The 57,671-nt window shown below is 39.1% G+C and carries 47 protein-coding genes and 1 pseudogene (1 of these 48 running past the window's edge); 24 read left to right on the plus strand and 24 right to left on the minus strand.

Features of this window, described 5'->3' with window-relative positions; genetic code table 11:
- Together BP861_RS09675 and BP861_RS09680 are read left to right on the plus strand one after the other, a co-directional pair.
- A pseudogene (locus BP861_RS09675) lies at positions 1–387 on the plus strand (hypothetical protein); the annotation flags it as partial.
- Positions 388–907: 520 nt separating this feature from the next.
- Positions 908–1,579, plus strand: coding sequence for a YkgJ family cysteine cluster protein (locus BP861_RS09680; RefSeq protein WP_292374781.1), 672 nt, complete (start codon positions 908–910; stop codon positions 1,577–1,579).
- Between the two features lie 108 nt (positions 1,580–1,687).
- Here the strand turns inward: BP861_RS09680 and BP861_RS09685 are convergent, their stop codons facing one another.
- From BP861_RS09685 to BP861_RS09700, 4 genes are all read right to left on the minus strand, one after another.
- Complete coding sequence (locus BP861_RS09685; RefSeq protein ID WP_292374782.1) at positions 1,688–3,880, minus strand: CHASE4 domain-containing protein; 2,193 nt, start codon at positions 3,878–3,880, stop codon at positions 1,688–1,690.
- A gap of 222 nt (positions 3,881–4,102) precedes the next feature.
- On the minus strand, positions 4,103–4,957 hold the full coding sequence (locus BP861_RS09690) for a DUF1638 domain-containing protein (protein ID WP_292374784.1): 855 nt from the start codon (positions 4,955–4,957) through the stop codon (positions 4,103–4,105).
- A 422-nt stretch (positions 4,958–5,379) separates the two neighbouring features.
- On the minus strand, positions 5,380–5,619 hold the full coding sequence (locus tag BP861_RS09695) for a hypothetical protein (RefSeq protein WP_292374886.1): 240 nt from the start codon (positions 5,617–5,619) through the stop codon (positions 5,380–5,382).
- Between the two features lie 92 nt (positions 5,620–5,711).
- A complete protein-coding gene (locus BP861_RS09700; RefSeq protein WP_292374785.1) occupies positions 5,712–6,116 on the minus strand; it encodes a pyridoxamine 5'-phosphate oxidase family protein in 405 nt (134 codons plus the stop codon).
- 468 nt (positions 6,117–6,584) lie between these two features.
- On the opposite strand from BP861_RS09700, the gene BP861_RS09705 reads away from it, so the two are divergent.
- Positions 6,585–7,310: a fasciclin domain-containing protein gene (locus BP861_RS09705; RefSeq protein ID WP_292374787.1), complete on the plus strand. Its 726-nt coding sequence runs from the start codon at positions 6,585–6,587 to the stop codon at positions 7,308–7,310.
- A 259-nt stretch (positions 7,311–7,569) separates the two neighbouring features.
- Here BP861_RS09705 and BP861_RS09710 read toward each other — a convergent pair whose 3' ends face one another.
- Both BP861_RS09710 and BP861_RS09715 read right to left on the minus strand, forming a co-directional pair.
- Complete coding sequence (locus BP861_RS09710; RefSeq protein ID WP_292374789.1) at positions 7,570–8,010, minus strand: pyridoxamine 5'-phosphate oxidase family protein; 441 nt, start codon at positions 8,008–8,010, stop codon at positions 7,570–7,572.
- A gap of 515 nt (positions 8,011–8,525) precedes the next feature.
- Positions 8,526–9,515: a GAF domain-containing protein gene (locus tag BP861_RS09715; RefSeq protein WP_292374791.1), complete on the minus strand. Its 990-nt coding sequence runs from the start codon at positions 9,513–9,515 to the stop codon at positions 8,526–8,528.
- 439 nt (positions 9,516–9,954) lie between these two features.
- On the opposite strand from BP861_RS09715, the gene glgP reads away from it, so the two are divergent.
- A complete protein-coding gene (gene glgP / locus BP861_RS09720; protein ID WP_292374793.1) occupies positions 9,955–11,631 on the plus strand; it encodes an alpha-glucan family phosphorylase in 1,677 nt (558 codons plus the stop codon).
- 420 nt (positions 11,632–12,051) lie between these two features.
- A complete protein-coding gene (locus BP861_RS09725) occupies positions 12,052–12,492 on the plus strand; it encodes a hypothetical protein (RefSeq protein WP_292374795.1) in 441 nt (146 codons plus the stop codon).
- A 122-nt stretch (positions 12,493–12,614) separates the two neighbouring features.
- Here the strand turns inward: BP861_RS09725 and BP861_RS09730 are convergent, their stop codons facing one another.
- Positions 12,615–15,578 carry a PGF-pre-PGF domain-containing protein gene (locus BP861_RS09730; protein WP_292374797.1) on the minus strand — a complete coding sequence of 988 codons (2,964 nt, stop codon included), beginning with the start codon at positions 15,576–15,578 and terminating at the stop codon, positions 12,615–12,617.
- 736 nt (positions 15,579–16,314) lie between these two features.
- On the opposite strand from BP861_RS09730, the gene BP861_RS09735 reads away from it, so the two are divergent.
- On the plus strand, positions 16,315–17,154 hold the full coding sequence (locus tag BP861_RS09735; protein WP_292374799.1) for a type II CAAX prenyl endopeptidase Rce1 family protein: 840 nt from the start codon (positions 16,315–16,317) through the stop codon (positions 17,152–17,154).
- A 36-nt stretch (positions 17,155–17,190) separates the two neighbouring features.
- Here the strand turns inward: BP861_RS09735 and BP861_RS09740 are convergent, their stop codons facing one another.
- Together BP861_RS09740 and BP861_RS09745 are read right to left on the minus strand one after the other, a co-directional pair.
- Positions 17,191–18,375 carry a tetratricopeptide repeat protein gene (locus tag BP861_RS09740; RefSeq protein ID WP_292374801.1) on the minus strand — a complete coding sequence of 395 codons (1,185 nt, stop codon included), beginning with the start codon at positions 18,373–18,375 and terminating at the stop codon, positions 17,191–17,193.
- Positions 18,376–18,514: 139 nt separating this feature from the next.
- On the minus strand, positions 18,515–19,645 hold the full coding sequence (locus BP861_RS09745) for a hypothetical protein (RefSeq protein ID WP_292374803.1): 1,131 nt from the start codon (positions 19,643–19,645) through the stop codon (positions 18,515–18,517).
- 306 nt (positions 19,646–19,951) lie between these two features.
- Here BP861_RS09745 and BP861_RS16115 point away from each other — a divergent pair, with 306 nt between their 5' ends.
- Both BP861_RS16115 and BP861_RS09755 read left to right on the plus strand, forming a co-directional pair.
- A complete protein-coding gene (locus tag BP861_RS16115) occupies positions 19,952–20,074 on the plus strand; it encodes a hypothetical protein (protein ID WP_394339173.1) in 123 nt (40 codons plus the stop codon).
- Positions 20,075–20,290: 216 nt separating this feature from the next.
- Complete coding sequence (locus BP861_RS09755) at positions 20,291–20,497, plus strand: hypothetical protein (protein ID WP_292374805.1); 207 nt, start codon at positions 20,291–20,293, stop codon at positions 20,495–20,497.
- 299 nt (positions 20,498–20,796) lie between these two features.
- Here BP861_RS09755 and BP861_RS09760 read toward each other — a convergent pair whose 3' ends face one another.
- Entirely contained in the window at positions 20,797–20,994 is a 198-nt protein-coding gene (locus tag BP861_RS09760) for a protein-tyrosine phosphatase family protein (RefSeq protein ID WP_292374807.1), read from the minus strand.
- Positions 20,995–21,948: 954 nt separating this feature from the next.
- On the opposite strand from BP861_RS09760, the gene BP861_RS09765 reads away from it, so the two are divergent.
- From BP861_RS09765 to BP861_RS09775, 3 genes are all read left to right on the plus strand, one after another.
- Positions 21,949–22,449, plus strand: coding sequence for a hypothetical protein (locus BP861_RS09765; RefSeq protein ID WP_292374809.1), 501 nt, complete (start codon positions 21,949–21,951; stop codon positions 22,447–22,449).
- Between the two features lie 4 nt (positions 22,450–22,453).
- The gene (locus BP861_RS09770; protein WP_292374811.1) at positions 22,454–23,740 is read left to right on the plus strand and encodes a hypothetical protein; all 1,287 of its coding nucleotides are present in this window, start codon (positions 22,454–22,456) and stop codon (positions 23,738–23,740) included.
- 689 nt (positions 23,741–24,429) lie between these two features.
- The gene (locus BP861_RS09775) at positions 24,430–24,897 is read left to right on the plus strand and encodes a hypothetical protein (RefSeq protein ID WP_292374813.1); all 468 of its coding nucleotides are present in this window, start codon (positions 24,430–24,432) and stop codon (positions 24,895–24,897) included.
- Between the two features lie 189 nt (positions 24,898–25,086).
- Here BP861_RS09775 and BP861_RS09780 read toward each other — a convergent pair whose 3' ends face one another.
- Positions 25,087–27,963 (minus strand): tetratricopeptide repeat protein, encoded by a 2,877-nt coding sequence (locus BP861_RS09780; protein ID WP_292374887.1) that lies wholly within the window; start codon positions 27,961–27,963, stop codon positions 25,087–25,089.
- Positions 27,964–28,518: 555 nt separating this feature from the next.
- Between BP861_RS09780 and BP861_RS09785 the strand changes: the two genes are divergently transcribed.
- Positions 28,519–29,676, plus strand: coding sequence for an LL-diaminopimelate aminotransferase (locus BP861_RS09785; protein WP_292374814.1), 1,158 nt, complete (start codon positions 28,519–28,521; stop codon positions 29,674–29,676).
- A 233-nt stretch (positions 29,677–29,909) separates the two neighbouring features.
- Here BP861_RS09785 and BP861_RS09790 read toward each other — a convergent pair whose 3' ends face one another.
- Both BP861_RS09790 and BP861_RS09795 read right to left on the minus strand, forming a co-directional pair.
- Entirely contained in the window at positions 29,910–30,455 is a 546-nt protein-coding gene (locus BP861_RS09790) for a ferredoxin domain-containing protein (protein WP_292374888.1), read from the minus strand.
- A 74-nt stretch (positions 30,456–30,529) separates the two neighbouring features.
- Complete coding sequence (locus BP861_RS09795; protein ID WP_292374890.1) at positions 30,530–31,771, minus strand: MBL fold metallo-hydrolase; 1,242 nt, start codon at positions 31,769–31,771, stop codon at positions 30,530–30,532.
- Between the two features lie 457 nt (positions 31,772–32,228).
- Here BP861_RS09795 and BP861_RS09800 point away from each other — a divergent pair, with 457 nt between their 5' ends.
- The gene (locus BP861_RS09800; protein ID WP_292374816.1) at positions 32,229–32,615 is read left to right on the plus strand and encodes a hypothetical protein; all 387 of its coding nucleotides are present in this window, start codon (positions 32,229–32,231) and stop codon (positions 32,613–32,615) included.
- 451 nt (positions 32,616–33,066) lie between these two features.
- Here BP861_RS09800 and BP861_RS09805 read toward each other — a convergent pair whose 3' ends face one another.
- The 3 genes from BP861_RS09805 to BP861_RS09815 all read right to left on the minus strand — a co-directional run bounded on the left by BP861_RS09805 (position 33,067) and on the right by BP861_RS09815 (position 36,854).
- The gene (locus BP861_RS09805; RefSeq protein ID WP_292374818.1) at positions 33,067–35,358 is read right to left on the minus strand and encodes a DNA topoisomerase I; all 2,292 of its coding nucleotides are present in this window, start codon (positions 35,356–35,358) and stop codon (positions 33,067–33,069) included.
- A 328-nt stretch (positions 35,359–35,686) separates the two neighbouring features.
- A complete protein-coding gene (locus tag BP861_RS09810; RefSeq protein WP_292374820.1) occupies positions 35,687–36,178 on the minus strand; it encodes a TIGR00725 family protein in 492 nt (163 codons plus the stop codon).
- A 154-nt stretch (positions 36,179–36,332) separates the two neighbouring features.
- Complete coding sequence (locus tag BP861_RS09815) at positions 36,333–36,854, minus strand: DUF367 family protein (RefSeq protein ID WP_292374823.1); 522 nt, start codon at positions 36,852–36,854, stop codon at positions 36,333–36,335.
- 630 nt (positions 36,855–37,484) lie between these two features.
- Here BP861_RS09815 and BP861_RS09820 point away from each other — a divergent pair.
- The 4 genes from BP861_RS09820 to BP861_RS09835 all read left to right on the plus strand — a co-directional run bounded on the left by BP861_RS09820 (position 37,485) and on the right by BP861_RS09835 (position 40,839).
- On the plus strand, positions 37,485–38,054 hold the full coding sequence (locus BP861_RS09820; protein WP_292374825.1) for an HdeD family acid-resistance protein: 570 nt from the start codon (positions 37,485–37,487) through the stop codon (positions 38,052–38,054).
- Positions 38,055–38,090: 36 nt separating this feature from the next.
- On the plus strand, positions 38,091–38,471 hold the full coding sequence (locus BP861_RS09825) for a hypothetical protein (protein ID WP_292374827.1): 381 nt from the start codon (positions 38,091–38,093) through the stop codon (positions 38,469–38,471).
- A 230-nt stretch (positions 38,472–38,701) separates the two neighbouring features.
- Positions 38,702–40,201 (plus strand): MFS transporter, encoded by a 1,500-nt coding sequence (locus tag BP861_RS09830; RefSeq protein WP_292374829.1) that lies wholly within the window; start codon positions 38,702–38,704, stop codon positions 40,199–40,201.
- A gap of 323 nt (positions 40,202–40,524) precedes the next feature.
- The gene (locus BP861_RS09835) at positions 40,525–40,839 is read left to right on the plus strand and encodes an ArsR family transcriptional regulator (RefSeq protein ID WP_292374831.1); all 315 of its coding nucleotides are present in this window, start codon (positions 40,525–40,527) and stop codon (positions 40,837–40,839) included.
- 274 nt (positions 40,840–41,113) lie between these two features.
- On the opposite strand, the gene BP861_RS09840 is transcribed toward BP861_RS09835, so the two are convergent.
- From BP861_RS09840 to BP861_RS09855, 4 genes are all read right to left on the minus strand, one after another.
- Entirely contained in the window at positions 41,114–41,689 is a 576-nt protein-coding gene (locus BP861_RS09840; protein WP_292374834.1) for a FumA C-terminus/TtdB family hydratase beta subunit, read from the minus strand.
- Positions 41,689–42,531, minus strand: coding sequence for a fumarate hydratase (locus tag BP861_RS09845; protein WP_292374835.1), 843 nt, complete (start codon positions 42,529–42,531; stop codon positions 41,689–41,691). Before BP861_RS09845 ends, BP861_RS09840 begins: the two co-directional genes overlap by 1 nt.
- Before the next feature lie 272 nt (positions 42,532–42,803).
- Positions 42,804–44,531 (minus strand): HEAT repeat domain-containing protein, encoded by a 1,728-nt coding sequence (locus BP861_RS09850; RefSeq protein WP_292374837.1) that lies wholly within the window; start codon positions 44,529–44,531, stop codon positions 42,804–42,806.
- Positions 44,532–45,010: 479 nt separating this feature from the next.
- Positions 45,011–45,802, minus strand: a complete 792-nt coding sequence (locus BP861_RS09855) for a DUF169 domain-containing protein (RefSeq protein ID WP_292374838.1) — start codon at positions 45,800–45,802, stop codon at positions 45,011–45,013.
- Between the two features lie 1,041 nt (positions 45,803–46,843).
- Between BP861_RS09855 and BP861_RS09860 the strand changes: the two genes are divergently transcribed.
- Positions 46,844–48,298, plus strand: a complete 1,455-nt coding sequence (locus BP861_RS09860) for a phytoene desaturase family protein (protein ID WP_292374840.1) — start codon at positions 46,844–46,846, stop codon at positions 48,296–48,298.
- Positions 48,299–48,468: 170 nt separating this feature from the next.
- Here BP861_RS09860 and BP861_RS09865 read toward each other — a convergent pair whose 3' ends face one another.
- Positions 48,469–48,603, minus strand: a complete 135-nt coding sequence (locus BP861_RS09865; protein WP_292374841.1) for a hypothetical protein — start codon at positions 48,601–48,603, stop codon at positions 48,469–48,471.
- Between the two features lie 195 nt (positions 48,604–48,798).
- Here BP861_RS09865 and BP861_RS09870 point away from each other — a divergent pair, with 195 nt between their 5' ends.
- The 6 genes from BP861_RS09870 (at position 48,799) to BP861_RS09895 (ending at position 56,223) form a co-directional block, all read left to right on the plus strand.
- Complete coding sequence (locus BP861_RS09870) at positions 48,799–49,515, plus strand: hypothetical protein (protein WP_292374843.1); 717 nt, start codon at positions 48,799–48,801, stop codon at positions 49,513–49,515.
- A 213-nt stretch (positions 49,516–49,728) separates the two neighbouring features.
- Positions 49,729–50,490, plus strand: coding sequence for a hypothetical protein (locus BP861_RS09875; protein WP_292374844.1), 762 nt, complete (start codon positions 49,729–49,731; stop codon positions 50,488–50,490).
- A 784-nt stretch (positions 50,491–51,274) separates the two neighbouring features.
- Positions 51,275–52,777 carry a NosD domain-containing protein gene (locus BP861_RS09880; RefSeq protein ID WP_292374845.1) on the plus strand — a complete coding sequence of 501 codons (1,503 nt, stop codon included), beginning with the start codon at positions 51,275–51,277 and terminating at the stop codon, positions 52,775–52,777.
- A 311-nt stretch (positions 52,778–53,088) separates the two neighbouring features.
- On the plus strand, positions 53,089–53,973 hold the full coding sequence (locus BP861_RS09885; protein ID WP_292374846.1) for a hypothetical protein: 885 nt from the start codon (positions 53,089–53,091) through the stop codon (positions 53,971–53,973).
- Positions 53,974–54,267: 294 nt separating this feature from the next.
- The gene (locus tag BP861_RS09890; RefSeq protein ID WP_292374847.1) at positions 54,268–54,873 is read left to right on the plus strand and encodes a hypothetical protein; all 606 of its coding nucleotides are present in this window, start codon (positions 54,268–54,270) and stop codon (positions 54,871–54,873) included.
- A 597-nt stretch (positions 54,874–55,470) separates the two neighbouring features.
- Positions 55,471–56,223, plus strand: a complete 753-nt coding sequence (locus BP861_RS09895; protein ID WP_292374848.1) for a hypothetical protein — start codon at positions 55,471–55,473, stop codon at positions 56,221–56,223.
- A 44-nt stretch (positions 56,224–56,267) separates the two neighbouring features.
- Here the strand turns inward: BP861_RS09895 and BP861_RS09900 are convergent, their stop codons facing one another.
- The 3 genes in view from BP861_RS09900 to trpE are tightly spaced (at most 33 nt apart) and all read right to left on the minus strand, a layout consistent with a single transcriptional unit that may run on beyond the window.
- Positions 56,268–56,870, minus strand: a complete 603-nt coding sequence (locus tag BP861_RS09900; protein WP_292374849.1) for an aminodeoxychorismate/anthranilate synthase component II — start codon at positions 56,868–56,870, stop codon at positions 56,268–56,270.
- Entirely contained in the window at positions 56,867–57,019 is a 153-nt protein-coding gene (locus BP861_RS09905) for a hypothetical protein (RefSeq protein WP_292374850.1), read from the minus strand. Before BP861_RS09905 ends, BP861_RS09900 begins: the two co-directional genes overlap by 4 nt.
- Before the next feature lie 33 nt (positions 57,020–57,052).
- A protein-coding gene (gene trpE / locus BP861_RS09910) for an anthranilate synthase component I (protein WP_292374851.1) crosses the window boundary here: on the minus strand, positions 57,053–57,671 show its end. Its footprint extends 1,061 nt past the window's final position; 619 of the gene's 1,680 nt are visible here — the last part of the coding sequence; its start codon lies off the right edge, out of view; the stop codon is at positions 57,053–57,055.

A 57,671-nucleotide genomic window follows, 5' to 3' on the forward strand; every position in this document is an offset into this window, starting at 1 on the left:
GGGTACAGAGTATCAGGAAGTTCCTCAACTATTGTAGGAAACCTTGAGAAAGGGGACTACACAATTGCATCTTTCAATATTGTAAGCACACAGGAAGATGGCAAGAATACATATTCTTCATCCAATGTCAAACTCGATGATAACAATGTAACTTCCATGGATTCCGATCCTCTAAAAGTCCAGATTGAATATACGGATGCGAAAGGAGAAAGAATCACGGTTGATAAGGAAGTAAAACTCGAAATGACTGCAGGAAATATGACTGAACAGGGACGAGGAAGGCCAGGTAACAAGAGTAGTGGGTTTGGATCATATTTTGTCTATGTTGTTTTAATAGCACTTGCAGTAGCAGGGGTATTCATATATCGCCGAAAAAAACAGGCATAAAGCGAGAAACAATCTGGAATTTTTTTCAGGTTTTTTTGACATTTTTTCTTATTTTAAACTGATTGATCTATGTCCTAAATCTTGTTACTTGCATAAGAAGCGAATTACTTTTGCAACGGTTTCAATGGAAGGTAATGTGTTTTCTTATGAGATATGCTTATGTAAAAATACTTGAAAAAGCAGGTTGCCTATCGAAACCTCCCCGGATAACATCGTTCCAGTCTTATTTAAAACCAAACTCATAATATTTTTTATTGTGTAACTACTCAAAAATGAATCTATCTTATAGAATTTTTATACTATTTATTTTTTTTGGAAGATGAACAGTTCAGAATTGATTTTTTAAAATCTAACCTACTTTTTATTTTTTAGCATTAGAACAGGAAGTGCAACCAGGCATACATGTAAATATCACTTATAAAAAATATATGCAATGGAATTCCTTCGGTGAGGGGTTGTTCAGGTCGATTTGTAGGAAATATAATACAAATGTATAGAGGCATACAAAGGGGTTTTTGGGTTGTTATATAAGAAAATACCAGTACAAATGTATGAAAGCTTCCATAAGATATTCAGTGGTAGTAATCAAAATACTTTTAACATATGCAGTGAATGTGGGGGAGCTTGCGAGCATAATAAAATAGGAACGTTGTTACCCGGGGAAGAAGAATATATGGCAAAAAAAATGGGTATAAGTGTTTCGGATTTTAAAATTCGCTTCCTGGATGCTCTGAAAATGGATGATGAAACTTTAATACATGTATTAAAATTAGGAAAGTTGTGCCCATTTTTGAACGAAGAAAATGAGGAATGTGAGTGTCGGGATTTTAAGCCTATATTCTGTAAAATTTATCCTTTAGTTTTTACACTTGAAAATGAAAAAATAAACTTTATAATTGATAATTGGTGCAAATTATCACGAAAAAAAGCTTGCAGGCTTTATTTTGAAACCGCTATACCGTTATTATCAAGACTTGCGATTCCTATTGAATGGTTAAGGCATGTAACTAGCTATGATAATCTCTGCTTTGATTACGATAAACTGAATAAATACAGGCGTGGAAAAAGTAAATATGCGGTTTTTTCGCTGGAAGAATTGTTGAGTTTGCAGAAAGCCGAGACCGAAACTACCAGACTATGTGTTGATTTCGTTCAGGATTTCGTTCAGAAGGTTGAAGAACCTGTTTTTTAATTTTAAGCTGGAGTGATTGAATTCAAGCGCCTGCAGAGGCCTGAATTCACTCTCTAGTAAAATAAAATTTATTTTTTCAGCTTTCTTATATTTTCCACTGTCTATTTTTTAATCCTGTACTTTACTATCTGACTCGGTAGTTCCTTCTTTGCCTTTACCACCTTTTATAGGAATCGCAAAAGCAAAGGTACTTCCCTTTTCAGGCTCGCTCCTGAACCAGATATATCCGCCATGTAGCTGGACAATCTGCTTGACCAGCGAAAGACCAAGTCCGGTTCCCTGAAATTGTTTGGACAAAAAGGAATCAACCTGGCTGAAAGGCTTGAAAAGTTTACTCTGGTCTTCGGGCTTAATTCCAATTCCTGTATCCGTGACCGTTATTTCTACCATATCTCCTTTTTTTCTTGCCCCTATTTTTACAAGCCCATTATCATAGGAGAATTTTATAGCGTTATCAACAAGGTTGTACATTATCTGAACGAATCGGGCTTCGTCAGCATATATATTGGAAAGGCTGCTATCCATATCGATTTCAATTTGAATATTTTTCCGGTCGGCTATAGGTGACAGAAGATTTTTTATTGTGGTAAGCTTACTGGCAAGCTCAAACTGTTTATAACTTAGCTCCATTTTTCCGGCTTCTACTTTAGAGAGATCTAGGATGCCATTTATTAAATTCAGAAGGTGTTTTCCGCTCTTCGAAATGTTCCCAACGGATTTTAACTGTCTTTCATTCAATTCTCCGTACACCTGTTCATACAGAAGGTCCGAGAATCCTATTATGGAGTTAAGTGGTGTTCTCAGTTCGTGGCTTATATTTGCCAGAAATTCACTCTTAGTACGGTTTGCAGCTTCTGCAACTTGTTTTTCCTGAAGAAGGGTTTCTGCAGCTTTACTCTCCGTAATATCCCTGCACATTTTGAGGACCCCTATAATCTTTCCGTCCTCTTCTTCGGTAACAGGGATTGCCTGAACAAACCATACCTTGCCGTCTTTTGCAGTAAATTCTCCTGATTTTTTATTGCCTGTGACGAAAATCTGCTCAAGTCGCAAGTAATCGGATAGCGGGCTACTTATATCAGGAGCCTTCTTAAGGCATAGGCCAACTGCTTTTTGAAGGTCTATCTTCATAAATTCAAGAGCAGCTTTGTTAGCCCAGATTATTTTAAGTTCAGGGTCAACGAAAATAGCCAGCTCATTTAGAGAGTCAAGCAGGACCTTCTTTTCTCGTTCCTGCGCCTTTAATTCCTGTTCTGCAAGCTCGATTTCATTTAACATTCCGTTTATTTCCCTTGAGAGCCGGTAAAGTTCATCGTCATTTTTAAGAGATAGTCTTCTGGAAAGGTCCTTTTCCGACCTGACTTTGGTAACGAAATTATCAATCCCTATTAACCTTGAGATAAATAACCTATCAAACGCAAATTTAACCCCTACACCGGTCATGATAGCGGTTAGAAAAAGGAAGAAATACATATTATCCAGGGTTTTCTCGCCGTACATATAGAGTTCTCTTGGAAAATCCGCCCTCATAATAAGGGCAGGCTTGCCTGAAATATCCTGCAGCTCAAAATAGCCAGCTATTATATTGTCATTGAGGGGTTCGACAAAAATCTTGTCTGGATTATATGATAAGTTGTTAAGCTTAGCCTGAAAATCAGGAGGCAACTCTTCATCGACTGTGTACATTAAGAGAGAAGAACGGGTAGAATCTTTAAAATAATTAAATAAGTTATCGTCAAAGTATCTCCCAAATATCAAGGTGCCTTTCATAGGCCCAGTATATTTTGTCGTGAGAATCGGATGGCAAGCAACAAACATAGGATTTTCATCGAGCAAGACAAAACCACTCTTCGTGTCATTTTCGGATTTTGAAAGAAGGGTTCCGTCTTCAACCATCCTGAGAAGCTTTTCCGGAATTGGTTTTTCCTCTCCAGTGTAAAAATCTACTGATTTTGCGCAGACGACAGATCCGGATTTATTCACAAAAAGCATCACATTAACCTTGATTCCTGTAAGAGTTTGATTCTGAAGGTTTGTATCTGTATAATTCTGGTTCTTGTCTTCAACAAAACGGTAAGTGTCATTCCAGCAAGCCCAATCCTGTACTGTACGATCAAGATATCCCTGTTCGGTTGAAATAGCGTTCTGCACCCTCTCTACATTATCCAAGGTGTCCACATATTCAAGCTCCAAAAAGTTGGAAAGCTGCATGTTATGAGTGAGCGTAAACGCAGCTGTAAGGATTCCAAAAATTAAAAAAGTTATTAAAAGAACTTTCTTACTAATATCTATTCGAGACACCCCAAAGAATTCACCCGTTAGAAAAAGTCTGAAAGTAATATATTATTGATATTAAAAGGTGAGAAAGTATATAAATTTTAGTAGATGTTGTACAGAGTTTAAGATCAATTAAAGCTTGTTCTTCTTTTTCTACCCTTTGACCTGCTGAGTTATCCCGTAATTCTAACTTATAGGGCTAACAAGATTTAAATGGACCTTCAATAAAAGCTTAAACCAGTTTCTTTATTGTTTTTCAGTTGCACCGTTTCGGGCATTCAAGTATGACTGTTCGGTAACTTCCAGGCTTCCTTTGAGGTTCACGACTTTCATATCAAAGGCGCAGGCGAACTCTTTAACGTTTGTGTGGAAATTCGGGTCATTTATAAATCCGCTATCGATTTTTGCAGCCAGGCAGTAGAGTGGATTTTTCAGGTAGTGCTTGTTGAAGTCTCGGTTTCCATTTTCATTTTCCAGCTTTTTCCAGTTCGAGGCCCACATTGGGGTCAGGTAGATCGTTCCCATACCCTGGAATTCGGCCATGGCCTTGGCGTAAGCTTCGTTTCCTCCAAGTGCCAGACTGATACAGTCCTCTACAGTTTCCCCGTTCCGGTCTTTAAGGAAGAAAAGCTGGCATTTGAGATCCGATAAATCTTCTTCCACTTTTCCAAGTGCATGTCCACAGGTCCCATAGAAAATCAGGATTCTGTCTGAAAAGGAAGCCATTTCACGGACATTGTTGTAAACTTCAGCTTTTAATATCTCAATATCAGCATGCAGGCCCAGACTTAACAGGTTTACAACAACGCTTACCTCTTCCCTGAGTTCCCTTTTCTTGCAAAATTTTTTGAAGATCGGAAAGCCTGAAAGAATCCTTGCAGGAGATATGAAATCAGGGTTGCGGTGGCTTTTCAGGAGCATTGGGACGCGGTCCAGAAAGGCTGTCCTTGGGTTACAATTTCTTGATCTGAGCTTGCGAAGGAGTCCTAAACTTTCGCGGCTTTCCACAACGATTAGCTGCTGTAACTCGCGGTCTTTTGATAAGACATGTACAAGCTCGTCTTCGAGCATTCCGCAGGCAATAATGCTCAGTACAGGCATGATTCAGATACTCTTCCTTGCAAATTTTAGTTTCTTGAATCCTTTCCGTTAAATTTCTATTTCTCGAACTCTTTCCAGTTAATTTTTATTTATGAAATCCTTCTTCGTAACTCTTTGTTCTAGATGTAACTCTTTGCTCTAGATAATTGTAATGTAATATCCGAGACACTGGTAAATTCGCTCTGGAAATAGTATTAAAGATTTGTTGCTATTTAGATAATAAATAGTAAATAAAAATTATAAAAGATATATGGAGAAAACAACAAAAGAGAGTAAGTGTGAACAGGAAAAAAATAGATACCTGTCTTTTTTAATTCTGTTCAGTTAATTTATTCAATTTTTAGGTATCTATTCTCTGTTTTGCTACGATTAGAGATTAGTATGTTATATCCCTTTATAGCATTGGATTTATTCCCTGTCCCTTATTTCTTTTTACCGTTTGGTTTTTGTTTATTTTTTCTTGAATTCACAGGGAGTTTTTTATCAGGGGTGACTCCGTAATATCTTGTCCTTGCGGCTCCCCAGATACAGCCGTTTTTCCCGAATATTTTTAATTCGATATTCTGGATAGCCTTGCAAATTTTGTTTCCCTCTCTTGCACCCTTGCAGACTACACAGAACTTTTCACAAAAAACAGGGGCATCTCCCTTATTTTCAATCATTTCTACACTCCCAACCATAATTTATTTCTCCTATCCGGGAACTTTCGGGTGCTTTATCCAGATATTATGCTAATATGATGCGTTTAATTCGATCAGAGTAATTTCTTTCCTGCGTTAGGGCCGGGAGCGCACTGGAATACATCGCTAATGCTGACTTCTATAAGATTCTTTGCAGGAAGTCCGGGTTTTGCTGCATTCACGATTGCTTTCATTTTTTCGAATTTTTCTCCGGAACTGATAATTTCGGCTTTACCTTTTATCTGGAAGCAACCGCCGGTATCTGGCCCCCATACGTAGATTGCAACATTTGGATTTTCTTCAAGGTTTGCCAGGGATTTGGACATGAAATTATCGGAAATCCAGATTGTTTCATCATCTTTAAGCTGGCAGAACCCTATAGGCACTACGTTTGGGATTCCTTCTTTTGAGGCCGTAGCTACAGGAAAGATCTTCACCTTTGAAAAAGCAGTTTTCATCTCTTCATTTAATTTTACCATGGTATCACCATCAAGATGGTTGCAGTATAAATTTATATATTTAAGCGTCAGAATTGTGTATTGAAGGTCAGATTTGTGTATTTTAATAACCTTCTTAGAATAGGTTAAGTCAAGCTTTTTAAGTGATACAGGGGAAAACATTGAGGTTACTATAATATAACCAAGGAGCTTTCAAAAATCTGCAGTCAAAATCATGATCATAAATGCAGAAGCACTTATCTAGATCTTAAAAAATACATATATAATGTGTTTCTTGAAATTATACCTCCAGGTTGCAAGAGATAAATTATACTTTTGTTTAAGAGTACAGGTAAATCGAAATACAGAAATAAATACCAGTTAACTTCTTGGCAAGCTTGATTTATTTTTTAATAAACACCTTCCTGCAAAAACAGATAAGATTATATAAAAAGAACATATATTGTGATATGTAAATTTCATTATAATGTATATCTTTTAAATATATATTTGGGGGGAAAAGATATTAGAAAATCTGGAATTCTTATAGTCTTACTTTTAGCAGGAATATTATTTGTTTCTGGCTGTGCGGAAAATGCTCAGGACAATAAGACGGGCACCGAGGAAGAAGAACGGGCTTCTCCGGTAGAAGGCACAACTCCGAATTTAACTGAAGTTACAGAACCAGAAGGTGTAGGCGTCGGTCAAGGGTCAATACCCGGTCAGGAAGAAAATTCTCCTATTGAAGGGGAAGAGGGTATAACTCCGGGTGAAGAGGGGCTGGGCCAGGGCAATGAAAGCTTTGCTGAAAATCAAACATCGGGTAATAATCAGACAGTTCAGACTGCCGAAGGGGCGGGATATACCACCTTTGCTTCACTCGTGAGGGCTGCAGGGCTTGAAGACACTCTTAATAACGGTGGACCCTATACGATTTTTGCTCCTACTGATATAGCCTTTGAGAGCCTTCCAGAAGGTATGCTTGATGACCTTAGTAATGATAAAGAGAAACTGAACCGTGTGCTGACATATCACGTGATTATTGGAGAATATATGGCTTCAGATCTTAAAAACATGAATTCTCTGACTTCTCTGGAGACCGGAAAGCTCGCTGTTAATGTCACAGCAGATGGAGCGATAATGGTAGAAAATGCAACTGTTATAGAGCCTGATATCATTGCAGGTAATGGAGTTATACACGGAATTGATAAAGTACTGGTCCCATCAGGAGTCTAAATCCAAATAAGGAACAGAAGCAAAGGTTCTACTTTCAAAGAACATTTAGATTTCCTTCTTTAATTCCTTTTTTACTTTAATTCTTTACTTTTTAAGTATCTATCCTGTCAATTCGCTTTTATTCTGTTTTGTAAGTTAAACTATCATTATGCTTATTTAGTCAAATTTTATTCCGCTTTGTCACTCAAGCTTTTTATTCGGTTTCTCCAATCAAGCCTTTATTTCTTCCAGAACCTTTAGTAATAGGTAAATACAGGTCTCAGAGATTAACCTGTTCCCTGTACCCGAACTTAACGCTGTAATCAATATAATAGATAACTTCTGGCTCAATTTTTATCATGATACTATCTGGGTCAGGTGGCATGTCTGCAGCAACCGGAAATTTGGCTACCAAAATTTCTCCAACTTCTCGAAGTTCTTTTTCATCCGTAACTATCGATGCCTTACCTTCAATTTGAAGGGCTTGCATATCAAACCAATCAGGGTCATCCTCATCGACAGTATATGCTACATACGGATTCTGCAGAATATTCTGGACTTTTCGAGTATTCTTATTGGTTGTCATATATACAACAGCGCCTTCAGACACATATGCCATTGTATGAGCCATTGGTCTACCCTGCGGGCTTACGGTTGCAAGGTTTAGGTAATAGTGATTTGAAAGGTATTCGTGAATCTTATCTTTAAGCTCTTCTGCCATAATCCCCACCAAATTATCATAATTCTCAGCTAAAACCCTATTTGAGTGAATTTTTTCACCGAGTCTGCCAGGATATTGTGAATCTTAAGAATTCTTTCTAATTCCATTATATAATTTTCCAATCCCTTATACAATTCCTAATCTTTTGATAGATTTTCAGTCCTGTAGTATAAAAAAGGGAAAACTCCATTTATCCTATCTTTCCCCCATACAGTTTAGATGGGCAAAATTTATAAATTTTACTTATATCTTTAGTCAACGGGAATATCTATACAACATATACGTAATTTTTCCCTGGATTAAACCAGAGATAGTAAAGCTAGACTGAAAAAAATCTGATAGAACCTGTGTTTTTCTGAGACTACTCTTTTGACTTTTCCCTTATCCAATTGGAAAGACCATCTTCTTTCCTGAAAAGGCTTTACAAAATGAATAGTATAATTGAAAAATAAATAAACTAGTTGAAAAGGATTTATCTTTAAAAAAGGATTAAAAGAGCAAAAGATAACTATTATTTAAGATTTTTTCTTCTTTCTGCATTCTTTCAGTTTTTCTTCAAGGCGGATACGGGAGATGAAGACGCCAAACTGCGTTGCAATGGTTTCAATGACAGTGCGCACGCTATCCGGAATTTCAAACTCAAGGCTTGAAGCAAGATAAAAAGCTGCAATAACTTCTTTTCCTGATTTTACGGGGATAATTGCGGTAGCCCTGAGATTTTCGTGCCTTAGTGCATCATCTCTTGCCGTAAGAAGTAAGTCTATATGCTGTTTGTAAACCGGCTGCCCTATCATAACAAGTTTTGCATTTGGGGAGTTTGCACTGTAACTGGAGGCATGCTCTACAAAATTCGGGGAGAAGCCGCGGTGGATAGCAAGCGACATATCTCCTGTTTCTTCATCGATAAGATAAATGCCTCCTGCATTGATTTCGTCTATTTGAAGGCAGGAATCCAGCAGTTTCTCAAGGGTCTCGTTTAGGGAACTGGAAGTGCTGAGTGCGATGCCAAGGTCTCTCTGGATATAGAGCAGTTTTTCTTTCCTCTTCCGCTCAGTGATATCCAGGACTATTCCCTTAAGGTATTTTACAATCCCGTTTTCATCGGCTTCAATGAAAGTCCTTTCATCAACCCAGCGTGCTTCGCCTGATTTAGTCAGGATGCGGTACTCCTGGGAAAAATCCACGTAATCTTCTTCTATCCTCCTTAAGAGTTCCCTTTCCACTCTCTCCAGGTCATCAGGATGTATAATATTGCCGTACATGACTTTTCCGGATGTAAACTCTTCTACGGTATATCCGAATTTCTTTATGTTTTCGGAGACAAACTCGGCAGGCCAGTACTTCTCCGGTCTCCAGAGGAAAACTGTGACAGGAACCTTATTTATTACTGATATAAGTTCCTTTGCCATCTCCAGAGCGTTGCATAACGCTACCTCATTCAGGTATTTACAGGCTTTTTGCCTGCCATTCCCATTCTTAGCCGAGTTCGAAATCACTTTGGGCATCTAATTCTCCGTAAATTAAAATCTCTTACAGAAAGCTCCAAATGTATTTCCCATATTTACATTTTTTGCTTCTCAAACATACAAGTACCCAATAAATTAAAAAGCTTATGATTTGAGTTTCATAATGCGTCAGAACGCTATGACTTGAAAGTAAAGATCTATCTAATGAACCCGTGAAAAGGAATACATGGGGATGAGGAAATCTAAGAGAAAAATATATATATAATATTGAAACTAGTTGTCAGTTTACTTAATAACCATTTCTATTTCTAGACCTGTTTCATTTTTTGATGATTTGGATAAACCCTTTTTTCTTTTCTGAAGTATAAATTCTGTTTAGTCCTATTTTTTAATGGATTTCCTGATCAATTTGATATATCACCGAGGAGATATTTTTTATACATATGTATAAAAAATAAAAAGAGGAGAATTTGAGAACATGGATGAAATTCAGGGAGTATTGAAAGGACAAAAGATTGCTTACTTTTCTATGGAAATAGGGCTTAGCAATGAAATTCCTACTTATGCTGGAGGATTAGGTATACTTGCAGGGGATACTATTAGATCGGCTGCGGACCTGAACATTCCACTGGTAGCAGTAACACTGGTGAGCAATAAAGGCTATTTCAGGCAAATTCTTGATCCTTCCGGAAACCAGATAGAACATACCGAAGAGTGGAACCCTGCTCGTTTTATGACTCTTCTCGCAGAAAAGGTAAGTGTAAAAATTCAAAGCCGAGACGTTAAAGTCAGAGCCTGGCTGTATAACTATAAAAGCCTCACAGGAGGCTGTGTACCCATTATTTTCCTTGATACCGATGTTGAGGAGAACGAATGGGAAGATCGCAGAATTACGGATTTTCTCTATGGGGGAGATCAGCGCTATAGGCTTAAGCAGGAAATAGTACTTGGAATAGGGGGAGTAAGAATGCTTGATGCTCTGGGCTTTAAGGTGAGAAAGTATCATATGAATGAGGGTCATTCAAGCCTGCTCGGTCTGGAACTCCTGAAGTGTAATGGCACCGATCCTGTGAAAGTGAAGGAACTCTGTATTTTTACCACACATACCCCCGTAGAAGCAGGACACGACAAATTTGATTACGGGCTTGTAGAAGACCTCATCCAGGACAAAAAGAGTGTAGATATCCTCAGAAGATTCGGAGGATCTGACCGATTTAATACAAGCCTTTTTGCTCTTAACCTGTCGAACTATGTCAATGGAGTCACAAAGAGGCACAGCATGATCTCAAGCGAACTCTTCCCGGGCTACAAAATTCAGGCGATAACAAATGGTGTCCACTCATATACTTGGACTTCTCCTTACTTCAGGAAACTATATGACCGCTACATGCCTGGCTGGGCAAATGAGCCTGAACTTCTGGTCAGGATAGATGGAATACCGGATACAGAGATCTGGGAAGCACACTGGAACGCAAAAAAGGCCCTTATCGATGAGGTAAACAAAAGGACAGGAGTAGGCATGGATTATGAAGTTCTGACAATCGGCTTTGCACGGCGCATGACTGCATACAAGCGTGCAACCCTAGTTCTGTCCAACCTTGAAATGCTCAGAAAAATAAACAGACGAGGAAAAATTCAACTTATCTTTGCAGGCAAAGCCCATCCCCATGACGAAGCAGGAAAACAGCTTATCAGGGATATCTTTAAAGATATGGAAATCCTTAGGGAAGAAATAAAGATTGTTTTTCTGGAAAATTACGATATAGACCTGGCTGCAAAAATGGTCTCCGGGGTCGATATCTGGCTGAACACTCCAACCCGCCCCTATGAAGCCTCAGGTACAAGCGGCATGAAAGCTGCCCATAACGGGGTCGTCAATCTCAGTGTACTAGATGGCTGGTGGATCGAAGGCTGGATTGAAGGCGTGACCGGCTGGGCAATAGGCCCGCAGCCTGAAGAAAAACTTTCTGAAGAAGAAGCAAAAGCTGCCGAACTCAGCGACCTTTACAATAAGCTGTATTATATTATAGTCCCCATGTACTATGACCGCAAGGATGAATGGTTTAAGCTAATTAACAACTCCATAGGCATGATAGCCTATTATTTCAATAGCCACAGAATGATGCGGCGTTATGTTACACATGCTTATCTATAAATGTACTATGATTTTTCACAGGAGTTTATAATTTTGAATTTCATCCTTCTCGTTATTTTTTAGATTCCAGCCGCAGTTTCATCGGGAAACCCTGGGACAGACAAGCGTGCCAATCTGAAAGCGCTCGCGGCTACCTCACAGTTCTTCGACCACTGATAAGCAACCAAAAATACCGTTGGATTACCAATCTGAGGAAATGGCTAATTTGTTCTTTGAGGTCAGATCTCAATTTCGGTTACCCTATTTACTCAAAAATCATTACTTCGGTTACCGCGTTTACTCAGAACTTCTTTTTCTGCTACTTTTATATTGAAGTCCGCAGTTTTTATATTTATCTTAATATAAATGAATTTTAATAAAAATGGATTCTTATTATTCTTAACGATTATATTGTACAGATGGAAATAAGGGGTAAGAAGGATGAGTAATGCAGTCAGTTTGGCGGAAACCATAGGGAAAAAACAGGAGCTGGCAGAAAGGGAAGAAGAGTTTACGAGAGAAGCAATTGAAGACTCAATTAACACTAAGCTTCAAAGACACATAAAAAGAATTCCTAATGGGGAGTTTTTAGAGGCTTTAAGGGTCAACAAATACTTGTACGTATGCTTAAAGATGCCAATGTTTGAGAACAAGCTGACCAGGATTGGGAGGATGTACACGGAAGCTGTTAACAAAATCTTAACAGAGCAAAACGAAAAAAATTCAGATTGCTTATTGGAAATTGAAACCAATAAAACTACGATTAATTACATTCTAAGATCTAAAAAAAGAGCAGATTGCGTGGGCAATATTATGAATACTTTTGTCATACACATCACTGGAAAAGAAACTGCTGAAAAATCGCCTAAAATATTTGAATAAATTTAAAAGCAATAGTTTTTCTCAAGAAATGTACAGCTTTCAGGAAGAGCCTTTTTCCTTGATATTTTAAAATAAATTAAAATTAGATAGCAGGAATAGTTATCCATACTATCTAACAATATTTATCTCCTTTTATACAGGAATAATCCAAGCAGCCCGATAATACCGTAAATTACTTCAAATCCAGGCATCTCATTAGTTTTTTCCTTCTTCTCAGAATTCTGTTCAATATTGGCTGCCATATCTTGAGTATCACTTTCTGTATCTTCTGTTTTGGGTTCAGGCAGTATCTCAACTACATTTTCTTTTCCCGTAAGCTTGCTTGTTATTGCAAAAGGAGAGAATCCTGGGGTTTCGGCTGTGAAATACAGGTATTTATTGTCTTCCTTTAACAGGGTGACTGGAAGTTTATTCCATTTCTTATCACTGTACCTGTTAAGGCTGATTGAAGTCTGGTCAATGCTTTTATCCCGGATCCATGATTTTTCAACTTTGAAACATACAACCGCGTTTTCGATGCTCTTATCTGTTCCGTATCCGCCATTTCCAGCCCAGATATTGAGGTAATTGTAAACCTCTCCTTCGGGAGCGTCCGGCGTAAGCGTAGATTTGCCTTTCAGCATCTCAACAACCGTTGTTGTCTTGCCAGTCGTCTTCTTTGAATCAAAGCTCAAATAAACAATAGCAGTGGCATTCTTTGGGAAATCAAATTTTACAGGGGTTCCGCTTTTTATGTAAGTCTGCGAAAGTTCTTTTACTTTTACATTCTTTGCAGGCTCAGGAGAACCGCCTGCTCCGCCTCCACCGCTACCACCACTGCTGTGGGTGCCTCCTCCACCTGAACCGCCGCTTTCGCCGCTTGAATCACCGCTTCCGCTGCTTGAGTCATTGTTCTCAAGTGCGGTTATTGTAGCTGTTTTTGAAGTGTTTCCGTCGGCGTTGCTCACTACCAGAGTGACTTTATAGGTTCCTGCTGAAAAATAAGTATGTGTTGGGTTCTGCTCAGTCGAACTCGTTCTATCTCCAAAGTCCCAGTTCCATGAGGCTGGAGACCCGGTGCTAGTATCATTAAACTTAACAGTTAACGGGATATTTCCACTTGTTATATTCGAGCGGAAATTAGACAAAGGAGTTTTTGTCGATACTGTTATATAATTTTGTTTTTCAATCGAATTTGATCCTTTGCTATTTTCTACGGTTAATTTAACAGAGTAATTTCCAGCCTTCGAGTATTCATGTACCGGATTCTGGGCTGATGACTTATTTTCATCCCCAAAATCCCAGGACCAGGACTCTGGAAGTCCGGTTGATGTGTCCGTGAACGCTATACATAGTGGCCGATGTCCTTCCGTACAATTACTGGTGAAATCAGCAGATGGAGGTGTCGCATGGATAACCGTAATTGTTTGAATCATCGAATCGCTCGAAACTTCATTTGCTACCGTTAGATTAACCTTATAAACTCCTGGCGTTGCATATGTGTGAACAACATTTGCAGTACTGCTCACAGGCGAACCGTCATCAAAGTCAAGCATTTCAGTGTCCTGGTTGATACTGTAATCCATAAATGTCACGTTTTCTCCGACAAATACACTATTTCGGGAAACCGTGTAGTTTGCAGTGACCTTTGAGAATCTGGGGACTTGTTTCCAGGACGAATTGCCAAGCTCTCCCATACGATAAAATTCACCTCCATTCTGACAGGTATAGTTTAGAATCGAATCCAGTCTTGAGGTTGAAGTCTGGTACGGCCCGGTAACATTTGGAGTAATTGCATGCCCGAATAACACAAGTACGCTCCCTGTTTTTATTGCGTAATCGATTCCATGTTCTATAGACGGCAGGTTGGCACCAATTGACTGGTCGTCGATTTCAATCCCATACAGAAGTTGAGTATCATCCCAATTGTAATAGGCCAGGGTTGTTTCATTTATATTTCCATTTATTATTGTGGGAGCTCTCGTTCGGAGTGTCCGGAAGTATGGGGCTACTGCTGCATCAGTAACTGCATTTCTACTTGAATAGGGGTATGCGAGGGTACAAACCGTATAGCCGTAACGGGTGATTTCTACGATATTCGGTAATATTTCCTGGTCTAGCCACATTTCAGGAGTGTTACTATTTAGAAATCCAACCGAGTCTGCGTGATTATATCCATGCAAAGCTACTTCCCATCCGGCCTCATGCAGTTCCTTCAGTTCTTTTAATTCGATTTCAGACTGTCTTCGGGTATTTATATTATTTACATTAATAGTGCACGTGGCACTATATTTCTGGAAGATTGGTAAATATTGATAACATGATTGAATATGCCCTGAGTCATCCCAAGATAAAGCAATACCTCCGGGTTTACTTAAGTTCTTTATACTATGGAGATCTCTCGCATATAAATCTAAGATTTCGGACGAGTTCAATGTCCTGTTATACACATAAAAAGCATATACTGCCCCGTTTAGCCCGTACGTAGCATCAGAAGATGAGCCTATCGTCCAGTTTTCCGTGATATAGCTCGGGCCTAGAGTCGCAGCCGTATGATCCACGCCTTCTCCATTAGCAAGTCCATTGATGTACAGTTGAGCATGATCACCATCGTATGTTACGATAGCTTCATAATCTTTATCAGGTTGTATGCGAGTTGTACTCGAGCCGTGGATGGACTGGCCGTCTGCATAAATCTCATATGTAAGCAAGGAATTCGTATGGTCAATACTGATCCTGAAGGCGGTATTTCCCTTAGAAACGAGGTATGTATTACGAGCCGGATTGCTTGAATCGTACCGGAAAAACACTCCACAAGTTATATGTGGATCAGTAAATGCCAGTTCGTCATTATTAGTTATTGTTATCCGGTTTTGTCCGTTAAAGTGTCTTCCTATTTGTCCAGTTGGCAGAATAAAGGTTGTACTACCATTATTTATACCGTTGTTCCCGTGTCCCGAATTGTCAATTATAATATCTCCGGTATCTGCAGACCAGTTATAATACACAAGTTGATTTGTATCTGCATTTGCAATGCCGATCAGACTAGTTATTAAGATGAGAAATAAACCATGTCTCACATATGTTTTGAAATTGTGAAATTTCATTGTGTCAGACCTCTTAAATGAAGACAATATTAAGCGTTTTTTCTTTCTTAAGGGATTTAAAAGCCTCCTTTTTCCCATTATGATACAAAAATTCCTTTTTTATGTTATCTAAGAATTTCCCGTTTTTGATTTTCATAATTTCATTGTTATTTTTCTGCGACTCGTTTATTTTTTTGAAATTGCCTCTTTAATATTCTTCAATATTGTACGTGGTATAAGCCTCGTGTAAGGACTCTGAGAGGTTCAAAAAATCCATCTTAACCAGAAAATTTAATCTAATAATATTTACACTGTCTAGGTTTGAGAGAGCAAGATGCTGGTAAACCAATCCAAGACCAACAGTTACCTAATTATTTAACAGACATATTGCAACTTTCTATTACTTATAATTAAGTCAGTCCTGCTCATAGTATACTTTACGAATGATTTCCATTACAAACCCATAAGTTTTGGAGGATCTGCTGTAAAAGACGAATGTAGTCTTGAGTGCAAAAGTTTGCATTAAGTCGCCTGATAGTTTATTATTACTGTCGGCGTTGAAAATATGTATTATTAAAAATCAGCTTAGTCTCATCTAAAATATATAATCCAGTAAAATAAATAATTGATATTTTTATTAATAATCTGATATATTTTGAAGATTTGGACAATTTAGTTATAAAGAAAAATATACTTAAGTCTAGGTTGCAAAATATTTTGAATAAAGGTTATTAATATTTGTTAAAGAGAGGTTTGTATGAATAAGAAACTTTTTCGCAATACTGTTATATTTATTGTAATTGTTATTCTCAGTGGGTGGATAGGTGCTCTTGTAGATTCACTCCTTACCGAGCAATCCAAAGGCGATTCTACTGGTATGGGAATATGGTTAGTGTTACCTATGCTGGCTGCAATTGCAATCACCATTTTTTCAAGGGGCAGTTGGAGTGATATTGGTTTCAAGCCGAATTTCAAAGGAAACATAAAATGGTACTTGATTGCTGCTTTGATTTTTCCTGTTGTAACAGCGATAGTTCTTATAATTGGGGATATGACAAAGTGGATCGACTTATCAGCATTTGACCTCAGACCTTTTATTTTGCTGTTTTCCAGTACCCTGTTAATCAGTTTTATTATAGATATTTTTGATGGGGCTCCTTTGTATGGCTATTTAACTTCACAGCTCGTCAAATTAAACCTTAATGATTGGAAAATATATCTCACAGTTGGCATTGTTTGGGGAATGTGGCATATTCCATATTACCTGGTCTTTTTACCGGAAACAGATATGCAAGTAGTGTTACCTGTCAGCCGAACTATATTTTCCATTATTTCTATTATAACAATGATATGTTGGGCGGTGATGTTTATTGAGCTCTATAGGGTAACAAATTCTATTTGGCCGGGCGTTGTATTACATATGGTAGAGGATTCGCTAATAAATCCCTTAGTTATATCAGGTTTTATCAGCATTGCAGCAGGAAAAGAAATTCTTATTTCACCAATCACTGGAATTATCACATCAATTCTTTATTTATTAGTTGGATTTGGAATAAGAGCTTATAGAAGACAGGCAAAAAAAGTGACTGTTAGTTAATGAAGTAATATTTGTTAAGAACAGTATATGTTAGTTTTAAAAACCAGCTTTATCTGTTGCGAGTCTTTTAATCCTTGAACGGGCAGTTTCAGCGTTTGCTTTGAGTCCCTTGCTTTCCCACAGGTCAGCTGCGATTTTAAACGCATTTTCTGCTCCTTTAGGGTTTCTAAGTCTCAGGAAAATCCTGCCTTTTTCATACCAGGCTTCAGGAAAGTCTGGTTTCTTCCGAGTTGCCTTTTCAAAAGCATGCAGGGCTTCTTTTTCAGAGCCGGTTTCAAAAAGGATTTTTCCCCTGAGATGCCAGGCTTCTGCATTTTCAGGTCTTTCCTCAAGGGCTTTTTCAAAAGCTTCTCTGGATTCCTCTACCTCTCCTAGCTTTAAATGTAATTTGCCTTTCTCAAACCAGATGCTTGCATTATCAGGCTTCTCTTCCAGGGCTTTTTCGAATTCCTTTAGTTTCTCCTCACATCTGAGCATCCGGAAAAGCACAGTGTCTTTTCCTTCCCAGGCATTTTTCTGTACCGGGTTCAGAGAAATAGATTTCTCGAAAGCTTCAAGTGCCTGCCTGAAGCGCTCGAGCTTTACTAATGCAAATCCGATATTGGTCCAGAGCCCTGGATGATCCGGATTTATTCTGGAGGCACATTTAAATGTTTCAAGAGCCTCATCGTAGCGTTTGAGTTTTAACAAGGTATTTCCTTTATGAAACAGGGCTGGAAAATTTTTGGGGTTTTCAGAAAGTACCGTGTCAAAAGCCTCAAGTGCAAGCCTGAGCCTGCCCTGTCTGTAAAGATTTACTCCGTCATCGTAAAAGCTTTCTGAACTTTTCGGGTTACTTTCTTCCGGAGTTTCACCTTCGAGATTGTTTTTCCGAAGTCCAGTTTCCGAAAGATACCTATACTCAGGGGATATTTCCGAACCAGGCTGGGTATCAAGGTATATGAATTCTTCTTTTGGCACAAAAGCCTTGCAAATCCATCCTGGCTCAACCTTCCGGTTTGTAATGACGCAGTACTCATTAACATGCTTGGAACAGACCCCGCAGCAGTAGATTCGCCTTTCCAGCCTATATCGAATCTGATCAAGCTCAGTGGTAACCAGCCCCTCATTCAGCCGTGCTTTGAAAGTCTCGTATGGAATATTTTTAATTTTTATATAGACAGTTGAAGGGGCAGGGGGGTTCCATTCCGGAAGGTTTGAAGTCTGTTTTTTGCTAATCATAGTTCTGGTAGGTCTGTTCGTTATAAGAGTTTTTACTAGAATTTTCTCTCTTTATGGTAGTTCCTCTATTTAATTAAAACTGTGCATCGAAAATTAAATATTTTTCCGCAGGTTAGATAATTATTTTATATTAACTTTTTTATAATGCCTCATTCTGGGGAGATTCAATCCCGGAGGTGGAATTATTGAATTCTGTTCTATTAGCTGGTGAGGGCTGCTCTTGCGTTGAAGTTGGCGAATGAGAAGGTATCGAAACTGGTTCTTCAGATACGGGTGCAGAAGACTTCTCCTGTACAAGCACGATTTTGGTGGCATCTGTGCTTCCGAACTGGTTTGTAGCAGTCAGGGTATAAGTCGTGGTTTCGTCGGGAAATATACGCTGGCTGCCAGTTAAACCTACGGTTCCTATCCCAGGCTCTATAGAGACTTTCGAGGCTCCAGAGACACTCCATGTTAAACTTGAGCTCTCCCCTTTCTCGATAGCATCTGGATTTGCGTTAAATGAGCCGATAGATGGCAGGCTTTCTTGAGATGCCTGATTATCCTGAATTTTTGAATTATTCTGTGATGCCTGATTCTCTTGAAGTGCCGAATTGTCTTGAGATTCTGAAGCCTCTTCTGATATCGGATTCTCCTGAGATGTCAGGTTTTCTTCTGCAGACGGAAGATTCGATGCGGAAATGTTTTCAGAAGAAGCAGAATTTTCCTCAACTGCAACGGTACAGTAAGCTGCATCTTCTTTATCGCCGTTTGAAGCTGTAAGCTTATACGTCGTAGTGCTAGCAGGAGACACATTCAATGTTCCAGTGGGCTCTCTAACTCCAATATCAGGTTCTATGGTAACATTTGAAACACCGGAAACGTGCCAGTTCAGGACTGCACTCTTGCCGGGTGTGATGGAATCAGGGTTTGCATCAAACGAACTGATGAGAAGAGGCTCTTTAGATCCTTCGCTAACCGTAACCGTGCAGAGTGCTACTTTCTCTTTTCCTTTACTATTAGCTATTAATTTATACGTTGTAGTTTCGGAAGGGGATACGGAAATTGATCCATTTGAACTTACAGGTCCTATACCAGGCTCTATTGTAATATTGTCAGCTCCAGAGACGCCCCAGTTCAAAACAGAAGATCCTCCTGGCTCGACAATTCCCGGGTCTGCATCAAAATTACTTATTCCGACCACAGCTGCGGGAAAAAGAGCTTTTAGGGCAATAGCTATACTCAGTATGGTACCAAATAACTTTATAAGTTCTGGTAGCGAGTTCCACATTGATTTAATTTGTTTCCAAATCGAATTTTTATTATCCTCTTTATCCATAACCAGGCTCCTACAACCTATAAATTAAAATAGACAACCATTATTAGTAGGTTGAAAAATAATGTTTTTCAGGAAAGTTCACCTGAAACTTTAAGGCTATACATTCAATTATTTTTTAGGTGGCAGTTTAGATATAGCTCATAGTTTAATAATATAATATATATTAATTTTGGGATATATTTTCAAAAAGTTAGAAGAAATTTAGAAGTAAGTGAATTTTGAATTCGACTTGAGAATTTAACTTGGGGAAGTGATCATATGAACTGTCACTGTAAGAAAACACACGGAGTTCCTGCGTTATTTTCTTTTTTCATTCCTGGTCTGGGCCAGCTTGTAAAGGGACAGGTATCCAAAGCAGTGGCATCTGGGCAGCCCTGCTAATAAGTCTATTTATGAGCGTCATCGGTATAGGATTTTTAATTGGAATGGTTGTCTGGATTGCACAGATTTATGATGCCTACAATGCATGAAAAGCAGGTTAAAAAATTTATTTTATAGGCTGAGTTTTAGAGGAGGTCACTTTAAAGGGAAAAACCTTTTTAAGTTAAACTATTTATATACGCTCTCTTGTTAAATGTCTTAAAAAAGGTAAGTTCTATGAATTGTTGCAGAACACACGGGATTCCAGCCTTATTTTCTTTTTTCTTCCCTGGCCTGGGCCAAATTGTAAAAGGACATCTGTTAAAGGCTCTGGGCATCTGGATAGCCTTCATAATTACAGGGGCAATGCACATTTTCGGGACTGGATTTTTAATATGGACAATTATATGGGTCTGGCAGATTTATGATGCCTACAATGCCTGAGTAATAACAGGTTAAAAGAAATCTTGAAAGGATAACATAAGTGTTCTAGTAAGCTAAATTACTTAGCTATGCATCAAGCTTTTTCTAAATATCAGAGGGCACAATCCTTTTTTCAGTTGTTCTCTATGAACCAGTTTTATTTAATTAATTCTACTTCATCTATTTTTATAATTTCTGTCAATATTTATCAAAATATATCGAATTGACAGGAAAAGCAGAGACGAATTGAACTCCAGATAAGACCGAAAAACTTTCCCTGCTCCTTCTAATTCACGTATTATATAAGTCCAAAGTTTTTCTCAGTATTTGCGTACCATTTCCGCCTGCCATTTAGTTTCCGACCATCTTCGGAACCCTATAAATTTTTGTATCCTATCCAGATAATTTATCACTTCATCAGTCGAAAAACCAAGATCTCTAAGCACGCACCCCAGAACCGTACCAGTTCTACCTATACCTCCCATGCAGTGGACAACAATACCTTTCCCTGTATCCATTTCTTTTCTTGTTACATTAGTTGCCTTTCTGACAAACCACTCAAGTGTTTCAGGATCATATGGAGCATTACCAATAGTGAAGGTCTTCTAATTCCGCAGAAAAAAGAAACTTGAGAGGATAGGGATTAGAGGATAGGGATTATAAGATACATCAGAATCACAGATACAGACAACACTTGAAAAACCTGCATTCCTAATTTTCTCCCAGGACGTACGCACTCCTGGATAAGACATACCAGCCAGAGGTACAGGTTCCTTAAGAACTACGTAAAATTCATTGGGATTCTGATGCCTTCTATTACAGGCATTGACTGAGGACTAAGCAGTGAGAGCATAATCGTAAAATCATGTGATTAAAAGATATAAATTTCGTTTAAATACAGAATATATCAGGATAAGTGTGTACAGTCAGGTAAAGTCGCACAATGATATCAACAAAGCCTTAGATATCTACTGATTAAGCTGAGCAGACTTGATGAGAATCGAGTAAATTATCGGCTGTTGAAAGAGTTATCTTAATTCTTGGGAATACGATCTATGAACTGTTTTTGGCGGGAAAAACGGAAGATAACTATGGCGCTGTAATATATTATATCTATACAAAAATCTAATAAATAATAGGATGTAGTAAAATAAAAAAGATAAATTGCTAAATTTTTTAGTTTCAGAGTGAAATATGAAGCTTTGGGTCTAAAATATGCTTAGAAACTTGAGCAGTACTTAATTTACCTTAAAACTTTACACTTAATGCTATAACGATCATTTACAGTTGAATAAGCTACTGTTAATCAAACATAAGCCTTCAGAGAGATGATTCTGACAAACGTTTCCTCTGATTATATATCGTGGAGATTAATACATAAAAGAAGAACTAAGGGTGAGAGTATATCCAGAAATCGATAAGAAATATTTAATCTTTTTTGTAGGGCTTATCTACCAAGAGAGGGAATACTTATGGATATTGTGACTGATTTATCCACAAAGATTGCGGAAGCCACAGTACCTGATGAGATTGATCTGGCGCCTCTTATAGCTGAAGCTTTTATCCGAGGCGGAAAAGAAAAAGAATCTCTTTTTGGAAGGCAAGAGAGTACAGAACTTGGGGCTTTTGGATTATTTGAAGGCATATTACTTTTCCCATGGATTTTGAAGGGAATAGCAGTTGCTTCTCCTTTTATACTCAAGATTTTATCAGTAGATGATGAGAACCTCTCAATTATAAACAATCTTCTGGGTATATGTGATAAGCTCAAGATAAAGGAAATAAATAGTAAGCTACCTGAAAAATACTCTTCAGTTCTAACAACAGTCTTCGATACGTTTTCAACAGAATTGAAAGCTTCTGGTCTTCCTGATGAACAATGTGAAAAAGTTATTTCGAATGTTGTTATTACACTATTAAAAGATCCATCCATTTCTGTAATATTTGTGGAAAAAGTTGCTGGGTCCAAGTGATTCTATGCCCAAAAATGAGAAGTGCCAAACTCTTCCTCCTTGGATATGGGTATGTCTTTTCTTATATATTTACGAATTACCTAATCTGATAGTAAAGCTGAAGACAGATTTTATTGATTTTCTCTTTCCAACAGATCCTACTTTTGTGGACATGGCCCTTATTAGGAGATTTGAATTAATAAATGCACCCTACTGGATTCCCAGAATATTTCTGTTTTTAGGTGCTTTGAATTTATTATTTCCGTCAATACGAAAATACTATGTTGAAAAAAAATATAATTTAACCGAAAATTATCAACAAGTCCCAGCAATTGTCGAGATTGAAGATTTTCTTAAATTTCACGCTCCGGATCTTAAAATTAAAGCAAATCTTCTTAGCTCAAAAGAAGTAGTATTTATCTATCCAATAGGATATCGTAAAACTGGCATAGCAATATTTGGAAAATTTGTCAAGTCATGGCGCTTAGACAGAGAAAACGCTCAGGCAGTGCTTTTCCATGAGATTGGTCATTATAGAAATGGAGATGCTTTGATTCTTGGAGCAGGTAGTTCCTTTGAGTTTGTACTTAGACATACATTCAGTATTATTTTCTTTGTTTTCCTTCTCCAAATAGCTTTAGCTTTTATCGATTTTACAGGAACCTCTTATCGTAAAACATTCGTACCTCAATACCTCTTAATGAATTTAATATATTATCCATTACCTATACTTTTTCAAAACTTAGCCTATTATGTTCTCCCCATAATAGGTATCTGGTGTGCAGAGCTAAATGCAGACAGGTTCATGATAAAGTCAAAGGGCGGTTTAGGTGTTACTTCTCTAAAGGCTATAGAAAAGCTGAAAAGAGAAACGACAGTGAAACAGTGGCTTCTATCTCAAATAACCCATCCTCCAATCATTATAAGATGCTGGATGGCTACTTATTCTTTTAATAATAAAAGCCTTCTACTATTTCTTTTTCTTTTTCCTATGGCACATGTATTTCAGTTATTCCTGGCTGTAATTAGTTTCTTATTCGGCACTCTCTTTGTACCATATCTACTTGGAGCATTAAGTATAGAAAAAATTTCTGAAACATTGTATACGGCATTAATCTACTACGTAGGCTCAAGGTCACTTATATGGTTATCCTTTTCTATTCTGTTAATATTATGGCCCTTTATAGCAATTTATTGGGTTAGACTTTTCTCAGGACTGCATGAAACATATAATCTGGAAAACTATAAGGTGTACCTCTTGAATGCATCGATTCTGACATGCGCTTTTGTACTCTGTTACAACCTTGAATAACCTAAAGAGTTTTATAATTGAAGTTCCACTATTTTTCCACAAAAAATCTTATTTTTTTCAATAATGCTAGAAATAATATTTACTTTGCAAAATATTTGTTTAAAACAGTTTTAATTGAATTTAATGATATTTTATTTCAATAATCTAATTGTAAATTTTTTAGTTATGTAATAAAGAAAAAACCGGTTCTGTAGAAATCCTCTGAAATAAAGAATTTTTCATTAATTTGAACTGAATAGCTTTACCTGTTTTTACTTCCTGATTTTCAGCCTATTGTAACTGATTTAGATAGGTTTTCTACAAAGTTGGAAATTAGTATTAGCAATTACGGAAAATGAGAGACACGTGCGGAACAACTTCTCACTTTTATGCCAAATTATAGCAAAAAATACTTGATAAAACGTATTCTTCACAAAATGAAATTAAAGGTATAAAGGACAATTCTTAAAGAATTAAACTTTAATATACAATTTATATTATTTTATTACAGATATGATAATATATACCAATATATACCAATATATGTTCTCGAAAGGCCTGAAAAAAATGGAAAAAATGTAACTTTAGTTAGAAGAGACTAATTATTTATAATCCGATTGCATATTATATATGCATCTCTATTAAATAAATTTTATTTAAATTATATATGAATAGATCCCAATGATCTAATTCGCAAACGGGGGTAAAGAATGAAAATAAAATTAATCGTCTCTCTACTAGCATTATGCTTAGTTTTCTTTCTTGGGTCCGTACAAGCATTAAATTCTGACAGAGACCTAGCAGACGGCGGTGGCGCAGGCTTGGTGGGTTCCCAGTATCGTCTCCTGCATTTATTAAATCATACAGGAGACATGACTGAGAATGTTACCGGAAATATAACTGGAACCTTTATTTGTAACATGACTGGGAACACGACAGGAAATATGACTGGTACTTTTATTTGTAACATGACCGGAAATATGACCGGAGTGGCCGGAAATACGAATAATATGACTATAATCGGAGCTATCATCGGAAACGTAACTGGAAAAATGGATAATACGACCTTAAATGGAACTATAGAAGGAATTATAACCGGAAGTATGGAAAATAAGACCGAAGTTATACAACAAGAAATAGATAGAAATATAGAAGAATCCTTTAAACATTTTAGCTAATTCCAGAAATCAAATCCAGAAATCAAAATTGGGTCTCAAATTTTTCAAATTCCCAATAATCAATTGAGTTCTGGCACTAGCAAATAATCTGGTTACAAATATTATTTAATTTTAAGACAGTCTCTCAGACACTTGTTTTAGTATCAATGAGTATTGAGATATAATCTCAATACTAGTTGATTCACAAAGTTACTCAGTAGTATTCAATAATTTTTTAAATTCTTCACTATCCCACAAATGTTCAAATTTACGATCTACTTTCACCATTTCTTTATATGCAGGATTAATTTCAATAGCGTACCTCAAATCAGATATTGACTGCTCTTTGTCGCCGATAAGAGAATATACGCATGCACGATTATACCAAGCAAGTGAGTACTTAGGGTTAAGTTCAATTGTTTTATTGTAGTTTTTCATCGCTTCTTCGTAGTTACCTATCCAGAAAAACGCTGATCCTCTATTGTTCCAAGCATCTGTATACTCTGGATTAACTTCAATTGCCTTATCATAGGCTTTTATTGCTTCTTCATAGTAGCCTAAACTATGGAGAGATAATCCTTTGTTATACCAAGCGAGTGAATTTTGAGGATCAAGTTCAAGTGCTTTATCAAAAGCTTTTATTGCTTCCTCATGGTTACCTAAATAACCAAGATCAGCTGCTTTGTTATTCCAAGCAAGTGAATTTTGAGGATCAAGTTCAATCATTCTATCATATGTTTTAATTGCTTCTTTGTAGTTGCCTAGAATATCGAGAATATGTCCTTTATTAGTCCAAGCAACTGCATTTTGAGGGTCGATTTCAATTACTCTATCAAAGGCATTTAATGCTTCCTCATAATAGCCTAAACTATAAAGAGCCAAGCCTTTGTTGTTCCAAGCATGTGAGTTTTGTGGATAAAGCTCAGTTGCTTTATCAAAGGCCTTCACTGCTTCTTCGTAGTTAACTAAACCAGATAGAGCATTTCCTTTATTAGTCCAGGCAATTGAATCTTGGGGGTTAATCTCAATAGCCTTATCGTATGCATTTATTGCTTCCACATAATAACCCGAATTGTTGAGAGCTAACCCTTTATTATTCCAAGCAAGTGAGTTTTGAGGGTTAAGTTCAATTGCTATGTCATATGCTTTTATTGCTTCCTCGTAATTCTCTAAACTAGAAAGAGAATTTCCTTTATTGAGCCAGGCATCCGCATATTCTGGATCAACTTCAATTGCCTTATCATAGGCTTTTACTGCTTCTTCGTAATTACCTGAATAGTAAAGAGCTAACCCTTTATTGTTCCATGAGACTTCTGGATCTTCGGAATCACTTATTATCTCTCTATTGTGAGCTTGTAATGCTTCCTCGTAATTGTTTAAATGACCAAAAGCAATTTCTCGATTATTCCAAGCGAGTGGATCTTGAGGATCAATCTCAAGTGCCTTGTCGTAGGCTTTTATTGCTTCTTCATAATCACCTAAACTAGACAGGGCTTTACCTTTATTGGTCCAAGCATTTAAGTTATTAGGATTAAGTTCAATTGCCTTATCACAGGCTTTTATTACTCCTTCATAATCACCTAAATTGTAGAGAGCGTTTCCTTTATTAACCCAAGCAATTGAATTCTGAGGGTCAATTTCTATGGATTTATCAAAAGCTTTTACTGCTTCTTCGTAATTCCCTAATATAGACAGAACTAATCCCTTATTGGCCCAAGTAACTGAACTTGAAGGGTTAATCTCTATTGCCTTATCAAAGGCTTTGATTGATTCTTCGTAACTTCCTAAGCCAGACAGAGCAATTCCCTTATTATTCCAAGCTTCTGGGTTTTGAGGATCGATTTCAATTGCTTTATTATATGCTTTTATTGCCTCAGCATAGTTCCCTAAACTAGACAGAGCATTTCCTTTATTATTCCAAGCAGATGTTCTCTTAGGGTCTAATTCAGTTGCTCTGTCAAGCGCTTTAACTGCCTCCTTGTAATTACCTAAATTCTTAAGAACCGATCCTTTATTATACCAAGCAACTGCACCTTGAGGGTTTACTTCTATTGCTTTATCTAAAGCTTTTATCGCTTCCTCGCGGTTACCTAAATTGTAAAGAGCAAATCCTTTATTACTCAAAGCCTCTGAATTCTGAGGATCAATTTCTATTGCTTTGTTGTAGAACTTGATTGATTCTTCGTAGTTACCTAAACTGGCTACGGCGAATCCTAAACCATTCCAGGCAACTGAGTTTTGAGGATCAAGCTCAATTGCTTTATTGTATGCTGTAATTGCTTCCTCGTAATTACTTAATTTAGACAAAGCATTTCCTTTATTAGCCCAGACACGTGGGTCTTGAGGGTCAAGCTCAATTGTTTTATTACAGGCTTTTACTGCTTCTTCATAATTACCTGAGTTGTAAAAGGCTAATCCTTTCTTGTACCAGGCTTCTTTGTACTCCGGATAGACCTCAATTGCCTTATTGTAGGCTGTTATCGCTTTCTGGTAATCACCTAGCTCTTGAAGAGCTGACCCTTTATTATACCAAGCAAGCGAGTTTCGAGGATTAATCTTAATTGCATTTTCACTAGCCTCTATCGATTCCTTGTAGGCTTTTATTGATTCTTCTTGCTTGCCTAAATCGTATAGAGTTTTCCCTTTATTATACCAGAAAAGCGAGTTTTGAGGATCAAGTTCAAGTGCTTTATTATAGGCTTTTATTGCTCCTTCATAATTACTTAAATTGGAAAGAGCAACTCCTTTATTATTCCAGACATCTGGATTTTGAGGATCAAGTTCAATTGCTTTATCGTAAGCATTTATTGCTTCTTTATAATTCCCTGAATTAGCTAATACATCTCCTCTTACAGTCCAGGCAATTGGGCTCTCGTGTACAAAATACACAGTAACAAAAAAAATCGTTAATATAATAGCAAAAATAATAATATTTTTATATTTAAAATCTTTCGATTTTTCAGTTTTATCTTTACTGTTTCCATAGTAAGACTTAACTAAATAAACAAATAATGACGTGATAATAATCATTATAATAAACGTAAATAAGCCGTATGAAGAAGCTTGCAGCTCTAATAAATTATTCATAGGAATCAACTGGTCCCCTATTTTCCCCATTAATAGGTTATGTTAATAAGATTATTCTTGCCTGATTATTGGTAAGTTTAAATAAACAGATTTGATCTCACACATATTTATCTATCTTTTTGCTTGATAATTATTAACAAAGTAACTCTAACTGTTTGATCATATTTATCTTATTAAATGAGCCATCCTAATACTCAAAATAGCTTATCAAATATTTATTATTCTAGATTATTAGGCAAGTTCTTTATAATTTTTGGAAAATAGTCTGAAATTTATCGATTTGGAAGTGAAATTGGTTTTAGCATTGGCTTAATTATAAATATAAAATTTAAAATAAGTATTTGATAAATATAGAATAGCTATAAAAATTGATAATTTGATAAATACAAAGAACGTTTTGAACAAACAGAGAATTGTATAAATAAAAATAATGATTGATATATTTTGAATACCTTTGAGTTTTTCCCTTAATATCTGATCCCATACCTTTTAATATTCCAAATACCGTAACTATGAGAACTTACGCATGCCAATCATCTTCAGGTGACGTTATCAATGTATTCTGATCGAATCAATGCATTACCCCCATACCTTTTTGCAGCAATAGATGAAGCAAGAGACGAACTAATTGCTAGAGGAGTCGATGTGATCGACCTTGGCGTGGGAGATCCCGACCTGCCTACACACCCTCACATTGTCGAGGCAATGCGAGAGGCAGTCTGCGACCCAAAAACGCATCAGTATCCTTCTTATGCCGGTATGCTGGATTTCAGGAAAGCGGCGGCGGAATGGTGTAAGAAATATAAAGGGATTGAGCTTGACCCTGCGACTGAAGTCCTCTCCCTTATAGGATCAAAGGAAGCGGTTGCGCATATTCCACTCGCTTTCATCAACCCTGGGGATGTCGTGCTCTACACTGATCCCGGGTATCCGGTTTACAAAATAGGAACAATGTTTGCAGGCGGAGAGCCATATCCGCTGCCGCTGACTGCAGAAAATGATTTCCTGCCGGATCTAAACTCAATTCCTGAGGATGTCCTGAAAAAAGCAAAGTTGTTCTTCTTTAATTACCCGAACAATCCGACTGCTGCAACTGCCGACATGCAGTTCTTCGAAAAGGTCGTTGAGTTCTGCAAAAAGCACAACATCATTGCAGTGCATGACAACGCTTATTGCCAGATGACTTACGACGGATATGAAGCTCCCTCTTTCCTTGCTGCAGACGGGGCAATGGATATTGGCATAGAACTCTATTCGCATTCCAAGACCTATAACATGACAGGCTGGAGGCTTGGGTTTGCAGTCGGAAACAAAGACATTATAAAAGGGCTCGGCAAGGTCAAATCCAATGTGGATTCAGGCGTCTTTGATGCTATCCAGATTGCAGGCATCGCAGCCCTCTGCTCTTCCCAGACCTGTGTCGAAGAAACAAATAAGATTTATGAAGAAAGGCGGGACGCTCTTATCGAAGGGCTTACTGCTATGGGCCTCAAAGTAAAACCGCCAAAAGCTACCTTCTATATCTGGGCTCCGGTACCTGAGGGCTTCACCTCAATGAGTTTTGCAAAAATCCTGCTAGAAGAAGCCGGAATCGTTGCAACCCCAGGTGTCGGGTTCGGAGAAGCTGGCGAAGGCTACATCAGGTTTGCCCTCACAAAGCCGGTAGAGAGAATTAAAGAAGCTGTTGAAAGGATGAAGAAACTGCAATTCTAAATAACTTCATTTAGAGAAGCTATGAACCTCTCTAAACATTCACATATATTAGAAAAAAAGCTTTCATTTATTCAAAAATCTGGCCAGATATATGGATACGAGGCCAGAAAACTTTCTCTTTTTATAGCAACTGTCCGCTATTTCTTAAGGGTCACAAGAGTCATCTAAAGTCTTTAAATATCTTCTAAAATCTTTAAATATCTTCTAAAGTCTTTAAATATCGTTAATGAATCTTATTTTCTATCAAAAAAGATATTTTTCCCGGTTACGCTCAGCGGAATTCCAAAAACTACATCCGCGTCCAGCAAGCCTGAAACCCTCGCGGCTGCGCCAATTGAGTACATTACCCTGTTGTCAATGCAGAAATCCTTAGCTTTTGCAACGGCTGCACCTATAGCTATTCCCAGGTCTACATATTTGAGCATGCAATTTGGACCCCTGAAATCTACCTCTACTTTTTGCTGGTTAAGCATCTCAGAACAGGTTTCAAAACCGCAGGCTCCACAGTCAAGGCTTGCAGCCCCGCTGATTTTAACACCGATGAGGACAGCAGCTCCGGCATTTCTTAGGTTTGCAGCATCCCTTTTCAGAAATACGAAGCCTGCGCCCTTTTCATCTGCCAGCTTTTCCATAGTTGAGGCAAGAATCTCAATATCTTCTTTTTCGATAAGGGCAGTTACTATATCGTCTACACCTTTGGCTTTTGGAGCAGTCCGAGCAGCCAGAAGTATGCTTTTTGCAAGTGTTTCAAGAACTTCGGATTCAGGATTAAGGATCATACCAGTTAATTGGAATTGTCTGGGCTTAAGCATTTCGCAGGTTCTAAAAAGGCTACCTATTTTTCTTTCCTTCATTAAAAGGCAAATAATTCTCCGTTTGCGGGCGCATACGCATCCACACCGATTTCTTCCGAAATCCACTGCGCAAAGCTTTCGGTTTTTTCTCCATGCATTACAAAGACTCTTTCAGTACCTTTCCTACAGAAATCCTTAACAACTTTTTTTAGCTCGCTATCGCCGCTATGGGCGGAAAAGTCGTACTGCTCTACCTTGGGCTTGAGAGTAAGGATATCTTCTCTAGTCTCGACAAATCTATGCTCAAGAGCCAGCCTGCCATTTGTGCCTTCAGCCTGATAGCCTGTAAGCAGGACTTTTGAGTTAGGGTCTTTATAAAGCCGGTTCAGGTAATAAAGTACCGGACCTCCATTCAGCATTCCGGCTGTAGTGACAATGACCGAGGGTTTTTTAAGGACCGAATCCCGCTGATTGTCTTTTACGGAAATAGCACGTCCGAAAGCTCGATCAAGAAGCTCGGGGGCTTTGAGGTATTCAGGATATTTTTTAAGAATTTTATATACGTCCCTGCCCATGCCGTCCACATAAGCCTGAATTCCGTGGGCATCAAGCAGCATAAGGATTTCTTGAGTTCTACCTATCGCAAAAGCAGGGATAAGAGCAGTGCCTCCTCTATCCAGTGTATCCAGAACCGACTCGATAAATCTTTCTTCGGTTTCCTTTCGGGGAATATGGTCTTCCCCGAAATATGTGCTCTCAAGAATCAGAGTATCGGCCTCGGGAAACTTAATCGCTCCGGGTACAAGCCTTGTTTCCTTAAGGTTAAAGTCCCCGGTATAAAATAGGCTCTCTCCTGACTCGGATTCCAGGAAGATTCCTGACGCTCCGGGAATATGACCTGCATCATAAAAGCAAACCCTGTACCCATTAGTTTTGAAAGTCTCTTCATAATCTACTTTTTTTGTTCTCCTGCCAAGCTTCTGGAGGTCATCGAGATCAAAAGGGGATACGCCTGATATTGTGCTTTCTGCAAGTTTCAGTGTGTCTTTTCCCAGCAGGAAAGTAAATTCTGCAGTCGGCGGGGTCATGAAAACCTCAGGATTCTGGTACATCAGGTTGGGGACAGCCCCGCAGTGGTCAAGATGACCATGTGAAACAAGCACGACCTTCGGTTCCATGCTATTGAGAGGGTATTCCGATATGTCCCCGGTTTTTATACCGTAATCGAGCAGAACCTCCCCATTTACGAGTAAACCCGAACGTCCGACTTCTCTGCACCCGCCTTTAAAGGTAAGCTCCAGAATAAAACCTCTTTAAAATCTATTAAAATTTTTCTATAATATCTGATATAATATTTGCGATAATATTTGTTAAATACTTCTGTGAGCACAGGATAAATAATCTACAATAAATTGCCCTTGATTTAGTATTTCAAAGTCTCTAAACTGATTTTCACTCATTTGAGGTCTGTAAATAGGTGTATAAAGTTAGTTGATCTCTAACTATTACCGATTTTAGGCACAAGACGTTTAAATAATAATTCCATAGTTATAAAGTGGATAAATTCTACAGAGTTTACTGGAGTTTAACGAATTTTACCAATTATATGTGTTTTCGTAGAAGCAAAAGAAGAGAGACTAAACTATGAAAGGAAAATATCTCATACTTGTTGTAATAATAATCTCAATTCTGTTAATATTATTCATGACTCCCCTTAGATATGATATATTGGGACACTCACAACTAGGAGAATTAAACTTGACAGTAGCTCCGGAAAAAACTCGGATACAGGAAGGTGAAGTGTTCCAGATTAATTTAACATTGACAAATACAGGAGAAAATCCCATCAATGTCTGGAAAATGTCTGAACAGACAAGTTATAATATACTTTTCTTTAATTCCGATGGGTCTATGATGCCTTATTTATGGGTAAACTCAAGAATTCCACTAACAGACGAAGATCTTACTGAATTGAACCCAGGTGAGTCTCTATATAGCACGGTTGATTCAACATGCTGGAACTTGACAAAGGGAGAATATACTCTTAATGCCGTATATGATACCACGTCTCCAGATGAAGATATTCAGAAACCTTATTGGATTGGCAGGATAAAATCCAATAATGTAACAATAACCGTGGAGTGAATTTCGAGAGCTCACCTCTTTACTTTAATTTGAAACTTGAGCACATGGTCACTAAGGTTATGGAAGACTGATCTGAAACACAGATAATTTACAAAGAGAATGTAAGAAGGGCTTTAGCCGCCCGCAACTAGCTAAGAAAAAGCAACAGAAGTACGTGTATTACAGCTAAAAGGTAACCGAATGCTATGTAAAACGTCCCATCTGGAATTATAATCGTTCTCTTGATCCCACAGACCGTTTTTAATTTCACAGGATCTATAAAGTCCTCAGCCAGCTTGTCTAAGGTTACTCCTATACAGAGCTGCCTCTTCTTTTTTTCTCTCTTCTCTGGTAAAGGCCGCTCGCCTTCGTCGAGCGTGGCATGAACGGCCAGATGTGGCAATAAGGTTGTATATAGATCAAAGAAAAAAATAAACAAAAATAAAAAATAAGATGTCAGAGAGGACTATTCTCATACATCCTCAACTGTGCCTTTGCTCTCAACTGTACCGTTATCCTCAACTGCGCCATTGCATGAAATCTGCCAGTTTTTAACCTTTTTTACGCTTATTTTTATTGTTTTTGCAAGCTCCACAGGATCGGCTTCTGCCAGGGCTTCTACGCTTGTAATTCCAGCTTCCTCCAGCTTTCCTGCTGTGGCTTTTCCCACGCCTTCGAGATCCTTTATTGATTTAGGTCTTTCCTTTTTAGGCTGTTGAGCCTGCTCTTCCTGCTGGGTTTTCTGCCATTCAATGAAATTGCACTGAGGGCAGCCAAGGTCCCAGGGTCGTTTTCCCGAATTGATTAAGCGAATATGGTGAAGGCCGTGGGCTTCACAGAGCTTGTCAATGACCACAATCTGTCCGCTTCTTGGCAGGGGAAGCGAAAAGGTACAGTTCGGATAATTATTGCAGCCTATAAAGCGGCTTCCTCTTTTTGAACGCCGAATCATAAGCTCGTTTCCGCATTCTGGACAGGTGCCTATTATTTTGTCTTCCCTAAGGCCTGCCTGGAGGGATTCCACAATTTTGTCCCGGTTTTTATCGAGTTCCGAAAAGACCTGTTTCAGCATCTCCCGCGACTCTTCAAGGACAGCAACTTCTTTGATCTTGCCCTCGGCAATCCGGTCCATGTTTTCTTCAAGCAGCTTTGTCATGTCCGGTTTTGTAATAGTAGGAGAATACTTCTCAAGAGTATCCATTACTGCAAAAGAGGTGTTCGTAGGCTGTACGGGATTCCCGTGAATATAAGCCCTGGAATAAAGCTTGCTAATAATCTCGTGCCGCGTTGCCTTTGTTCCAAGCCCGAGCTCTTCCATAATATTAATAAGCCTTCCCTGCCCATAGCGGCCCGGAGGCTGAGTTTCTTTATCCGGCATCTCTTTATTTGTAACCTTCAGGAAATCGCCTTCATGGAGTTCGGGGAACAACCTGTCTTCAGGCGCATTATAAGGATAGTACCATCTCCAGCCCGGCTCTATAAGCCTTGCCCCATTTGCCCTGAACTCTTCTCCGTTAATGTCAAGTCTCAAACGCATGGTTTCCCACTCGCTTGGTCCGGCAAAGGTCGCAAAAAAGCGCCTGACTACAAGTTCGTAGACCTTCCACTCTTCCTCTTTTAAGTCGGATTCTTTTGCAAGAGAGGCAGGATAAATAGGTGGGTGGTCTGTGGTTTCCTTTTTTCCTCGCGTAGGAATAAGTTCGGTTTTCTCAAGCAGGGCGTCTGCGTATTCTCTAAAGGGACCTTCTTTGAAAATCTCAATCTGGGCTCTCAGATCAAGGGTATCAGGATAAACCGTATTGTCCGTCCTTGGGTATGAAATATAACCATTCGTATAAAGAGATTCGGCTATACGCATCGCGTTTGCGGGACTGAGCCCTATTGAGTTTGCTGCACTTATGAAACCTGTGGTATTAAATGGTGTTGGGGGCTGGTCGGTCTTTTTCCCTTTTTCTATTTCTTTTAATTCGGCCTGCTTCCCCATTTTTTTGAATGCTTTTGTAGCCTCTTTTTTATCCAAGAAACGGCGAGTTGAGTGCTGAGCTGAGAAGGTTCCTCCCTCTGCATTTTGGAGCTCAACATGGATTTCCCAGTAAGGAGTCGGGACAAAAATATTCCTTTCTTTTTCCCTGTCAACAATAAGAGAAAGGGTTGGCGACTGTACCCTACCTACGGAAAGAAACATTTTTCCGAGCCTGCCTGCAGCAAGAGAAATATAACGTGTAAGAGCTGCGCCCCATACAAGGTCAATAACCTGCCTGGAGTGACCTGCATCTGCAAGATTAAAATCGATATCTGTAGGGTTTGAAAAGGCGGCTTCTATTGCTTTTGGGGTTATTGCGCTGTAGCGGACCCGGTTAAAAGGAGCATCCAAACTCACCTGTTTTATAATATTGAGGGCCTCAACTCCTATTAATTCTCCTTCCCGATCGTAGTCCGTGGCAATCGTGACACTGCTTGCCTCTTTCCCTAGGCTTCGGAGGGCAGTTACAATCTTTCTGTTGATGGGAGTTGTTATGATATCGGCGTCAATAAGGGCTTTAGCTTCCACTTTCTGCCAGTTATTGTACTCCTTGGGAAAATCGATCCCCACGATATGGCCTGAGAGTCCTATAACCACAGTCTCCTGTGTTTTCCCGTCGGACACAACCTCATACCGGTATACGTCCACTCCGCTGACTCTATCCTTCTTCGGGTTTTTTGGAGCCAGAATCGCAGCTATCCTCCTTGCTGCTATATTTTTTTCCGTTACAATAAGGTGCATTTAAAACTCCGGTATAATTTTTTATATTCTTGGGAGAAATACTGGCTTACCCCAAAAATTCTGCCAGTCTGAGACAAAGCCTGCCTCTAAATCCTAATTCTTGAAGTTTCCTTTTTCGATATAAATTTTTGGATCAAATCTCAATATAGACTGTCATCCGTAACTATAATTAGGCTTGGAGTTATTTATCTGCCCTTCAGGAGTATTCATCCGCACTTAAGACTCTTCTTTATCTGCTATTTCTATATTCACCTAAGTCTCTCTTGGATGCTTTTTCAGTTGATTCCTTTCAATATATTAAGCCTTTTAGGTTTTTTCCCTGATTTTTTCAGGGCTTTCCATTACCTTCAGTCAGCCTAAAAGCAAGTTCTACGGCTTCTTCCGGACTTTTTGCTCTGTAAACGCCTTCGATTTTCCAGCCTGGCTCGAGCACAACTACGGGCTTTCCCATCTTCAGGCCGAGTGCTATCTCCGAAAGCGTTCCGTATTCTCCATTAACTGCAATCAACGCATCCGATGACTGTGCTATCAGAGCGTTTCTGGCGTGTCCCATTCCGCTGACAACCGCGATATCTATCCAGAGATTTGCTTCCTCTCTCAGGATTCCGGGCAAAATTCCTAGGGTTATTCCTCCTTCCTGCTTTGCTCCGTACGCTGCTGCCTCCATAACTCCGCCCAGACCTCCGCAGAGCAGAATCGCTCCTCTTTTTGCTACTTCTCTTCCCACAACTTCTGCAAGAGCTCTGATCTCGCTACTGCAAGCTCCTGCGCCTATAACTCCTATCTGTTTTCTGGAATCTGTTTTCATCGGTGCTTTCATTACATAAACACCTTTTCTTCATTTCAGATCTTTAATACGAGTTTCTTTCTTCGAGTAAGTCCGAATTTACTAGCTTTCAAAAATAATTAAAATAATGGTAGTTAGGAATAATAGATAGTTGGACAGTTAGCAATAATAGATAGTTAGCAATTAGTTAGAAATAATGGCTCTGAATTTCCACGATCTCAGTACTATTCTTCGCGGTTGAATACTCTTCAAGCGGCTCCTTATTGAGTTCGAGAAAACTGTGCCCCCAATTAAACTTGGAGAGGACTTTTTCAGCCTGTTCTTTATGCCCCAAAATGTAGAGAGCTGCCGCAAAGGCTTCGGCTGAGTTTAGCTTGAAGGGTCTTCCGAAATTCACAGGATTGCCTGCAAGCAGATAGGGAAGGGCCCTATGCTCGAGATTCAACTTCGCAAGTTCGGGAAAAACCCTTTCCACTTCTTCCCAGGAACAGTCGAGTACAATAATCCCTTTTCGGGAATCATCGGCAGGAGAAAGGGCTTTATCTGCAGTTGGATCCAGAAGGATTGCTGATCTGGGCAACCTTGATATCTTGTCGTAAAGACGGGCAAGATCAAAACGAGCCAATTTCCTTCCGGTGCACTTTTTTGGGTCACACTGTCCGGCATGATAGATATAAAGGGGAATATCCCGTTGATTTGTCGGATTCATCACTGATCCTCTGAAATATGCGGTTCTATTTAAACAGTTTCCTTATTTACCTGTTTCCCTGTTACCTGTTTTCTCTTTTATCTGTTTCTTTGTGTATCAATCTCAATAGTTTATTTTTTACTATATCGTTTTTTAATATTAATAAAAGTTGTTTTATATATAATAATTAATATATAATTATTAATACTACTGCTTCATCTTTGGCCAATTGTGAAGAGGAATTAGTATTGGGATTGATATCTTAACTGAATCCTATCTTCACATGATGTTAAAGTAGTAAATAAACAGTTTACCTTGGCCTTTATCACACAAGTAATTTCGTAATGGAATAAATCATTCAGTTAATACTCTATGACATCAACATTTTGTCGGGTTAATTAATGAAGAAGCATACTATATTTATTATAATAAACATCGTCGATTAATTGACTCGGAATAAGAGATTACTCTTCTTTGTGGGGGGAAGGCTACATTCTCTTTGACTCTGGCACTCCTGAGTGTAAATAAATCATCCAGAAAGATGCAATCCAATATTGAGATAATGACATCTCTTTAACATTGCTAAGATCTGATATTCTGGCCGCAGGAAGCTAGAGTTGAAGAACTAAAAGTTTCGGGAGATGGACTATAATGGAACAACCAGTTGATGTTCTGGAACAGTCAATTGATTCTGATAATGAAATTGGGTATGAAACACTGCAGGTACCCTGGTGGGTAGTCCTTCTGGAAGGTATTATTGCCATTCTTGTAGGTTTATTCCTTATATACAGACCTGCAATAACTACAATTATTCTCATACAGTTTCTGGGTATTTTCTGGCTAGCAGAAGGAGTTCTTTCTGTTGTAGGGGCACTAATATTCTCTGGGAATAGGATATGGAAACTGCTTTCGGGTGTCTTGAGCGTTATTGCCGGAATATTTATACTGATGTACCCAATCTACAGTCCTATCATAGTTCTTACATTATTTGTTATTTTCATAGGGGTATGGGCAATTATCAATGGAGCTGTAAAAATTGCCCTGGCTGTTAAAGGAGGAGGATGGGGTACGGGAATTATCGGTATTCTTACCATAATTCTAGGCCTACTTCTTCTAAGCGATTCTCTGATAGGTACTTTGTCTTTGCCGTGGGTATTTGGTTTTTTCTTTATCATCGGGGGAATAGGAGCAGTTATCGGAGGATTTAAAATGAGAACCTGATACCGGATTATCGGAGGATAAGGAGAGGATTTTAGTATGGAAAGACCTATTGGTGTCACTATACTGGCTTTTGTAGCTATTGTTCTGGCGTTTTTAAACGCTATTGTAATGCTTCGGTTTCTCGGTTTTTTGCCTTTTTTAGGGGTAGTTGAGGGCCGTATTTTCAGTCTCTGGTCTGCACTACTGTATGGCCTGCTCGCCTACATATGGGTGTGGCTGGCTCAGATGCTCTGGCAGGTGGACAAGCAAGCATGGATATTTCTGGCTGTTATTACGATATTCAACCTGTGCATTGATTTTGTAGTACTGGTTACAGGAGGTTCATGGTACGACGTTAATTTTTCAGTTCTTCTGAATGTCCTTATTCTTGTCTATATCATGCTACCTGGTGTGAAGGAGGCATTTGGGACAGATTAAAACATGCCTATTTAGCTGATAGTAATTCATGATTTTCCCAACAGCTAAAAAGGAATTCAGATTTATTTTGGTTACTTTTTTTGAAGTCCTTTCTGGCACGAAGGAATATCTTAACTAGAGAGCAGCAACAGTAAAGCTACCAGTCGATTTTCGGATAGCGTCGTATGAAAGAGTATCTTACCCGGATGTAACCAGGCTACTCTTACAATCTAACTTCCGAAGTGGTTACTGTGGAAAAGAAAATTGTAATTACTGCACTCGTGCTTGCAATGTTTGTGCTTGTTATTGATACGACGATAATGAATGTTTCGATTTCAACACTCATTAAAGATTTTCACACTAACGTTGCTACTGTCCAGGGTGCCATCACACTCTATGCTCTTGTAATGGCATCATTTATGATCACCGGAGGAAAAATCGGCGATATTATTGGCAGAAAAAGGGCATTCAGGACAGGACTGATCGTCTACGGTACTGGTTCTTTCCTGACTGCGATCAGCCCGACAATGGATGTATTGTTTATAGGCTGGTCGATCCTTGAAGGGATTGGGGCAACCCTTGTCATGCCTGCTATCCAGACGCTCGTGACCTCAAACTACAGTGGGAAGGACCGTGCCCTTGCTTATGGCATATTAGGTGGAATTGTTGCAAGCGCAATTGCCCTCGGTCCCATTATAGGAGGCTGGCTGACAACTAAGTACACATGGAGGCTTGCTTTTGGGGGTGAGGTAGTGATAGTACTCATTGTCCTGTTGTTAAGCCGATATATTCTGGATGCACCCCTTGAGACTGAAGAGAAACCCAAGCTGGATATAGTCGGCTCGATAATCTCTGCGCTGGGGATGGGGTTTATTGTTTTTGGGATATTACTAGCAGGGGACTACGGCTGGTGGGAGGCACGTCATATTTTCTCAATTGGAGGGATTGAAATTTCCCCGTTCGGCCTTTCCCCTACCCCGGTGTTTATTTTAGCAGGAATCATTATACTGCTGTGCTTTGCCCTGTGGGAACATCACGTCATTATTCTGGGGAGGATGCCGCTCGTAAGACTCGATGTGCTAAAGGACCGAAGGATTACTTCAGGCATCTTTGTCCAGATGGCTCAGACCACTCTTATAGGAGGTTTCCTGTTCAGCATGGCCCTTTTCCTCCAGATCGCCCTGGGCTTCGACGCTATGCAGACAGGCTTTCTCTACCTCCCCCTCTCCATACCGCTTTTAATTGCTTCGCTTACAGCATCTCGATTATCTGCCCGCATAGCCCCAAAGCGTATCATCCAGGTTGGGTTGCTTGTACTTATTGCAGGGCTTTTACTGGCTATTGCAACCATTAATGTGGAGGTCAGAGGGTTTGCCCTGCTAACAGGTTTTGCCTTAATAGGTATAGGCGTAGGAGTTATGTCATCCCAGATAATGAATCTCGTCCTCTCCCAGGTAGTTCATGAAAGAACGAGCGAGACAGCTGCCTTTATGAGCACTTCCCAGAACCTGGGCATGGCTATCGGGACTGCTTTGATGGGTTCCATCGTCATTGTAGGCTTTGTAGGAGGAGCTACTACCCTCATAAATGACAGTACTGTTATTCCGGAGGATCTCAAACCCTCTGTGATATCCTCAGTAGAGGAAAATTCCCGCTTTTTGACCAATCAACAACTGACAGCTATCCTGAAAGATGCCCCTCCTGGACTTTCTCAGGAAATCTCGAGGGTCAATGAGGTCGCCCGCATTTAGGGAATAAAAGTTTCGCTGTGGGGGCTGGTGATTTTTGCGGGATTTGGTATAATCGCCTCAATCTTCCTGCCGCCTGGGATTCTGGTTCCTCCACAAACCGAGCAGTAAAACAGCCTATAATTTGAAAAATTTAAAAATCTTCAGACCTAGAAGAGTTATTTCTAAACATATCTTAGGATAAAAATGTTTTTTCTCTTTTTCATTCATTTTATTGAGGGTAAAAACCTGTTTGTCTGTTTTTGTGACAATTTTATTTTAAAAACAAGATCTTTCTATCAATCAAAGCTCTTGAGCTAATTTGTCATAAAATTATAATCTTGAGAATGAAAAAGTATATATTTACAGTTTTTGCAGTAGGAATGATGAGATCTACCCTGATCACAATTCTTTTGTCTTCCGAAAAAAGGACTGAGCTGCTTCTCCTCCTCAAAGAAAAGCCTAGGACCATTGAAGAGATCAATAATGAGCTTGACACGAACTCGGTCGCGATCCTGCCACAGCTTAAAAAGCTAAAGGAAAACGGGCTCGTGATTCAACAGGATAGGATATATGAACTTTCCCTGCTAGGGATAATTATCGTCCGAAAAATGGAATCTCTTGTAAAGGCTTTCAGGCAGCTTGAGGAAGACTACAATTAAGGGCCGGTATTAGAAGATTAGATACTTGTAAAAGTGACAGCTTCACAAAATCTTTTTTCCTTGAAGCTAGAAATCTGGCAGACTACTTAAATATTGAAGATCAAGGCCCAGAGTACAAATTTTCTGTTGCCTTTTCTCCCTGCTACCAGCTAACGAAAAATACTGGCTTTGCTCTTGCTTTTCAAGTTGCTTTTGCTTTTGAGCTTATTCCTCTCTTTCAAGCCACCTTTGGGGCACTCTTGAGTTTATTCCTATTTTCAAGCTATTTTTCAGTTTATTCTTGCTTCTCAAGCTGTTTTTGAGCTTTTTCCCTTACCTCTGCAAAAATATCCGTTCCTTTCGTGTCAATTCCTACAATAAGCGGCCCGAAATCTTCCACTCTGAGCACCCAGACTGCTTCAGGCATTCCAAGGTCAAGCCAGTGGACAGTTTTTACTTCCTTGATTAATTCTGCGGCAAGGGCTGCACATCCACCTGTATAAGCCAGATAAACGCACCTGTTCTTCAGGGCATCGGCTATGCTTTTCATCCCGCCTTTTCCTATAATTGCCCGAACATCATTTGCTTTCAGGAGAGAAGGTGTCATTTTTGACATCCTGCCGCTGGTCGTAGGACCTGCTGATACTACTTTCCAGCCGTTTTCGGTTTGCTTCATTAGGGGGCCGCAGTGATAAATCACAGCGCCTTCCAGAGAAAAGGGAAGTTTTTCTCCTTTTTCTTCCATCTCGAGAATTCTTGCATGAGCTTCGTCCCTGGCTGTCAGGATTTCTCCTGAGATATAGACAATGTCTCCTGCATTAAGTTTCTCGATATCTTCTAATTTCAGCGGTGTTTTCAGGTGATACTCCATTATTCATCCCCCCTGAACACAACCGAAGCATGCCTATTCGCCCAGCACTGAATATTTATTGCAACCGGAAGGGAAGCCGTATGACAGTGAGCGGTTTTTACGTGCACTGCAAGGGCAGTTGTACTGCCGCCAAGGCCCATACAGCCTATTCCGAGAGTGTTTACAGCCTCAAAGATTTCTTTTTCCAATCCTTCCATTGGGGCATCAAGGGGCTCAAGCAAGGCTTCTTTTGCAAGCCTGGCTGCCGCATCAAAAGAACCTCCAATCCCTACTCCTATGGTCAGAGGAGGACAGGGCATTCCCCCGGCATTTACTACAGTCTCGAGCACGAAGTTTTTTATGTTTCCGATTTCTGTCGGGTTAAACATACGCAGATAACTCATATTTTCCGAACCTGCACCTTTAGGGGCAGCGGTTATTTTTAACTGATTTCCGGGAACAAATTTCCAGTGAATATCCGGAATTCCAACCCCTGTATTGTTTCCACTATTCTTTCGGGTCAGAGGATCAACGGCATTTGGCCGGAGAGGAATTTCGGCTGTTGCAATGGTTACGGCCTCCCTGATCGCTGCCTCCAGGTCAAAGCCGGACTGAAACTCAGTTCCTATTTCAGCAAAAAAGATCATAATGCCTGTATCCTGACACATGGGAACTCCATGCTTTTTTGCAATTTCAAGGTTCTTCAGGATTGCCTGAAGCTGAGATTTTGCAACCTGATTTTCTTCTGCGGTTTCAGCTTTCCGGAGGGCATTTGCTACATCGTCAGGAAGCTCGATTTCCGCTTTTCTTAAAAGGTCTGCGATAGACCGGATAAAACTTTCACGGCTAATTTTTGTAGACAAAAGATCACCATTGTATAGGAGAAATGAATTCTTTAGAACAAAGAGCAGGCATGAATATATATTCTGTACAGGATATACAGTGAGCGTTTCATGAGATAAATTCCGAAGCGCTTTTTTGTTTTTAATGTTTAAATATCGAGCGCCCCACATTCAGAAACCGTTCAGTTGTCTGGTATAAATGAGTTAGACTAAAGTCGTTTTTACATTCAGGTATGAAGCAAGTAAAATAGGCAATAAATGTATCGTTGACTGATCAATAAAGATAGCCCACTTCAAGTTAACTGCTTAGTGATATCTTCTCTGTCTTTCAGTAATAAATAACCTTTAATTCTGTTAGCTAATCTTTTTGGAAGTTCAGACAATTTGCTAATATGTTCTCCTTTTATCCTTTGCAAGTCTTCTTTAAGTTCAGCGTAAGAAATTTCTTGTAAAGGAATTGTTGTTATTAGCGCTGCACCTGTTCCCAAAATCTCAATCCCTGAAGAAATTTCAATTTCTTGTGTTATTCCAGGGCTTAAGCTAATCCTGATCTCGTTCATTCCTTGAGAAAGACCATCCAATTTTGTTCCTAATTCTTGACCTACTTTGTTGATATTTTCTATAACAGCATCTTCAGGAACCACTGTGATAGTAGGAATTTGCTCAATCACAAAAAGTAGGGCTTCATATTGTTTTACCAGATTTCTTTCGTATCTCATTGCTTCAATTTTATTCAAAACATACTCATTTTCGGGAACATATCCAATTTTCCTTTTTAAGACATATGCAATATCCTCTACCTTTTGTGTCATTTCTTCTGGACTACCCATTTCCCATTTTTGAACTTCCCTGCAAATTGAGTATGCAATTTCTTCTGTGACGGTTCCTTGAGATTGCTTGTATGTACTTTTTGCTTTTTCTTGAATCTCTTCTAGGGTTCTTTTTATATTTCTGTCCAGAATAGGTAGTCCTTTTCTCAGAACTTCTGTCGCAAACGGTGCTTTTTCGTCAGAACATTTTATTAGTTCTGTGGCACGATCACAGTATTTCCTATAGAAATTAAGCTCATCCTTCATCCCAGAGAAATCTAAATTTCCCATATTCTGGACTTCTTTTAATGCTTCTGCAAGGTTTTCAACAGCTTCTAAAAGCTGTTTTTTGCTCTCTGAACCTTCAATTGCAGCTTTAGCTTCTTCCAGATATTTGTTCACTTCTTCTCTAGCTTTCTGTTTTTTGAAAATTATTAAATAGAATGAGCGATAGAACGGAAGGCAAAATTGAGACGGATTAGAGCTAGATGATTCCTTTGCTGCGATTTCGAAATATTCAATTGCCTTTTCTAATTCCTTTTTGTAATTTTCCTCTGTTTCTGCCTGGGAAGCCATGAATATTGAAACTCTTCCAAGAGAATAGTTTGAGGTTGTTCTCACATAATAATCCTCATCATTGTTCAGTCTATGTAAATCATTCCATGCCTGTCGTTTGTCTGGCACATAAGAAAACGCAGAACCAAGAGCAAAGGTAGCTACAGCTCTCACAAGCTTGTCTTCATCATTAGTCAGTCTATGTAAATCATTCCATGCCTGTCGTTTGTCAGGCACGTGAGAAAAAATAGAATAAAAAGCAAAGGTAGCACTAAATCTCATATATCTTTCTTCATCATTAGTCAGTCTATGTAAATCATTCCATGCCTGTTGTTTATCTGGCACGTGAGAAAAAGCAGAACCAAGAGCTTGGGCAGCCCTAAATCTCACATCACTGTCTTCATCACTAGCCAGTCTATGTAAATCATTCCATGCTTGTTGTTTATCCAGCACATGAGAAAACACATAATCAAGAGCAGAGGCAGCATAATTCCTCACAAGCATGTCTATATCATTTGTTAATCTCAGTATATCGTCCCATGCCTGTTGTTTATCTGGCATGGATGAGAAGAAATTATTTAATTCCTCTAACGCATGTTTACGCTCTTCTGGATCATTGCTCATGCATTGATTGTGAATTTTCTCCTGGTCTACCAACTGCCAAACACCGTAAAATCATATCAAGTTGGTGTTTAAAAATTTTCCTTTTTGGTTTTCGAGAATAAAGATCATAAACCATTTTGCTTCAATCCAGGCATGAGTCCAGGTCTATCCTTTGGGTTATCTGGTGAGCTTTCCTCTAAGTCTTGGTCTTGGACTGGCTTAGGACTTTTATAACTTAGCAAGTTTTCTAAACAATATCTATAACTCAAAATTATTGATTTTGTGAACTTTTCTATCTCAGTAAAGTTTTTATATGAAGCCTTTGAAGCCAGTAAAAGGTAGAATTTCCAGGCAAAATTCCCTTTTTTCTGAAAACAAAAAATTACCGTAAAAATTACCGGACAGTTAGCTGGCTGAAGCTGATATTAATATTTGTTTTGCCAGCTTTTCAAATACCTGGCTCTTAAATTGAAAAATTCATTCTTTGCTATTCGAAGTCCATGCCTCAGTTTCAAACTCGTGCCTGAAAGTTCTCACTTCTCTGTATCCTTTATATACGGTTTTATCACTGTACGGTGCTCAGGGTATGCTGTTTTGCTCCGCTTGCAGATAAAGGACTCTTCCATGTCGGCTCCCATCTGTTGCGCCAGCCTCAAAGGAATGCCCATTATCATCAATTCGGGGGGCAGCCAGGGGTTTCCTGTAGGATCAACAGGCCCAACATAGGCGGAGTCTTTCGGCGCGTTTTCTGCCATACCAGCAGGAAAAGCGATCATAGTAGCACATATCGGTCCTCCCGGTATCAAGGTTTTAAAAAAAGGATCAGAACTATTGAACTGTGCCAGCCCGCAGAGATTTCGGATCTGCTCGCTGCCTGCGAAGACGATGAACGCTCTGACAGCTTCAGGTACAAGGTTTTGAGTACAGGGAGCGATGACTGTGTATTTGCCGTATGGAGTGATTTTTCCTGCTCGTTCTCTCTGTTCATCGAATAGCTCAGGAGTTGCCTTTAAATGCTCGGCAGCACCTCCACGGAAGTCTGGAGTGCCTACAGTCAAGAAGTATTTTAGTTTAGGGTGTGGTTCCGCAAGTCCCATCCAGACCATTCCGCCAGTGCAGCACTGTTCGTGACCTGCTTCAATATATAGTGGAGGCGTCTCTTTAAAGAAAGCAGAAATATATACAGCCTTTGCTATACAGCGGTCTATCGTGTACGACGGAACTGCTCCTTCAGGGATTTTATCCATACCGTAAACACATAAAGAACGTAATTGCAACCTGCCGGCTTCTGTAAGCTTTTCCCCCAACTCTTCAATCCTTATCATAATTAATCCTCCATTAAACTAACTGACAACCTCTCTGAAAAAAACTATTGTTCTTCTAACCAGTTTTTTCAATCCAGTAGTCGCAGTCATACTTCTACTGTTCTTTGTGGCAAGAATGACATACTTGAATCTTTTTTTTCAGGCTTCATTTCTGGCTTCCTGTCTGAGCATTGTCTCTTTCTTTTTGTCGCTTGAACAAGGTCCCTGCTCATTTCACGCAATTATGAAATTTCACGCAATTATGAAGTACCTGACTGATCAATTAATTTTTCCAAGGCAAATTTGTAACGAAAACTTGTAATATGTGTACAACATATTAACTATATATAAAATTGGGGGATGACTGATGTGGTACGATTAAAAACAATTATAAAGTATCTTATTTTAGGTGGTTTTATTGGAATATTGCTGATTTACCTCAAGTTTAGACGAGTAAACATTGAGGACTAAACTTCAAGAATTGTATTTATACTTTCTATGTAGGCTTTAAAATTTAATTTTCAATTTGTATCTAATTTTTAAACTTTACTACCTTTTTAACTTATTAACATATGGATAACTTTCTCTATTTTTATATGAGATCGAAAAATAAATACGAACAAAATCTTCGAGGAGATAGTAAATTTACAGACTGAGAATTATCCTGGAATGTACAAAAGAAAATAGCGACTTTTCTCTGCTTTTGCGATATCATCTTAAAAAGCCTTTAAATCATATTACGTAGATCACTGAACAATAATAAGACATGTTATTGAGATCTTTATTATATAACTACTACTAATTATAAATACTATTTTTCTCTATTGTACTCTACAGGTGTAAGACAGGGATTGAATAGATTGAATATAAAGTAGGTAAATCATAAATTATATAATATGATTTCAAAGATATCTCTGACTTAAAATAATTCTTTATATTTTCAACATATTTATTTAACCCTTCCACTAATGTGGGATTCTGTTGTGAGTTGAGAGAACTAAGGTGCACAACTGCATTAAATAAAAACTTAATTCACTGGAAAAAGTTGAGGTAGTTTAGGGTATGAAAAAATACGATGTAATTGTTGTCGGGGCGGGCATAAGCGGGCTTCTGGCAGCGCTGACGCTCTCAAAGCATGGGAAAACAGTCCTTGTTCTTGAAAAAAGTCAACATTTAGGTGGGAACTGCAACAGCTACATGGTAGATGGTTACCAGGTGGATACAGGAGCGCACGCTATAACTCATCTTATTGAAGGCCCACTGAAAAGACTGATGGATAATTATTTTGATTACCTTCCTGTATTTGAGGACTATGGACATTATTACATTAGGACCGAAAATTCCTTTACAAGGGTTCCTTCCAACCTGAAAGATTTTGTGACTTTTGATGTGCTTCCAAGAAAAGACAGGGTTCTGCTTTCCCAGACCCTCACAAAGGCTTTTACCCTTTCCTCATTCGGAATAGACCTGTCCAGTCAGTCAGTGTATAATTTCTTGCCGAAAGGCCTTTCAAAGGATACCTATGACTTTGTGGATACAATATCAGCTTTCCTTTCTGGCAGGTCAATGAAAGAAACTTCTGCTCAGCGTGTCCTGTCAGGAAGTAGTTTTGTCAGGGACAGTATTACTCAAGAGCAGTTTGATGCAATGATCGGAAGAATGGATCTGAAAAAATCCCCATCTACGGAGTCTATTCTTGCTTCGATCCTTCCATATCATCTCCACGCCTCCCTTCAGAGTAGGATGACCAAGGTTACCCAGCCCTTTGCCTCCCTTGAAAGGCTTGCAACAAATGATGTAAATTATTCTCAGGGCTATCCCAGAAAGGGCTTAAAAGCTCTGCTCAACGCCATCCTTTACTCCCTTCCGGAAACCGTTGAGATCAAAACAGAATGTGAAGTTAATTCTATACTTGTACAGGACGGAAAGGCTTCAGGCGTAGAAGCTGATGAAATCTATTCCTCTAACCTTGTTGTCTACACAGGTTTCGCAACCGAACTTCCCAGGCTGGTAAAAGACCTTCCCCAAGAATATACTGCAAATCTGGGAGGTATAGCCCACAGTAAAAGCCTGACCATCTGGCTTGGAATGGAGAAAGAGCTTCCCGAGTTCAAGTACACAGGCTCAGAGATTTGGTTCAAGGATTTCGCCTACTGGGCAACTCCTATAAGTAATTATGACCCTTCGCTTGCCCCCAAAGACAAACAACTTATAGGCTTTTCCTTCGTGATCGACGAAAATGAACGTGAGGAACATGAGACAAAAAAAGCCTACGATATGATTTTCCGCGCCCATCCGAATCTCGAAAGTCATATAGAAATGCAACACGAACAGATAATGATCCCGGAAAAAGCTGCAGTCACAATTAACGGGAAATTTGCAGATATTCGGACTCCTGTTCGAAACCTCTATGTGGCGGGCACTGATACTGACAAACGCAGTATGGGAATTACCCGGGCTTCATACTCAATCATCGAGCTTTTGAAGATTCTTAATGAGGACGGAAACCTGCATTAAAGTTCTGCTTTTTTGTTAGAGCAGGAGAAAAGTTTTGGCTTTTTGCTCAATATTGCATCCTTTATCTTTTTTCTTCTCTTTTTCAGATGAGGGTGGATTAATCAACACTCACTTCGTTTATTGATATTTCGTCTAATATTTTTCAGTTTAACATTTTCAATCTAATATTTTCAGTTTAACACTTCACAATCCGATCCTTCCCATCCCAGTCTAACACTTTCCAGTTTTTTCCAATCTGTGCGTGATAAAATATTTCTTAATAGTGCTTTTTTCCCATGATAAAGCTCATATCCTCCCATATCCATACTTACTTGAGAGAGAATCTGGGGGTATGAAGGATTCTACCGCTTGATGAAAACGAGGCTCTGGAACTGGGACTTACTCTGGTTAATGAAAAAAATGAAACCGAAATTAAAGAAGTCCTTAACTATCTCTCCGAGCTTGCACTGAAATATGCAAAAGAAGGACAGGAAATCGACACAAAAAGATTGGTCGAATACATGAAAAAGATAGGAAAAGCGGCAGCTATTGCTGGACTTGAATCTATAGTTGTCAATACGCTTCTGCTTTTTTCTCAGGTAGCCAGAGAGGCATGCAGGCAGCGAATGGAAAACGCTCTTGTAAGTATAGCACTCGCATTTGGGGAAATTGGAAAGACCGCAGCAGTACAAAAAATGGAGACTCCAGCAAAGATCGCAGCCTCTTGCCTTGGTGAGATGGGAAATACTGCAGCTTCTAGAGGAACCAAGAAGGGAACAATTGCAGTTATTTTCGCTCTTGGAGAAATCGGAAAAAGCGTTACGTGGCAAAAATTAGGTGATGTTGCAAACAGCACAGTAGCGCTCCTCGGGGAAACAGGGAAGGCCGCAGCAAGCCAGAAATTTGAGGATGCAGTAGTAAATGCCGAGTTATTGCTGCAAGAGATAGGAACCGGGGCTATTGAAAAAAACCTGAAAGAAACTGTGAATATAAGTGCCCGCTCTATCCAGGATATAGGAGAAACTGCAGATAGACAGGGGCTTGATAAGGCTTTGAACCAGGCAGCATATTCGCTTGAGGTAATTAGGTTTAATGCTGAAGACCGCTACCTCATGAGTGCATCCATAATTGCTGAAGTAGCTCTCCTGCACTTTGAAAGATTGAAAATTGAGAGACTAGAAGATAAGCTAAATAAAATATCTAGAGGAAAGAAAAAATCTCCAAGTACAGATTTATGAAATTTTTCCTCTCATTTATGCTATATTCGTATTGGATTAATCATTTCAATCTCAAATAGGAATACTGCCTTCTTCATGGGGAAAGGAGTGCAGGAAAAATTACTGGCTTTAAGGTGTTTTTAACTCAGTGGGGTGTTCTGAACGTCTATTTTAAACGAAACTGGGGCAACGGACCTCGGGCTAACTTCAGTTAAGGACAATGATGAGCTTGGCGTGTTACGATCCATAGATTTTCTTACGGAACGGGGGACCGAATATATAAATAAAAGACTCGAACCTGATGCAAAAAAGGCTGTTATCAGCATAAGAGACATAGGTAGCGCGGCTGTCTTTCAAAAAATGGAAATCGGCGTATTTTTATCGCTTTTTTCGCTCGGAAAGATGGCTGAAATTGCAAGAGAAAAGAAAATGACTGATACCGGTTTAAGCATCCTTTACTCTCTCTGTGCAATCGGGAAAGCGGCTGTTGGGCAAAATATGGAGTCAGCAGTCAGGATCGCAGTCGCATATCTTGGGGAAATTGCGAATTCTGCATCGCTTCAGAAAACGGAGAGAGAGGCTCTGGCAGCTGCTCTGGCTATAGGGTCAATAGGAAAAGAAACTATCGGGCAGCAAAGCATCCGGGTTCCGGAAAACGGAGGTTTTCTCCCTCAAAAGTCACTCCTCTTATATCAACCTCATGGAAAAGAGGCGATTATCTTCCCCAAAGAATTTTCGGGTGCCTTCAGCCTGCTTGTTCAACAGGGAATAGAAACTGATTCCCTTCAGAATACTCCTGTCCTTTCAGAAAATGAATCGTCTTATACGGGTTTTAGTGACTTCGAAAACTTGATCATAAAAGCTGCTAATTCTCTGGGAACGATGATTTTCGAAGTAAATGAAAAATTTTTAATAAGCCATGTGCTTATGACAAAACTTGCTCTTGACACTCTTAATGGCTCTGAATATATACACGAAGCGGAATCTCTTGATTGAAAGCTTTAGAAAGGCTGGAGTGTCAGTTAATCAAATTTTTTCGGTATAGTCTACGGCATAGGGAATCACTGGATTTCAGGGAAAAATGTCGAATTGAGAATCCCTAACAAAAATTGAGGATCCCTGACAAAGATAGTGTAAGGTGAACCGCTCAGCAAGAGACTCGAAAAAAGCCTTAACTAAAAAAAGCTTTTGCTTCATGATAATTGCAACTCAGTCTTAACAAATTCGCCGTTTTTCCTTTCAGGAAGCTCAGTTACGGATTGAAAAAAGGATTTTCCAGGTGTTTTGAAAGAAATTTCGGTATGAATGAAAAAGAATTTCACTTACTGACAGAATTTGAAATCAGACTATCCTCTTTTCATAAATTATAATGTAAAGACTGAAAAGGTTACGGACTAATTTTTTTACGCCTGTTGTATTGTTGTATATGCCTTCCTAATATGCTTCAATGTACTGCTTAATAAATTATACTGATTGAGAATTCGAGATAATAGGGCTGTAAATATCTGTAAATCCAGTAAGTGAAAGGAATTTTTGTTCTTTTTTCAGTTTTTAACTGGTTGCGTTATTGACTGTATCGACAGATTACTGAAAGACATGCTAATTTGGATACTTCTTAAAGTATTGAGAAACTTAGGAAACTTTAAAATTTAAGGTTCATTTTTCAGAACATATATTTCAAAATGATTTTATTATCTCAAATTATTATTCCTAAGGGTTGCTATAAAAGCATAATTTGTTTTTTATTTGATAGCTTTAGTAATTAGGGGGTTATTAGTTCGTGACAGGGGAGACATTTCAGGTTATTCTCATAGTTTTCCTTTTTATGCTCGGGACAGCAGCAACCCTGGCCGAAGCTGCGGTTATTACCGTGAATAACAGTGGGAGAGGAAACTATACTTTGATCCAGGAAGCTGTCAATAATGCACAGAATGGAGATACAATCCTTGTAAGCCCTGGAATATATCGGGAAAATATAAAAGTAAATAAGGAACTTACAATTCTCTCGTATCCACCTCTTTCAGATAGCCAGATTAACCGTACTTATATTATAGCTGAGGTGCCTGACAATGCTGTCTTCAGCATCAGTTCAGGAAACGTGACAATAAACGGTTTCTATATTGTAGGAGTTCCTTCCGGAAAGGACATACATGGGAAGGCCGGGCTTTACCTTGAAGGCGTGCGAAACTGCTCTTTAAATAACAATACGGTGATACTAACTGATCCGGGTATTATTCTCAGAAATTCTCAAGACAACTATCTCAATGGAAACCTTGTAAGTCTTAGTAATGAGGGAATTACGCTTGACAATTCAGGGGAGAATATTCTGTCAAAAAATCTGGTCATGAAAAATAAGCAGGGAATTTCGCTAAATAATTCCTTTAACAATACCATTGTTAACAATACTGCAAGTTCAAATGAAGTAGGCATGCTCCTTCGAATATCCCAGGGAAATAAGCTTGCCTATAATCTCATTTTGAAAAACGAACATGGAATTCGTGGCCAAGCAGCAAGATCCAATCTTTTTACCAATAACAACCTGTACCTTAACGGCATTGGCGTGTATCTAAGTGATTCATCAAATAATTCGTTCTACGAAAATGAATTTATTAACTTCCTGAATGCCATAGACGAGGGAAATAACGTCTGGAATAGCAGTTCGGCAGGTAATTTCTGGAATAATTATACAGGAGCAGATGCTGATGGAAATGGTATACTAGATAATCAGTACGTCATAAACCAGACTTCTGGGGTTATAGATTATATGCCTATGGCAAATAGGATTTCCTCAAGCAATAGTTCCGATGCTTTGAGCGCTAATGGCAATACTTTATTGGTTCTATTTAATAAAATGTACCCTGTGAAACCTTCGAGTACCTTGAAAAAAGGCGTTGTTGTCGAGACAACCGAACTAGAGCAAATAAACCTATCCCTTATGGAAGGTCCGGTATTTTTGAGACTCGGAGCTGAATGGTGCGGAGCCTGCCAGTCTATGAAGCCTATTCTTGCAGAGCTTGCAGCCGAATACGGAGAGAACGTTACGATTATGTCCATAAATATGAACAAAAACATCCAGCTTGCAACCTATTTTGATGTAGGCTATATTCCTGACTCTACCGTAATTATGGGCATTGAAAATGGAGAGTACATTTACATGCAGCAGGATGGAAATATTACTACTGATAGAGTCAGAGCAAGAATTGTCGGATTAGAGAATAAAGAGGTGTATGAAAACGTTCTGAAACATGCTCTTGCCTACGAAGAAAAAAGAAAGTCCAGATAAGAGAGCTGCTCACTTATATATTTTTTATTTCTAACTTATATATTTTGTATTTATATTTATTATTTATACTTTACCTCAAAATCGGCTCTCCGCAAAAAAAACGGATGATATTTTTAAATGAACTGCCTCGGTTACAAAATAGTAACACTAATAATCTCGTAACTTCATAGAGTAAACCAGACTCTATTTCCTTTGCAGGTCTTATTCCTTACGCAAAAATTTAAATTGACAACAGAAACATACAGTCAACAATTAAAAATTTGCAGGGAAAGACTTGAAGCTTGTTGATGTGTTAAAGAGAGGCAAAAAGAATGATTATATTAAACGAGGCAGAAGCAGTTGAAGTAAGTTTATCTGCAATTGATAGAGGAGATGAGAGCAAAGCTTTTCAGGCCCTTGATTCCCTTACAGGAATTGCGGCAGACTTCCTTTCTGAGAACGAAGAGGCAGATGCCGAGAGAGTTATTCTATCAATTGAGAACGCCGCACAGGTAGCTGCAGAGAGAGAGATGGAGCTTGTCACAATTAATTCTATCCTATCTCTAGGGAAACTGGCAAGAGTAGCAGCAGATAAAGGACTTGAGTCCGCCCTGAGCAGGGCTTTTATAGCAATAGGAAAACTGGGAGAAGCTGCGGCTTCACATTCACTTGAAGCCGGTTCAAAGGTAGCTGCTACAACCCTTATGGAAATCTGGAACTTTTCCCCAGAAGAGTGGGAACAGGAAAAGACAATTGCCTTTTCTTTACTTTTTAAAGAGATTGGAACCTCTGCTGCCAGGCGAGGTATGCAGGACGTTGTGCTCAATGCAGTAACCTGCCTGGGAGAAATTGGGAAAAAATCTGCAGCAAAGAGTCTTGAGCTTGAGACTGTAAGTGCCCTGCTTTTGCTTGAGGAAATAGGTAAGATTGCAGCTGAGAGCTACTTTGACGAAGCCCTGAGTTCAACAGCACTTTCCATAGAAGAAATTGGAAAACTATCTAAAAAGAAGGAACTTAGTGATGCGGTTTTGCAATGTCAGTGGGCACTTGAAACCTTGCGGGTTCAGGCTGAAGAAAAGCTTCTAAACAATTCTTCAATTGTAGCTGAACTGGCTCTAGAAAATTTTGCAAATGCCGGCTATACGGATTCCGAGGAAAAAGTGGAGAAATTCAGGGAAATAAAAGCCCTTCAGGAAAAAATTCAATCTAATCTATAAATTCAGGAGTGAGAGACTATCTAAAGCTTATCTATCTAACTCAGCTGTTTATGTAAAACAACTTATCTAACCCAGCTGCTTATGTAAACCAGCTGATTTAAGCAAAATCTCTACATAATAAACACTTCGTTCCTGTCGACAGTCTGGTTTTAACCTGGCATTTAATTTTTATTTTTCATCTTCCCATATTTCGATTTATCGCTTGGTTTTTGGATCATGTAGCACAAAATGGGAAAGATAATGTCTTGTGAGTTCCTAAGCCTTTATCAGTAGCTGGTAGATGGAGGCAAATTTTTGCTTTTAACAGAAATGACTTCTCTTCTTGAACTTGGTTTTGAGGTAACTGAGGCATGGGAAGAAACTCAACTCATCAAGACAATAGATGAGTTAGGTGAACTGGGTATCAGACTTGCTACCCAATTCTCGGAGGAAACGCTACACAGAGCAATTTCATGCCTAAAATCTCTGGGTCTGGAAGCAGCTGATAGGAATTTGACCGAAGGTGTGCTTAGTTCGGCTGTTTCTCTTGGACTGATTGGACAAGAAATGGCAAGAAACAATGGCAATGAAACCGTGCTTGAGATTGCTCTTGCCCTTAAAGCTTTTGGAATAAGGCTCGCCAGTATAGATAAGCTAATTCCTCTTTTACTTGTAGCGATTTCTCTGAAGGAAGTTGGAAAAGAAGCTGCAAGAAATGGAATGGAAAAAGAAGTCATTTTAAGCCAGGTTTTCTTGAAGGAAATCTATACTTTTTCCATAAGCTCAAAAAAGGACCTGAGAATTCTCAATCAGGAATTCGCTTTTCTTGTCAGGGATATTGGAAAATGCTCTAAAGAAGCAGGTCTTGGCGAAGCTGTAATAAGTGCTCGGCAACTATTTGAAAATTTTCCTCTTTTTTGAAACCATAAGTTTTAAATAAATTACTAAAGTATTCCTACTAAGCAATTTTTTCCTTTCATGATAAAAGCTTGAGGTTTCAAAGTGAAGTGATTGTGAAGTGATTATATCTACCGTCTATGTTTAGTTTATGTTTAGAACACAACACAATTGTTCAGGTAGGAGGAAGGTAAGGAGTTGAACCCTCCCCCCTACCTTGTAGGTTTGATTTTACTCACGCAGGAAAATATGCCAGAAATCCTGAGTGAGTTTTTTTTACTCATATGATATATTTTATGTATAAAATGTATTTAACTCTTTCTATTTTGTGGATAAGTTGTTAATTCGGGTCAGTTTCTATTTTACTTTATAATGAAAACATCACTGAAATCTATAAGCAAATCTGAAATCTATAAGCAAATTTAGACTACTTTCTATTCTCCGTTTTTTATTCTTCATTCGGACCCAGACATTTAAAAACTCATTCTGGAATAACAACCTTGAAGTTTTCGATATATTTTGAAAATTATAGGAAGACTAATATCTGAGTATGCCTATATAAATACCTAAATTCCTAAAATCCGAGATATTTAATGGATTTTAATGGAAAGGGGTTTTAATATGTTCTCACTGAACGAACAAAAGGCTATTGAACTTGGAGAATCTGGAGAACGAGCAATAAGAGAACAGAATGAGTATGATGCGCTCCAATATGTTGAGTACCTTCGGGAATTTGGGGAAGAGTTGCTCAAATCAAATTCAGAGAATGATTTAAAGAGAGTCGTTATCTCACTCCGGAATATTGGCAATAAGGCCATTCAGAAAAAGATCGAGAACGTTGCGTCCACAGTTCTTAATGACATCAACTCCCTTTCTGAAGTTGCACTCGATAAGAATTTCTCCAATGTGATGTGGTCTTTTTCGAAAGCTGCACAGGAAATCGGAAAAGGAGCAGTACAGTTTCAGATGCTTGAGTCTGCAAAAATCGCGCTTGACACTCTTAGGATAATAGGTCTGGGTGCTGTTGAAAAGAAAATGGAGGTTGTAACCCTGTGGACGACCATGGCACTTGAGGAAATGGCCTATATTGCAAACAGGCAGCAGCTTGAAGATTTCACTGAGGATGCGAAAGAAGCCAGAGAAGAAATTATAGAATACTCAGAAGCCTCAGGGTTTGTTACAAGGGAACAGATTGAAAAATATCCTCAGCTTATTGCCCAGACTGTAAGTCAATATTCAGAACTTCAAAACCTTCAGCCTGTAGGTTATGCGGTCAAGCCTAACGAGGAATTCACAGAAGAGGAGTTCTTTGAAGAAGAAGGAGATAATGAAGAGCAGGAACCTGAAACTGAGGCTGCCAAAAAGGAAAAATGAACTTGGATATCAGAAATAAATTCTCCGGGAAAACGTCTGGCTGCTTACACAGCCGGCTGTCTTTTCTTATAGTTTTTGGAAACATCCAAAAAGTTTTCTATTATTTTCAGCCCATTGGGAGTAAGTACGGATTCTGGATGGAACTGCAGGCCATATATCGGGTAGCGAACATGCTCTACAGCCATAATGCTCCCATCCTCGGCCCTGGCAGTAACTTTTATCCCGGGTGCAGGCTCGCCAATTTCAAGGGAATGATAACGTCCTGCTTCAAATGGGCTGTCAAAGGCTGAAAAGAGTGCAGATTCCTTGTGCAGGATCTTCGAACTTTTTCCATGCACTGGCCCGACTTTGCTTCTTCGGACCAAGCCGCCGAAAGCCACATTGATTGCCTGATGTCCGAGGCAGACTCCAAGAAGGGGAATTTCCCTGCCCAGTTCCCTTATAATTTCCAGGCAATTTCCTATATCTCTGGAGTCTGAAGGACTTCCCGGGCCTGGAGAAATAACCAGAGCATCAGGCTTAATCTCCCGCAGTTCTTCCAGGGAAACCGTATTGGGAAGTACCAGAGTGTCTTTTTCGAAATAAGATATGTAATCTACGAGATTCCATACAAATGAATCTTTGTTGTTTATAAAGACCACTTTCATCTGAAAATACCCCCTAATATCACTTTTTCTTTTGTTCTTTCTTCTCTTACTCCTTTTTTTCGCCTTCCTCTTTTAATCTCTCCTTTCCTGGGAATACTGCCTACTGGATCTCGTTCTCGTGAAATATCCCTTAACAATCTTCTCTTCATCTATTCCACCCCAAAATTGTTTTGCAAAAGGCTTTAAATCTCTAAGCCGATAGCCGCAAGCATTGCTGCCATCTTGCGTTCAGTCTCCCTAAATTCATAACCAGGATCGGAATCGGCTACAATTCCTGCTCCGGCCTGTACTGAAGCTTTCTTACCCTGTACAATGACCGTGCGAATCACGATCGCAAAATCCGCGTCCCCGTTCCAGCTGTAGTATCCTACTCCCCCGCCGTAAATTCCTCTCGGAAAGGCTTCAAGTTCGGAGATAATCTCCATAGCCCGAATTTTCGGAGCTCCAGAAAGTGTCCCTGCCGGAAATACCGCCCTGAAAGCATCGAACTGATCACACTCAGGCCTCAGGGTTCCTGAAACTGTACTTTCTATATGCTGGACATGAGAATACTTCAGGACTTTCATGAATTCGGAAACCTTTACCGAGCCGCTTTCCGTGACCATCCGGACATCATTTCTCCCGAGGTCAACAAGCATTACATGTTCAGCCCTTTCTTTTTCATCGTGGAGCATATGCGAAGCAAAGGCTTCATCCTCGGCTTCGGATTTCCCACGGGGGCAGGTTCCTGCAATCGGGTTTATGATAACAGTTCTTTTGTGGACCGTCAGCAGGGTCTCAGGGCTTGCCCCGACAATTGCC

Source organism: Methanosarcina sp. UBA411, from assembly GCF_002495725.1.
Taxonomy (GTDB): Archaea; Halobacteriota; Methanosarcinia; order Methanosarcinales; family Methanosarcinaceae; genus Methanosarcina.

What these genes read in the sequence shown, in the direction of transcription:
- BP861_RS09745 (WP_292374803.1), bottom strand. Translation starts at nt 19,645, where the DNA reads ATGTGGAACTCGCTACCAGAACTTATAAAGTTATTTGGTACCATACTG.
- BP861_RS09740 (WP_292374801.1), bottom strand. Translation starts at nt 18,375, where the DNA reads ATGATTAGCAAAAAACAGACTTCAAACCTTCCGGAATGGAACCCCCCT.
- BP861_RS09900 (WP_292374849.1), bottom strand. Translation starts at nt 56,870, where the DNA reads ATGAAAGTGGTCTTTATAAACAACAAAGATTCATTTGTATGGAATCTC.
- BP861_RS09805 (WP_292374818.1), bottom strand. Translation starts at nt 35,358, where the DNA reads ATGCACCTTATTGTAACGGAAAAAAATATAGCAGCAAGGAGGATAGCT.
- BP861_RS09820 (WP_292374825.1), top strand. Translation starts at nt 37,485, where the DNA reads ATGGAACAACCAGTTGATGTTCTGGAACAGTCAATTGATTCTGATAAT.
- BP861_RS09785 (WP_292374814.1), top strand. Translation starts at nt 28,519, where the DNA reads ATGTATTCTGATCGAATCAATGCATTACCCCCATACCTTTTTGCAGCA.
- BP861_RS16115 (WP_394339173.1), top strand. Translation starts at nt 19,952, where the DNA reads ATGAACTGTCACTGTAAGAAAACACACGGAGTTCCTGCGTTATTTTCT.
- BP861_RS09810 (WP_292374820.1), bottom strand. Translation starts at nt 36,178, where the DNA reads ATGAAAGCACCGATGAAAACAGATTCCAGAAAACAGATAGGAGTTATA.
- BP861_RS09825 (WP_292374827.1), top strand. Translation starts at nt 38,091, where the DNA reads ATGGAAAGACCTATTGGTGTCACTATACTGGCTTTTGTAGCTATTGTT.
- BP861_RS09855 (WP_292374838.1), bottom strand. Translation starts at nt 45,802, where the DNA reads ATGATAAGGATTGAAGAGTTGGGGGAAAAGCTTACAGAAGCCGGCAGG.
- BP861_RS09885 (WP_292374846.1), top strand. Translation starts at nt 53,089, where the DNA reads ATGATTATATTAAACGAGGCAGAAGCAGTTGAAGTAAGTTTATCTGCA.
- BP861_RS09755 (WP_292374805.1), top strand. Translation starts at nt 20,291, where the DNA reads ATGAATTGTTGCAGAACACACGGGATTCCAGCCTTATTTTCTTTTTTC.
- BP861_RS09905 (WP_292374850.1), bottom strand. Translation starts at nt 57,019, where the DNA reads ATGAAGAGAAGATTGTTAAGGGATATTTCACGAGAACGAGATCCAGTA.
- BP861_RS09895 (WP_292374848.1), top strand. Translation starts at nt 55,471, where the DNA reads ATGTTCTCACTGAACGAACAAAAGGCTATTGAACTTGGAGAATCTGGA.
- BP861_RS09860 (WP_292374840.1), top strand. Translation starts at nt 46,844, where the DNA reads ATGAAAAAATACGATGTAATTGTTGTCGGGGCGGGCATAAGCGGGCTT.
- BP861_RS09790 (WP_292374888.1), bottom strand. Translation starts at nt 30,455, where the DNA reads ATGATCCTTAATCCTGAATCCGAAGTTCTTGAAACACTTGCAAAAAGC.
- BP861_RS09760 (WP_292374807.1), bottom strand. Translation starts at nt 20,994, where the DNA reads ATGGATACAGGGAAAGGTATTGTTGTCCACTGCATGGGAGGTATAGGT.
- BP861_RS09840 (WP_292374834.1), bottom strand. Translation starts at nt 41,689, where the DNA reads ATGGAGTATCACCTGAAAACACCGCTGAAATTAGAAGATATCGAGAAA.
- BP861_RS09775 (WP_292374813.1), top strand. Translation starts at nt 24,430, where the DNA reads ATGAAAATAAAATTAATCGTCTCTCTACTAGCATTATGCTTAGTTTTC.
- BP861_RS09735 (WP_292374799.1), top strand. Translation starts at nt 16,315, where the DNA reads ATGAATAAGAAACTTTTTCGCAATACTGTTATATTTATTGTAATTGTT.
- BP861_RS09780 (WP_292374887.1), bottom strand. Translation starts at nt 27,963, where the DNA reads ATGAATAATTTATTAGAGCTGCAAGCTTCTTCATACGGCTTATTTACG.
- BP861_RS09765 (WP_292374809.1), top strand. Translation starts at nt 21,949, where the DNA reads ATGGATATTGTGACTGATTTATCCACAAAGATTGCGGAAGCCACAGTA.
- BP861_RS09715 (WP_292374791.1), bottom strand. Translation starts at nt 9,515, where the DNA reads ATGCCCAAAGTGATTTCGAACTCGGCTAAGAATGGGAATGGCAGGCAA.
- glgP (WP_292374793.1), top strand. Translation starts at nt 9,955, where the DNA reads ATGGATGAAATTCAGGGAGTATTGAAAGGACAAAAGATTGCTTACTTT.
- BP861_RS09865 (WP_292374841.1), bottom strand. Translation starts at nt 48,603, where the DNA reads ATGGATATGGGAGGATATGAGCTTTATCATGGGAAAAAAGCACTATTA.
- BP861_RS09770 (WP_292374811.1), top strand. Translation starts at nt 22,454, where the DNA reads ATGCCCAAAAATGAGAAGTGCCAAACTCTTCCTCCTTGGATATGGGTA.
- BP861_RS09710 (WP_292374789.1), bottom strand. Translation starts at nt 8,010, where the DNA reads ATGGCAGAAGAGCTTAAAGATAAGATTCACGAATACCTTTCAAATCAC.
- BP861_RS09690 (WP_292374784.1), bottom strand. Translation starts at nt 4,957, where the DNA reads ATGCCTGTACTGAGCATTATTGCCTGCGGAATGCTCGAAGACGAGCTT.
- BP861_RS09835 (WP_292374831.1), top strand. Translation starts at nt 40,525, where the DNA reads ATGAAAAAGTATATATTTACAGTTTTTGCAGTAGGAATGATGAGATCT.
- BP861_RS09725 (WP_292374795.1), top strand. Translation starts at nt 12,052, where the DNA reads ATGAGTAATGCAGTCAGTTTGGCGGAAACCATAGGGAAAAAACAGGAG.
- BP861_RS09700 (WP_292374785.1), bottom strand. Translation starts at nt 6,116, where the DNA reads ATGGTAAAATTAAATGAAGAGATGAAAACTGCTTTTTCAAAGGTGAAG.
- BP861_RS09815 (WP_292374823.1), bottom strand. Translation starts at nt 36,854, where the DNA reads ATGAATCCGACAAATCAACGGGATATTCCCCTTTATATCTATCATGCC.
- BP861_RS09730 (WP_292374797.1), bottom strand. Translation starts at nt 15,578, where the DNA reads ATGAAATTTCACAATTTCAAAACATATGTGAGACATGGTTTATTTCTC.
- BP861_RS09695 (WP_292374886.1), bottom strand. Translation starts at nt 5,619, where the DNA reads ATGATTGAAAATAAGGGAGATGCCCCTGTTTTTTGTGAAAAGTTCTGT.
- BP861_RS09870 (WP_292374843.1), top strand. Translation starts at nt 48,799, where the DNA reads ATGAAAAAGATAGGAAAAGCGGCAGCTATTGCTGGACTTGAATCTATA.